Origin of the sequence: Paenibacillus planticolens (assembly GCF_013141725.1) — a bacterium.
GTDB classification, from domain to species: Bacteria; Bacillota; Bacilli; order Paenibacillales; family NBRC-103111; genus Paenibacillus_E; species Paenibacillus_E planticolens.
On record NZ_WHNZ01000045.1, the window covers coordinates 115,344 to 173,014 of the forward strand.

The 57,671-nt window shown below is 51.0% G+C and carries 49 protein-coding genes (2 of these 49 cut by a window edge); 19 read left to right on the forward strand and 30 right to left on the reverse strand.

Going from position 1 to position 57,671, the window contains the following annotated elements:
* The 4 genes in view from GC097_RS21690 to dgoD are tightly spaced (at most 42 nt apart) and all read left to right on the forward strand, a layout consistent with a single transcriptional unit that may run on beyond the window.
* Positions 1-776, forward strand: partial view of a sensor histidine kinase gene (locus tag GC097_RS21690; protein WP_171685387.1) — the final stretch only. Its footprint begins 982 nt before the window's first position; 776 of the gene's 1,758 nt are visible here — the last part of the coding sequence; its start codon lies beyond the left edge, outside the window; the stop codon is at positions 774-776.
* Complete coding sequence (locus GC097_RS21695; RefSeq protein WP_171685388.1) at positions 773-2,389, forward strand: response regulator; 1,617 nt, start codon at positions 773-775, stop codon at positions 2,387-2,389. The genes GC097_RS21690 and GC097_RS21695 overlap by 4 nt, the downstream gene beginning before the upstream one ends.
* A gap of 21 nt (positions 2,390-2,410) precedes the next feature.
* Complete coding sequence (locus GC097_RS21700; RefSeq protein ID WP_171685389.1) at positions 2,411-3,040, forward strand: bifunctional 4-hydroxy-2-oxoglutarate aldolase/2-dehydro-3-deoxy-phosphogluconate aldolase; 630 nt, start codon at positions 2,411-2,413, stop codon at positions 3,038-3,040.
* Between the two features lie 42 nt (positions 3,041-3,082).
* On the forward strand, positions 3,083-4,231 hold the full coding sequence (dgoD, locus tag GC097_RS21705) for a galactonate dehydratase (protein WP_171685390.1): 1,149 nt from the start codon (positions 3,083-3,085) through the stop codon (positions 4,229-4,231).
* A gap of 83 nt (positions 4,232-4,314) precedes the next feature.
* Here dgoD and GC097_RS21710 read toward each other — a convergent pair whose 3' ends face one another.
* The 8 genes from GC097_RS21710 to GC097_RS21745 form a co-directional block, all read right to left on the reverse strand.
* Positions 4,315-4,863 carry a hypothetical protein gene (locus GC097_RS21710; protein WP_171685391.1) on the reverse strand — a complete coding sequence of 183 codons (549 nt, stop codon included), beginning with the start codon at positions 4,861-4,863 and terminating at the stop codon, positions 4,315-4,317.
* Positions 4,864-4,939: 76 nt separating this feature from the next.
* Positions 4,940-5,773, reverse strand: coding sequence for a DUF72 domain-containing protein (locus GC097_RS21715; protein ID WP_171685392.1), 834 nt, complete (start codon positions 5,771-5,773; stop codon positions 4,940-4,942).
* 115 nt (positions 5,774-5,888) lie between these two features.
* Complete coding sequence (locus tag GC097_RS21720) at positions 5,889-10,685, reverse strand: S-layer homology domain-containing protein (protein WP_171685393.1); 4,797 nt, start codon at positions 10,683-10,685, stop codon at positions 5,889-5,891.
* A 141-nt stretch (positions 10,686-10,826) separates the two neighbouring features.
* Positions 10,827-11,321 carry a CBO0543 family protein gene (locus tag GC097_RS21725; protein ID WP_171685394.1) on the reverse strand — a complete coding sequence of 165 codons (495 nt, stop codon included), beginning with the start codon at positions 11,319-11,321 and terminating at the stop codon, positions 10,827-10,829.
* Between the two features lie 408 nt (positions 11,322-11,729).
* A complete protein-coding gene (locus GC097_RS21730) occupies positions 11,730-12,446 on the reverse strand; it encodes a hypothetical protein (RefSeq protein ID WP_171685395.1) in 717 nt (238 codons plus the stop codon).
* A gap of 64 nt (positions 12,447-12,510) precedes the next feature.
* Positions 12,511-13,929 (reverse strand): sensor histidine kinase, encoded by a 1,419-nt coding sequence (locus tag GC097_RS21735; RefSeq protein ID WP_171685396.1) that lies wholly within the window; start codon positions 13,927-13,929, stop codon positions 12,511-12,513.
* Positions 13,923-14,627, reverse strand: a complete 705-nt coding sequence (locus GC097_RS21740; protein ID WP_312875716.1) for a response regulator transcription factor — start codon at positions 14,625-14,627, stop codon at positions 13,923-13,925. The genes GC097_RS21735 and GC097_RS21740 overlap by 7 nt, the downstream gene beginning before the upstream one ends.
* 170 nt (positions 14,628-14,797) lie before the next feature.
* Complete coding sequence (locus GC097_RS21745; RefSeq protein WP_171685398.1) at positions 14,798-16,459, reverse strand: glutamine--tRNA ligase/YqeY domain fusion protein; 1,662 nt, start codon at positions 16,457-16,459, stop codon at positions 14,798-14,800.
* Between the two features lie 84 nt (positions 16,460-16,543).
* Between GC097_RS21745 and GC097_RS21750 the strand changes: the two genes are divergently transcribed.
* Positions 16,544-17,773 carry an aminopeptidase gene (locus GC097_RS21750; protein ID WP_171685399.1) on the forward strand — a complete coding sequence of 410 codons (1,230 nt, stop codon included), beginning with the start codon at positions 16,544-16,546 and terminating at the stop codon, positions 17,771-17,773.
* Positions 17,774-17,855: 82 nt separating this feature from the next.
* Here GC097_RS21750 and GC097_RS21755 read toward each other — a convergent pair whose 3' ends face one another.
* Positions 17,856-18,698: a YybI family spore inner coat protein gene (locus GC097_RS21755; RefSeq protein ID WP_171685400.1), complete on the reverse strand. Its 843-nt coding sequence runs from the start codon at positions 18,696-18,698 to the stop codon at positions 17,856-17,858.
* Between the two features lie 90 nt (positions 18,699-18,788).
* Entirely contained in the window at positions 18,789-20,234 is a 1,446-nt protein-coding gene (locus GC097_RS21760; protein ID WP_171685401.1) for an amidase family protein, read from the reverse strand.
* 125 nt (positions 20,235-20,359) lie between these two features.
* On the opposite strand from GC097_RS21760, the gene GC097_RS21765 reads away from it, so the two are divergent.
* From GC097_RS21765 to GC097_RS21785, 5 genes are all read left to right on the forward strand, one after another.
* Entirely contained in the window at positions 20,360-20,902 is a 543-nt protein-coding gene (locus GC097_RS21765) for an NUDIX hydrolase (RefSeq protein WP_171685402.1), read from the forward strand.
* Between the two features lie 18 nt (positions 20,903-20,920).
* Complete coding sequence (locus tag GC097_RS21770) at positions 20,921-21,856, forward strand: helix-turn-helix transcriptional regulator (RefSeq protein ID WP_246294390.1); 936 nt, start codon at positions 20,921-20,923, stop codon at positions 21,854-21,856.
* A gap of 69 nt (positions 21,857-21,925) precedes the next feature.
* Positions 21,926-22,426: a DinB family protein gene (locus tag GC097_RS21775; RefSeq protein ID WP_171685403.1), complete on the forward strand. Its 501-nt coding sequence runs from the start codon at positions 21,926-21,928 to the stop codon at positions 22,424-22,426.
* A 64-nt stretch (positions 22,427-22,490) separates the two neighbouring features.
* A complete protein-coding gene (locus GC097_RS21780) occupies positions 22,491-23,339 on the forward strand; it encodes an SDR family oxidoreductase (protein WP_171685404.1) in 849 nt (282 codons plus the stop codon).
* Between the two features lie 233 nt (positions 23,340-23,572).
* A complete protein-coding gene (locus GC097_RS21785) occupies positions 23,573-24,658 on the forward strand; it encodes an ATP-binding protein (protein WP_171685588.1) in 1,086 nt (361 codons plus the stop codon).
* 18 nt (positions 24,659-24,676) lie between these two features.
* Here GC097_RS21785 and GC097_RS21790 read toward each other — a convergent pair whose 3' ends face one another.
* The 5 genes from GC097_RS21790 to GC097_RS21810 all read right to left on the reverse strand — a co-directional run bounded on the left by GC097_RS21790 (position 24,677) and on the right by GC097_RS21810 (position 31,617).
* Positions 24,677-25,267 carry a TVP38/TMEM64 family protein gene (locus tag GC097_RS21790; protein WP_171685405.1) on the reverse strand — a complete coding sequence of 197 codons (591 nt, stop codon included), beginning with the start codon at positions 25,265-25,267 and terminating at the stop codon, positions 24,677-24,679.
* A gap of 233 nt (positions 25,268-25,500) precedes the next feature.
* Positions 25,501-27,192 (reverse strand): glycerol-3-phosphate dehydrogenase/oxidase, encoded by a 1,692-nt coding sequence (locus tag GC097_RS21795; RefSeq protein ID WP_171685589.1) that lies wholly within the window; start codon positions 27,190-27,192, stop codon positions 25,501-25,503.
* A gap of 151 nt (positions 27,193-27,343) precedes the next feature.
* Complete coding sequence (gene glpK, locus GC097_RS21800) at positions 27,344-28,843, reverse strand: glycerol kinase GlpK (protein WP_171685406.1); 1,500 nt, start codon at positions 28,841-28,843, stop codon at positions 27,344-27,346.
* Positions 28,844-28,861: 18 nt separating this feature from the next.
* On the reverse strand, positions 28,862-29,425 hold the full coding sequence (locus GC097_RS21805) for a glycerol-3-phosphate responsive antiterminator (protein ID WP_171685407.1): 564 nt from the start codon (positions 29,423-29,425) through the stop codon (positions 28,862-28,864).
* A 194-nt stretch (positions 29,426-29,619) separates the two neighbouring features.
* Positions 29,620-31,617 carry a GTP-binding protein gene (locus tag GC097_RS21810; protein ID WP_171685408.1) on the reverse strand — a complete coding sequence of 666 codons (1,998 nt, stop codon included), beginning with the start codon at positions 31,615-31,617 and terminating at the stop codon, positions 29,620-29,622.
* A 134-nt stretch (positions 31,618-31,751) separates the two neighbouring features.
* On the opposite strand from GC097_RS21810, the gene GC097_RS21815 reads away from it, so the two are divergent.
* Entirely contained in the window at positions 31,752-32,465 is a 714-nt protein-coding gene (locus tag GC097_RS21815; RefSeq protein ID WP_171685409.1) for a DNA-3-methyladenine glycosylase family protein, read from the forward strand.
* Positions 32,466-33,083: 618 nt separating this feature from the next.
* On the opposite strand, the gene GC097_RS21820 is transcribed toward GC097_RS21815, so the two are convergent.
* Entirely contained in the window at positions 33,084-33,653 is a 570-nt protein-coding gene (locus tag GC097_RS21820) for a TetR/AcrR family transcriptional regulator (RefSeq protein ID WP_171685410.1), read from the reverse strand.
* A gap of 20 nt (positions 33,654-33,673) precedes the next feature.
* A complete protein-coding gene (locus GC097_RS21825; protein ID WP_171685411.1) occupies positions 33,674-34,399 on the reverse strand; it encodes an MBL fold metallo-hydrolase in 726 nt (241 codons plus the stop codon).
* 153 nt (positions 34,400-34,552) lie between these two features.
* On the opposite strand from GC097_RS21825, the gene GC097_RS21830 reads away from it, so the two are divergent.
* The 3 genes from GC097_RS21830 (at position 34,553) to GC097_RS21840 (ending at position 36,606) form a co-directional block, all read left to right on the forward strand.
* Positions 34,553-35,629 carry a M42 family metallopeptidase gene (locus GC097_RS21830; RefSeq protein ID WP_171685412.1) on the forward strand — a complete coding sequence of 359 codons (1,077 nt, stop codon included), beginning with the start codon at positions 34,553-34,555 and terminating at the stop codon, positions 35,627-35,629.
* A gap of 111 nt (positions 35,630-35,740) precedes the next feature.
* Positions 35,741-36,178, forward strand: coding sequence for a GNAT family N-acetyltransferase (locus GC097_RS21835; protein WP_171685413.1), 438 nt, complete (start codon positions 35,741-35,743; stop codon positions 36,176-36,178).
* Positions 36,179-36,219: 41 nt separating this feature from the next.
* Positions 36,220-36,606, forward strand: a complete 387-nt coding sequence (locus GC097_RS21840; protein ID WP_246294392.1) for a DUF2500 domain-containing protein — start codon at positions 36,220-36,222, stop codon at positions 36,604-36,606.
* A 499-nt stretch (positions 36,607-37,105) separates the two neighbouring features.
* Here the strand turns inward: GC097_RS21840 and GC097_RS21845 are convergent, their stop codons facing one another.
* A complete protein-coding gene (locus GC097_RS21845; protein ID WP_171685414.1) occupies positions 37,106-38,152 on the reverse strand; it encodes a sensor histidine kinase in 1,047 nt (348 codons plus the stop codon).
* 68 nt (positions 38,153-38,220) lie between these two features.
* Entirely contained in the window at positions 38,221-38,898 is a 678-nt protein-coding gene (locus GC097_RS21850) for a response regulator transcription factor (protein ID WP_171685415.1), read from the reverse strand.
* Between the two features lie 161 nt (positions 38,899-39,059).
* Here GC097_RS21850 and GC097_RS21855 point away from each other — a divergent pair, with 161 nt between their 5' ends.
* Positions 39,060-39,581: a hypothetical protein gene (locus tag GC097_RS21855; RefSeq protein ID WP_246294393.1), complete on the forward strand. Its 522-nt coding sequence runs from the start codon at positions 39,060-39,062 to the stop codon at positions 39,579-39,581.
* 29 nt (positions 39,582-39,610) lie between these two features.
* On the opposite strand, the gene GC097_RS21860 is transcribed toward GC097_RS21855, so the two are convergent.
* Together GC097_RS21860 and GC097_RS21865 are read right to left on the reverse strand one after the other, a co-directional pair.
* Positions 39,611-40,249, reverse strand: a complete 639-nt coding sequence (locus tag GC097_RS21860) for a DUF2306 domain-containing protein (RefSeq protein ID WP_171685416.1) — start codon at positions 40,247-40,249, stop codon at positions 39,611-39,613.
* A gap of 100 nt (positions 40,250-40,349) precedes the next feature.
* Complete coding sequence (locus tag GC097_RS21865; protein ID WP_171685417.1) at positions 40,350-40,889, reverse strand: PadR family transcriptional regulator; 540 nt, start codon at positions 40,887-40,889, stop codon at positions 40,350-40,352.
* 156 nt (positions 40,890-41,045) lie between these two features.
* On the opposite strand from GC097_RS21865, the gene GC097_RS21870 reads away from it, so the two are divergent.
* Positions 41,046-42,482 (forward strand): DHA2 family efflux MFS transporter permease subunit, encoded by a 1,437-nt coding sequence (locus GC097_RS21870; protein WP_171685592.1) that lies wholly within the window; start codon positions 41,046-41,048, stop codon positions 42,480-42,482.
* Between the two features lie 1,055 nt (positions 42,483-43,537).
* Here the strand turns inward: GC097_RS21870 and GC097_RS21875 are convergent.
* The 4 genes from GC097_RS21875 to GC097_RS21890 all read right to left on the reverse strand — a co-directional run bounded on the left by GC097_RS21875 (position 43,538) and on the right by GC097_RS21890 (position 47,583).
* Complete coding sequence (locus GC097_RS21875) at positions 43,538-44,332, reverse strand: ABC transporter ATP-binding protein (protein ID WP_171685418.1); 795 nt, start codon at positions 44,330-44,332, stop codon at positions 43,538-43,540.
* A complete protein-coding gene (locus GC097_RS21880) occupies positions 44,332-45,246 on the reverse strand; it encodes an ABC transporter permease (RefSeq protein WP_171685419.1) in 915 nt (304 codons plus the stop codon). The genes GC097_RS21875 and GC097_RS21880 overlap by 1 nt, the downstream gene beginning before the upstream one ends.
* Before the next feature lie 108 nt (positions 45,247-45,354).
* Positions 45,355-46,404, reverse strand: a complete 1,050-nt coding sequence (locus GC097_RS21885) for an ABC transporter substrate-binding protein (RefSeq protein ID WP_171685420.1) — start codon at positions 46,402-46,404, stop codon at positions 45,355-45,357.
* Between the two features lie 201 nt (positions 46,405-46,605).
* Complete coding sequence (locus GC097_RS21890; protein WP_171685421.1) at positions 46,606-47,583, reverse strand: Gfo/Idh/MocA family protein; 978 nt, start codon at positions 47,581-47,583, stop codon at positions 46,606-46,608.
* Between the two features lie 181 nt (positions 47,584-47,764).
* Between GC097_RS21890 and GC097_RS21895 the strand changes: the two genes are divergently transcribed.
* The gene (locus GC097_RS21895; protein ID WP_171685422.1) at positions 47,765-48,388 is read left to right on the forward strand and encodes an FMN-binding negative transcriptional regulator; all 624 of its coding nucleotides are present in this window, start codon (positions 47,765-47,767) and stop codon (positions 48,386-48,388) included.
* Positions 48,389-48,474: 86 nt separating this feature from the next.
* Here the strand turns inward: GC097_RS21895 and GC097_RS21900 are convergent, their stop codons facing one another.
* From GC097_RS21900 to GC097_RS35050, 3 genes are all read right to left on the reverse strand, one after another.
* Positions 48,475-50,301: an ABC transporter ATP-binding protein gene (locus GC097_RS21900; protein ID WP_171685423.1), complete on the reverse strand. Its 1,827-nt coding sequence runs from the start codon at positions 50,299-50,301 to the stop codon at positions 48,475-48,477.
* A 158-nt stretch (positions 50,302-50,459) separates the two neighbouring features.
* Positions 50,460-50,855, reverse strand: coding sequence for a VOC family protein (locus GC097_RS21905; protein ID WP_171685424.1), 396 nt, complete (start codon positions 50,853-50,855; stop codon positions 50,460-50,462).
* A 66-nt stretch (positions 50,856-50,921) separates the two neighbouring features.
* Positions 50,922-51,887 (reverse strand): GGDEF domain-containing protein, encoded by a 966-nt coding sequence (locus GC097_RS35050; protein WP_171685425.1) that lies wholly within the window; start codon positions 51,885-51,887, stop codon positions 50,922-50,924.
* A 280-nt stretch (positions 51,888-52,167) separates the two neighbouring features.
* Between GC097_RS35050 and GC097_RS21915 the strand changes: the two genes are divergently transcribed.
* Positions 52,168-53,331 carry an iron-containing alcohol dehydrogenase gene (locus GC097_RS21915; RefSeq protein ID WP_171685426.1) on the forward strand — a complete coding sequence of 388 codons (1,164 nt, stop codon included), beginning with the start codon at positions 52,168-52,170 and terminating at the stop codon, positions 53,329-53,331.
* A 491-nt stretch (positions 53,332-53,822) separates the two neighbouring features.
* On the opposite strand, the gene GC097_RS21920 is transcribed toward GC097_RS21915, so the two are convergent.
* Positions 53,823-56,165, reverse strand: coding sequence for an ATP-dependent DNA helicase (locus GC097_RS21920; protein WP_216625850.1), 2,343 nt, complete (start codon positions 56,163-56,165; stop codon positions 53,823-53,825).
* Positions 56,166-56,226: 61 nt separating this feature from the next.
* Between GC097_RS21920 and GC097_RS21925 the strand changes: the two genes are divergently transcribed.
* Positions 56,227-57,261 (forward strand): potassium channel family protein, encoded by a 1,035-nt coding sequence (locus GC097_RS21925; RefSeq protein WP_171685427.1) that lies wholly within the window; start codon positions 56,227-56,229, stop codon positions 57,259-57,261.
* Between the two features lie 69 nt (positions 57,262-57,330).
* Here GC097_RS21925 and GC097_RS21930 read toward each other — a convergent pair whose 3' ends face one another.
* Positions 57,331-57,671 carry the 3' end of a M23 family metallopeptidase gene (locus GC097_RS21930; protein ID WP_312875717.1) on the reverse strand. Its footprint extends 1,066 nt past the window's final position, so only the last 341 of its 1,407 coding nucleotides appear in the window; its start codon lies off the right edge, out of view; it ends in the stop codon at positions 57,331-57,333.

Sequence of the window (57,671 nt, forward strand, 5' to 3'; positions counted from 1 at the left end):
CGGCCCGCATTAACTACAGTGCCAAGAACGAATTTGACTTTCTCATTCAACGTTTCAATGAAATGGCAGAGCAAATACAAGTGCTGGTCGAAGACGTCTATGCCGAGAAAATACGGTCCCGCGAGGCGACCCTTAAGCAGCTGCAATCGCAAATTCATCCGCACTTTCTATATAACTCCCTGTTCTTCATCATCAATTCGGCCGAGATGGAGGACAAAGAGTCTGTCGTAGCGATGGCGCAAAATTTGGCCGAGTTTTACCGGTATACGACAAGGGTTGAGAAGCAGGCCGTCAGGTTAGGAGATGAGCTCGACTTGGTCGGGCACTACCTGAACATTCAGCACCTTAGAATTCATCGGCTGAAATATGACATTTCCGTTCCCGATGAGATGTTGGACGAATGGGTCCCCCGCCTGATCCTCCAGCCTTTGGTGGAGAATGCCATTATCCACGGGATCGAGCGCAGTGCAGAAGGCGACCGTATCGCCATCACCGGCGAGCAGGATGAGTATTGGAACCGCATCATTATTGAAGATAACGGCGCAGGGCTTGACGAGGCTGGATTGATTCAGCTTCTGCAGCAGCTGCATTCCCCGATGTCCGACGACATCGGCTGCGGGACTTGGAATGTGCACCATCGGCTTTACTACCAATTCGGGGAAGGATCGGGACTGACTTTTTATCCCGGTGACCAAGGAGGCTTGAAGGCTGTGTTAACTTGGAAGCGCGGTGCGCAGGCGAGCCTTCCGGCTGATAGCGGGGAGAACAGGCTATGATTCAACTTTTGATCGTCGATGATGAAGCGCACGTCGTTGATCGGCTTCATGCCACCATTGACTGGGCGTCGCTTGGTATTGAGCAAGTTTTCAAAGCCTACTCGGGCAAGGAAGCGCTGGAGCTGCTGGAGCAATTCTCCATCGATATTGTCCTTACGGACATTCAGATGCCGGGCATATCCGGCTTGCAGCTCATTGCTGAAATTAACCGCAGATGGCAGAAAACGAAATGCATTCTCTTATCGGGCTACTCCGATTTTAACTATGCCAAAGAAGCGATCCTTCAAGGGACGGAGGATTATTTGCTCAAGCCCGTCACGGAGCACGATCTGTTAGCCGCTGTCGGGCGAGTGATGGACAAGCTGCGGAAAGAGTGGCAGGAGGTTTTCTCCAAACAGCGTCTCAGCTATACCGTCAAGGAGAACCTCCCTCTGCTGCGGGGGAATTTGCTGAGCGACCTGCTTCTGGGGCGCAAATTAACCGGGCAATCCCTCCGGGACAAAATGCAGATGCTGGAACTCCCCGATTTCCATGAACAGCCCTGTGTGCTGATGATGATCCGGCTTGAGTCTGATTTTCTGGAGTACGACATGAGCCGCCTCTCCTTAATGGAATATGCCATCAGCAATATGGTGGAGGAATTATTCGCAGAGAACTTTGATAGCTGGCACACGAAGGATGCACATGATTATTTGATTTTTGTAATGAAAAAGAAGTCGCTGAGCGCTGATCAAGAGGATCCGGCTTGGCTCGAACGTACCGCCTCCGTGCTTCAATCAGCCGTTAACAACTATTTGAAAGGGAAAATCTCCATTCTGTTGAGCAGTTGGGGGGAATTCCCACGGGATATTACGACCTTGTACAACGCCTCTTTGAGCGCTTTTCGCAAACAGATTGGCAGCGAGCATGAACTATTGATACGACTCGGCGAAGAGTCTGTCCATCCTGAGCTTTCGGCGCTGCAAAGACTGTACGAACCTCCTACGCTTAACCATCTGCTGGAGGCTGCCCGCTGGGGAGATACGATCGACAAGTTGACCCTGATTTTCGACGAAATGGATACGAAATTTTCCGAGTCGCAGGAGCATTTACTGGAGGTTTACTTCTCGATCGCGTCCGCTTTTGCCTATATTGCTCATAAAAATGGCAGGCCCCTGCACCAGCTCATCGGCGGAGATTACGACCGTATGATCGAAGGCATCCCTTTCCGCACCGTCAATCAACTGCGTGAATGGAGCATTCGTTCCTTGCACCGGATGAGGGAGGATATGGATCAGGAGCGGAAGGACAGCAGAGTCACCTTAATAAATGACATCAGGTCCTTTATCGAGCAGCATCTGGCCGGCGATGTTTCGCTGCAGTCCATTGCGGATCATGTTTATCTGCACCCTGTGTATGTGTCCAAAATTTATAAGCTGGAAACCGGCGACAACCTAAGCGATTATGTCAATCGGGTGCGGATGGATAAAGCAGCCTATCTGCTGAAAAGAGGCCAGGGCAAAATTTATGAAATCGCTACGCAGCTCGGGTACCAACGTCCGCACTCCTTCAATCACGCCTTCAAAAAGCATTATGGCATGACTCCGCAGGAGTACCGCGATCAATATTCATAGAAACGGAGGATGCGCAGCTTTATGTCTGACGTCTTGCAACGATTGAAAAACTCAAAAGTCATTGCCATCATCCGGGGAATCGAGCCCGCACAAGCACAGCCTCTCTTTGAGGCGCTAGAGAGCGGCGGCATCGAGCTGGCCGAAGTGACGCTGAACACGCCGAATGCGCTCCAGATCATCCAGATGATGCGCAATAAGTATGAAGGCCGCATGGCGATCGGTGCCGGCACAGTGCTGAACGCCGCCTATGCCGATGAAGCGATTCGGGCCGGTGCGCAGTTCCTCATTTCCCCCAATGTGGATCAGGGCATGATAGAACGGGCATTGGCTAGTAGAGTGCTCCCGATTCCCGGGGCTCTGACGCCAACTGAAATTGTGCAGGCCATGAACTTCGGCGCTTCGACCGTGAAGCTGTTCCCCTGCTCTTCTTTAGGCCCTTCTTATCTGAAAGAGTTAAAAGGACCTCTGAGCGATGTTAATCTTCTCGCCGTTGGCGGGATCACGAAGGAGAATGCTGCCGCTTATCTGGAAGCTGGGGCCTTTTCCGTCGGCATAGGAGGAAGTTTGATTTCGCTTAGCGAAATTCAAAACGGAAACTACTCTGCGATTACAACATACGCCAAGCAGCTTATGGCGGCAGTAAATCAGTAAGACCTGTAAATCATTCTTAGGTATGGGAGAGGAAGAAATACCATGAAAATTACGAAGTTAGAACTGTTTAAAGTGCCGCCAAGATGGTTGTTTTTGAAAATAGAAACGGATGAGGGCATTACGGGTTGGGGCGAGCCTATTGTCGAGGGGAAAGCGGATACAGTCGCGGCAGCGGTCATGGAAATGAGCGAGCAGATTATCGGCAAAGATCCGATGCGGATCGAAGACATGTTTCAGGTGCTGTACCGCGGCGGTTTCTATCGCGGAGGTCCGATCCTGACGAGTGCCATCTCCGGCATCGAGCAGGCGCTTTGGGACATTAAGGGCAAGTTTTACAATGCCCCTGTCTATGATTTGTTGGGCGGTGCTTGCCGCGAGCGCACCCGCGTGTATTCGTGGATCGGCGGAGACCGTCCGAGCGATGTCGGGCAGGCCGCTAAGCAGCAAGTAGCCGCCGGATTCACAGCCGTGAAGATGAATGCCACGGAAGAGATGCATTATATCGACTCGCTCAGCAAGGTGGACGAGGCTATCGCCCGCATCGCCGCTGTGCGCGAAGCCGTTGGCAAAGACGTCGGCATCGGCATCGACTTCCACGGGCGTATTCATAAATCCATGGCCAAAATCCTCGTCAAAGAACTGGAGCCGTACCGGCCAATGTTCATTGAGGAGCCTGTTTTGCCGGAAAATAATGAAGCGCTGCGGGAGATCGCCCGCCACACCTCGTGCCCGATCGCTACCGGTGAGCGCATGTATACGCGTTGGGGCTTCAAAGATCTGTTGGCGCAAGGATATGTGGACATTATCCAGCCTGATCTTTCCCATGCGGGAGGAATCCTGGAGACGCGCAAAATCGCCGCCATGGCGGAAGCCTATGACGTGGCCGTTGCGCCGCATTGCCCGTTAGGTCCTATTGCGCTGGCGTCCTGCTTGCAGCTCGATACCTGCTCTCCGAACGCTTTCATCCAGGAGCAAAGCTTGGGCATTCACTATAATCAGGGCAGCGACCTGCTCGATTACCTCATCAATCCGGCGGTGTTCCAATATGAAGACGGCTTCGTCAAAAACTTAACCGCGCCGGGCCTCGGCATCGAAATCAACGAAGACAAAGTCCGCGAAATGGCCGCAATCGGACATAACTGGAAGAACCCGGTTTGGCGCCAAGCGGACGGTACAGTGGCTGAGTGGTAGGTATTGCCGCTGGCACCAAGCTTATAACTGTCCCAAAGGGTCTGTAACTCGACCTGAGGGACAGTTTTTCTTTTATGATGATTTTACAGAAAAGCGTGAATTAGAAATAAAACCGCGAATGCCAGTCCGGAACGCAAATGCCATTTCCGATCCAGCCGCTTATATCTAAACAAGCCTGAAACCGGCACCGGAAGCAGCACCAAAAGCGCAAGCAGCCCGCTAATATTGTTGAAATCGAATTTGAAGCCATACATAAACACAGCAACCGTATGAAGCAAAATAAGAGCAATCGCGATTATCGCGATAGGAGTATGCCATCTTTTAGCAAATCGAAGTAAAACTACGATCCCCTTTTTGACCCTGTCCCTTTGATCCCAAATACGGAGTTTAACAATAAAAACAAGCACATAATTAGCTAGTACGAAGAACAAGGCTAACCTTGCGTTCGAGCCAAAGCTCTTATACGTCTGTTCGAATCGACGATTGTGCAAAGTTGCCGACGGCAGATGGGTCAAGCCCCAAAGCTCCCATAGCACAAACAAGACAGATACCAGGATGGCGCCGAACACCCATAGCCGTTCTTTTGGCGGGATCCATGCCGTTTTCGAATTATGGGCTTCTTTTGTATTCATCTTAGATCCCCCCTTACTAGAATGAAACTAATATACCCTATAATTGTTAAAACTAAATGAGAAAAAAAGACACTGGTTAAAACAAATCCAACTGCCTAGGCGCCAGCCCTTCGTAATCGAGCCCCAGCATCGCCATAAGCTCCTTGGCATTCCCTGCCGCGTGCCCGCCCGAGTTATTGTTGAACACCACACATACTTCCCGCGTCTGCTCTTGAAGTTGCAGCAGCCAATTCTTCCATTCCAGTAGTTCCTGTCGATTGTAGTTGTACAGATACCTCACGTCGCGCCAATTCGCCTCGTTATTTTGCACCCAACCGCCGACATTCCGCCCGTGGAGCCGAACCATCGTCATCTCTGGATGCGTGACTTCCAGCACCGTAGGAACAGAGCCTAGTCCCGCCTGCGGCTCATCGCAAATGCTGTGCATCCAACCCTCGCGCTTCATGAACGCAAGCGTCTTATCTCGCATGTCCTCTGTAAACCAGCTCTGATGGCGGAATTCCAAAGCCACTGGAACAAGCCCCATTCGCTCCCTGGCGTCACGAAGAATATCAACATTCGCTTTGCAGCAATCAAACCAAGGCGGGTATTGAAACAGCACCGTCTTCAGCTTTCCCGCTTCTTGGACAGGACGGATTGACTGCAAGAAAGCCTCGAACATCTCACCTATGCCACCGGCAAAAGGAGTCTCTCCCCGCAGATGCCCCGTCATGCCTTGATAGGCTTTAATGATGAAACCGAAACCGTCCGGCGTTTCTTGGTTCCATTTGATATAATTGCGTTCCGGTTGAATGGCGTAAAAGGAGGTGTCCACCTCCACTACCGGAAAATGTGCGCCGTACTCGCGCAGTTTCCCTCTGCTGCCGCCAAGCTCGTGATCACCCCACCCGGCGAGTCCGATATTGATCATGATAAGTTCCCTCCTTTGCTTCTCTTTTTCTTTATTGTAACTTTCGCGGGGGATATAGGACAACTAAGGCTCCGCCCAGCCGAGGAGTCGGTGGAAGGAGCCTAAGAGGAATTGCTTATTCAAATATAATTGCAAAATCAAATCCACCAACCTGGAGTACTTGGCCATTTAGTACATATTTTAACCCGTATATGTTGTATAAATTGGCATTTATATACGGAACCGGCTGGTTGTAGAAGCTTATTTTGTAGTATGATTTACCTTCTATAATTTCAGTTGTGCCTGTAACTGTAGCCCCTGTTGGTGAAGCAACTAATCCAATTTCAGCTCCGGAAATGTCCAATGTTCCTTTTAACAATCCCGTCCCTGTACCTGGCACATAGTCACTATCCTTCAAACTAAGCAGTAAATAGTCAGCAGAGCTAGAAGCTTTAGGTAGTAGAAATCGGTATTCACTTATCTCTGCATCAACAACTAATGGAGCATACACCTGCTTAGTAACAGAGTTATACGGTTTTATTTGATCAATATGGAGGAGCAGCGGCATTTGTAAAGAAATTGTAGTTGGCGCTGCACAACCCACGTCATTACAAGCTTTGACAGCAATCGTATAAGCTTGATTTTCTTGAAGTGTATCAATGATCATCGAGGTCTGTCCATATGGAGACTCTATTTTGCGGTCATTGATATAGACTTCATAATAATTCTCATTCATTGTCCAAGAAGCTGGCTCCCATGATAAATATACCCTTGAACTCATTACATGTGTATTCAATTTAATAACAGGCTTCGGTGCCGTATGCAATAAGAACATACCTCCCCAATAAGGCTCGCCTGATAAAAGGGTGAACTCAGCGGATTGAGCTTCCGAATACTTGTCTTTTGAAACACGTATCTTATAGGATATTCCTGGGGGAACCTGATCAAAGTTGAAGACTCCGTCTGCGTTCGTTAGAACGGAACGATCTGTTCCAATTAACTCTACTTTTGCATTTTGAATACTTAGAAGCCCATTTTCGGTTTGTTCTTGGACCATACCCTGTACAAAGCCCGGTACATTTACGCCCGGAAGCGGAATGGCTTTAATCAGGGATGGATATGGCAATGGACATACGGTGTCTGAACACTTATTCTCCGTACTCCCGACGAAAGATACATTCGTATTCTGCTGCTTGTATGTCACTTGATAGTTCATATCTTTCGTTTGTTGGTCAACCGTTAATAACACATAGTTCTTTAGATATGGATACTGTGTAACATTTATAACGTTAAGATCATGATCGATGCGGAAGTCCGTCACACGGGAATTCACTACGGGATAGTCGAATGAAACCAATACTAGATCAGATCGCAGGCTTTCGACTGCAACTACTTTAGAATCGTATTGCTTCACTTTTACTATAAACGTTTTTGTGGTTGTAAAAGCCCCCTTATACAAAACCGCGGTTATCGTTACCGTGGCATCCCCTTCTCCCGATGCAGGTCTTCCTAACGGAGACCACGAGGAAACAAGGTCCGGTCGATCCGAACTCCATGCGACAACAGTGCCATTCCCACTTAGTGAAGGAAAAATAATGTCTTTTGTAACAGAAGAAGCCGTATCGCCTGGTTGGTACTGCAGCTGAAGGGCGTTGACCTCATCTCTTAAATCAAAAGCTGTTTGCCTCCAATCTTTATACAAACTAAGGTTATACAAATCGGAATCGAGTGCCTCATATTTCTTTGCAATTGCTATTGCTCTATCCGCATTTTCAATATTAACAAACATGGTTGCAAAGTCTGGTCGGTCACTGATAAATCGGGAAATAGCTTGATTCGCAAGCTGAATAGCCTTCGCTTTGACTTGTGTTTTAAGCTCATCACTCATCTGCAAAGCCCCGTTTTCACTCGAAACTTTGGCAATGGCTCCAGGATCACCCTCAACCGTAACATTCGCGGCCGCATTTACTGTCTTAATATTAGCCGATGCGCCAAATTGAATAATTGTGCCTGTTAAACCGCTAGGCACCTCCACACGATTGATCTCTCCCGGACCATCCACTTTCAATGTAAGATTTGGAGAGGCCACGTTCACACCTTCTGTAACCGTCCCTTCAGCAGCGGTGATTTCTGCATTGCTTTTCAACACAAGAGACTTAACAACCGTAGGAAGCGAGTTCCCGCCAGATGGTGGATCGAGATTAATTCGCACACCAGGTGCTTCTACCGTCACGTCTCCATCAATGTTACCTTTGAGCGTAACCTGTTTTCCTACTGCTGCGGAAGAAAGTCTAATTCTGCCTAATGTACCCTGCTTAGATGAGGATTCCAGGATGGCCTGGGAGCTTACCTCGGTGTCCTCGACAGATGCTCCGCCCTGTGCTTCAATCCGTACATTTTGGCCTTTGTTATTAACCGCGTTTACTTTCAACTGTTTTACGACAGTATTCTGCAATTTAATTGAACTTACATTTCCGGAAAGAACCTCCAACTGCGCAGGATTAATGTTCCTGAGTGTAACTTCGCCAGATGGGCCCGGATCAATAATTAGTTTTTGAACGGTAGTGGCTGGCCCGCTGACAGGACCGTATGTACCAGAAGCTCTCACAGTGATTGTATCTTGCGCGGTACCGCTGGCTAATTGCTGCTCCACAGACGGGAATCCGCCGCCTCCCCCTCCGGTTGCAGCTACGCCTAACACACTTTTATCTATAGAAATGCCTTTAAAAGTGAGTTGATAGGACACATCCTTTGTTTGCGCGGAAGTCGCCAAAACAACGATTGATTTACTGCCGGCTTTGAACGCTGCCTCAACGACCTGCAAATCGTGATCGAAAACAAAATCATTTTTACTCACAGAAGCAAGCTCTAATAGAAAGGTCACTTCAATACTGGTGTTGCTTACGGCCTCTATCGATGTAACGATAGATCCCTTTTGTCCATTAACATCATCTCTTAAATCAAGAGCGATTTGCCTCCAGACTTTATAAGTACTAAGTCTTCCGAAATCGGCATCGAATGCCCCGTATTTCTTTGCAATTGCTATGGCTCTATCCGCATTTTCAATATTAGTAAGCAGGGTTGTAAGGTCTGTATTGTTATAGAAAATTTGGTCAATAGCTTGATTCGCAAGCTGAATAGCCTTCGCTTTGACTTGTGTTTTAAGCTCATCACTCATCTGCAAAGCCCCATTTTCACTCAAGACTTTGGCAATGGCTCCAGGATCACCCTCAACCGTAACATTCGCGGCCGCATTTACTGTCTTAATATTAGCCGATGCGCCAAATTGAATAATTGTGCCTGTTGATCCGCTAGGCACCTCCACACGATTGATCTCTCCCGGACCATCCACTTTCAATGTAAGATTTGGAGAGGCCACGTTCACACCTTCTGTAACCGTCCCCTCTGCTGCGATGATTTCAGCATTGCTTTTCAGCACAAGAGACTTAACGACCGTAGGAAGCGAGTTCCCGCCAGATGGTGGATCGAGATTAATTCGCACACCAGGTGCTTCTACCGTCACGTCTCCATCAATGTTGCCTTTGAGCGTAACCTGTTTTCCTGCTGCAGTGGAAGATAGTCTAATTTTGCCTAATGTCCCCTGTTTAGATGAGGATTCCAGGATGGCCTGGGAGCTTACTTCCGTATCCTCGACAGATGCTCCGCCCTGTGCTTCAATCCGTACATTTTGGCCATTGTTATTAATTGCATTTACTTTCAACCGTTTTACGACAGTATTCTGTAATTTAATTGAACTTACATTTCCGGAAAGAACCTCCAACTGCCCAGGATTAATGTTCCTGAGTGTAACTTCGCCAGATGGGCCCGGATCAATAATTAATTTTTGAACGGTAGTGACAGGCCCGCTGACAGGACCGTATGTACCTGAAGCTTTAACAGTGATTGTATCTTGCGCGGTACCGCTGGCTAATTGCTGCTCCACAGACGGGAATCCGCCACCTCCACCGCCTCCACCGCCGCCCCCACCAAAGCCGGCTGCGGCTACGCCTAACACACTTTTAGCTATAGAGATGCCTTTAAAAGTGAGTTGATAGGACACATCCTTTGTTTGCGCGGAAGTCGTCAAAACAACGATCGATTTACTGCCGGCTTTGAACGCCGCCTCAATGACCTTCAAATCGTTATCGAAAACAAAATCGCTTTTACTCACAGAAGCAAGCTCTGATGAAAAGGTCACCTCAATACTGGTGTTGCTTACGGCCTCTATCGATGTAACGATAGATTCCTTTTGTCCATTAGCTAGTTCTTTAGCTTTCGCAACGTACTTTGAGGCATTCGTCTTAAATTCATAGGCTAATCTAGCAAGAGCTTGACGCTCTGCATTGTCATTAGGATTAAAGAGAAGAGTATGATCAGCACCCTCGGTCCCCTGAACGAAACCAATCTGGGCCGCTAAGGAAACTTGGTTTTTCGCCCAATCGGCAATCTGATCCTTATCAGAAAATGTATGGGTTACAGGCAGTTTAGCTGCCAATTCTTCCAATCCGAGCGCTCGAATGAAGAAAACGACCAGTTCTTGACGTGTCACGTTGGCTTCCGGAGAGAAAGTCGTAAGCGAGGTTCCCTGTGTGATGCCTGAAGTGACCAGAGCGCCAACGTATCCCCGATACCAGCTGTTCTCATCTACATCCAAGAAATCGTTCGCTTTCGCCGGATCTTCTTTCACTCCCAGTGAGAGTACTAAAATTTTAGCTAATTCTGCTCTGGTCATCGCCTTCAGTGGCTGAAAGGTACCATCCGCATATCCCAAAATAATTCCTGTATCTACCAGATCATCAATCTCTTTCTTTGCATAAGAATTGCTCGTATCTTTTAATTCCACTTTCTCGGCCCCGGATACGAAGGCAGGCATTGCACTGCTGAAGACCATGGTCAACAATAGCAGAACAACAATAAAACGTTTAAACCTCATTAAAAGTCTCCTCCAAATGTCTAATAGATAGTCTTGTAGTCTTATGACTTCGAAACTATTATACTAAACTTCGGGATAAAAATATGGAAATTTAGGAAATTTTATAATTTAAAAGGATATATTTTGTCACACGCCCTGCACCTAAAACGATACATGAAACAACTTCATCCAAAACACAGTCAGCACAGCCGAAAAACCATACGCTAACAGGGGTCTGACAGAAAACAACTTGAGCATAGGAAACATGATGACATTGAAAACAATCGACCATCCTAATGTCCATCCATACTGATACTGAATCCGGCCGGTTAGGGAGAAAATGTACTCCACCCCGCCATAGATCAGCACCCATTGGACATAATGAAAAAAGATTTTCATCCGGCCTTGCGGATAATTCGTCAGAAACAGCAGCGCTGTTGCCGGGAAAATGATAAAGGTATACATCAATTCCGTAAGGCATGTATCCCCGAACCAGTCCGGGGTCAGCGTCCACAGCATTCGCTCTGCGCATAAATAGTTGTATAACAAATTGCCTATAGCGAAGTACATCATGGTCGGCTGGTACTTTTGCCAGTTCCGCCAATCCCCCCATCGATATGACAACCAAATCATGCAAATAGCTATAAATAAGTGCATAGCAGCATGTCTCCTTCTCATGTTGTATGTATTATACAAATAAATTTACATTTTTATACAGTAAACTTACAGTATTATACAGTTAAAGAGAGTCGTCATGCGCATGCCCGACATTAGGATAAACTCCTTCTTTGCAGCTAAAAAAGGCTGCCCCAAAAGGTCAGGAACAACCCTTTAAGACAGCCTTCCGCTATGCAAATTCTGAGCGAGCGGGAACTATGGTCCGCTATTTTCCAATGATCAGCATTTCCTTCATGTAGGTGGGAACTACGTTCCGCTATTTTATCCATATTGGCCCATATGTAAGCTATCTAGGGCAAATAAGGCCCTGCAGTTCCGTCTTACCCCTGAAATAGGCCCATTTGGCTCAAATAGCGCCCTGTAGTTCTCCTTACTTTCTGCCAGTGCCTATTTCGCTTGTTTTTCCCATTTCGCTTTCAGGGCGCTTTCCACTTCTGCAAAAACCTGCTCGGCGGTTTTACCATCCGTAGAGATGCCTAGCTTCGCGGCTCTTTTGTTCAAAGCGGCGGATTTCTTCGCATCTTGGCTTGCTTTGAGAGCAGCGCGGATCTCTTTCGCTGTTTTGCCGTCAGTTGCGATGCCAGCCGCCGTTGCTTTCTCTTGCAGTTTCGTCAATTCCGCTGCTTGCAGTGCCTCTCTGAGCTCTTTACTCGTTTTGCCGTCTGTGCTGACACCGAGCTTAGCCGCTTTCTCTTGCAATTTCGTCTGCGCCGCTGCTTGCAGCGCCTCTCTCAATTCTTTGTTCGTTTTCCCTTCCGCACTGATCCCCAGCTTAGTCGCCTTCTCCTGCAGCTTCACCTGCACGGCTACCTGAATATCGGCTTTCAGTTGGTCCGCTGTTTTGCCATCCGTGGAGATGCCCAGCTTTGCTGCCGCTTTGTTCAAACGCTCGGTCTGTTTGGCTGCACTTGCTGTTTTCAACTCCGCTTTGATTTGTTCGTTCGTTTTCCCATCGGTCGATATGCCAAAAGCTTGCGCTTTATCCTGCAGCAATTGCTTCAAAGGATGCAAAGAGTTCCCTTGCGTCCCCGCCGCGAAAGCCGCCACCGGAATGGTTAATGCAATCGCGCCTGCCAACGCCAGTCCTGTTAGTTTTTTTAACATAAATATCACTCCTCGATTCGTCTATGGTTATATTTTTCCTTACGAACCTTATCTTAACGGATAGTTATGTCATAAGTTTGTCATGGTGCGAATCCGACGCGGCCGGCAAAAATATTTTAAAAACTGTCCCTACCCCAAGCTTGGACTCTACCCTTATAGAACCGTTATGCGCTTCTATGATATGTTTACAAATCGTCAAACCGAGCCCCGCGCCGGAGCGGTTGCGGCTTTCATCCGCTTTATAGAAGCGATCAAAAAGATGCGGCAGCTTCTCTGGCGCAATCCCCTGACCGTTATCCCATATTTCGATCCAACGCTCATTTTTGACCGCTTTCACCCGAATTCCTGCCTCCGCTCCCTCTGGGATGTGATTGATGGCGTTATCCAGCAGATTAATGAATACCTGTTTTAGCCGATCGGCATCCCCATTCACCATGAAGGGCATTTCGGCATCCGCGCTAAGTTCGATCCGTTTGGACTTGGCTTTCATCTTCATCTGAGTGACGACAAGGACAATGACATCGGACACGTTCATGGGTTGAAAGCTGAGCTTCACCTGCTTCTCTTCAAACGACGACAGCTCCATCAAATCATCCACTAAGCTGCTTAGCCGCAGCGTCTCCTGGAGGGAAACTTGAATGAACTCCTTCGCATCCTCCGGCTCTACAACGCCGTCCGTTATGCCCTGCAATGAGGCTCGTATCGTCGTCAGCGGCGTCCGCAGTTCATGGGATATTTCGGAGAGAAACCTTTTGCGCCCCTCTTCGACTTTCTGCAATTTGCCGGCCATCCGATTCAGCGACCCTGACAGCGATGCAATTTCGTCCTTCCCTCTGACAGGGACCCTCCCGCTAAAATCCCCCAAAGCCAGCGCCTCCGCTGTCTTACTCATGAGCTGAATCGGCTTCACAAAATGCCGTGAAACAAAGTACAGCACAGCCATCGCCAGCAGCGCGACCGACACCGCCGAGACGAAGATCGCACGATTGATATCGTTGATCGTACCTTGAATATTTATAAGCGGCGTATACAGAAAAATAGCCCCAAGCACGTGGTTCTCCTGCACCACAGGCCGCCCTACAATCAGCATTTTCACCGTACTGTTTTGAGCAAAATTACTCCTCAGTGTCACCTGATTCCCTGCCAGCACTTCGTCCACCCATTCCTTCTGTGCCGGGGACTCGCCGATCGACTGGATTTTATCCAGATTGGCTTTTGGATGCTTAATAAGTGCCACGCGAACGTTGGACGATTTCTCTATGGCGCTTATTTGCTTGCGGAAATCCCTCTGCAGCGTGGAACCGTCGAACAGTCCCTTCGCCAGTTCATCGACTTGTACGGTTTTTTCCAGCAGGAGCTTTTCGCTTCGGTCATACGTTTTCTGATTCATCGAATAGCCAATCGTACCTGAAATCGCCAAAATCGACACAATCGTAATGGACATGTAGATAAACAATAGCTTGCGGTAAAAAGAGTTCAGCATGCATCCGGTCCCTCAAACTTATAGCCGATGCCCCAAACGGTTCGAATGTTCCAGTCCACTTTTCGTTCCGTGAGCGCTGTGAGCTTCTGTCTTAGACGCTTAATATATAAATCTACAACGCGGTCCTCCCCTTCAAAATCCCAGCCCCATATCTTGGCGATGAGATCTTCCCGGGTAAAAACTTGATTCGGATTGCGCACGAAAAACAACAGCAGCTCGTACTCTTTTTTGGGTAAAGCGACAAGTTGCCCTTCCACGGTTACGTCGTGGGACAAAGCGTCTATGCGCAGACTGCCGACCTCATAAAGATGAGCGGGCACCGCCGCTTCCGTCCGAATCATCGTTCTGCGGAGGATCGTCGTGACGCGTGCGACCAGCTCGTTCGGGTCGAATGGCTTGACCAGGTAATCGTCCGCTCCCATTTGCAACCCCTCAATCCGCTCATCCACGTGGCCCCTTGCTGTCAGCATCAGGATCGGCACATCGCTCGCCGTGCGAATCTTCTTGCACACCGACCAGCCGTCCCGCTTCGGCAGCATAATATCAAGCACGATAAAGTCAGGCTGCAGCTGCTCAAACTGCGTGAGTGCCTGCTCGCCGTCATTTGCGGTCACCACCGCATAGCCGCTTTTCTCCAAATACAGCTTCGTGATCCGGCAAATATTATGATCATCGTCTACCACCAAAACGTTTTTCACACGACACCTTCCCCTGAACATAGGATCTATGACTCCATCATACTGGATATTTGTGAACAAAAAATTTATTTTTGCTGGAAAATAAGGGGTGCGCCGCCCTCCCAACGCACGCCCAAACAAACAAAAAAAATCCTAGCCTAAGCTAGGATTTTCCTCTACACCTTCCAACATTACACCTCAAAAGAGCTCTTCAGCGAAACAATCAGGTTAAACACGAGTTTCTCGCTTGTCGTATACTTCGGATCCACGTTAAAGTAGCCGTGGCGGAAAAACTGGAATTTATCATGCGGCTTCGCTTCCTTCATACCAGCCTCCACGAACCCTTGCACGATTTGCAGCGAGTTCGGGTTCAGGTTTTCCATGAAGGAGGCATTCTCATCCTCTTGGTCATCCAAAATGAGCGGCTCATACAGACGGAACTCCGCCGGCACGGCGCTTTTCGCATCGACCCAGTGGATCGTGCCTTTCACTTTACGGCCTGTAAAGCCGCTGCCGCTCTTCGTCTCTACGTCATACGTACAGTGAAGCTCGATCACTTTACCAGTGTCATCTTTGACGAAATCGTTGCATTTGATAAAGTAAGCATGTTTCAGACGCACTTCATTGCCCGGAAATAAACGGAAATATTTATTCGGCGGATTTTCCATGAAGTCGTCTTGCTCGATGTAGATCTCACGGGAGAATGGAATTTGGCGATGGCCCATTTCCGGGTTCTCCGAATTGTTCTCGGCATCCAGCATTTCAACGCCATCCTCCGGATAGTTGGTGATAACCACTTTAAGCGGATTAAGAATCCCCATCGTGCGGAGCGCCTTCAATTTCAAATCCTCGCGGATAAAATGATCCAGCATCTTGGCATCGACCGTACTGTTGCTGCGGGCAACCCCGATTTCACGGGCAAAGTTCCGAATCGCTTCAGCCGTAAAACCTCTGCGGCGCAGTCCGGAAATGGTCGGCATCCGCGGATCGTCCCAGCCGTCGACAGCTTGTTCGTCCACGAGCTGTTTCAGCTTTCTTTTGCTCATCACAGTGTTCGTGAGATTCAACCGTGCAAATTCATACTGTCTCGGCACATTCGGCATTTCACACTCGCGGATAACCCAGTCGTAGAACGGACGTTGATCCTCGAACTCCAAAGTACAAATGGAATGCGTGACGCCTTCGATCGCATCCTCAATCGGATGAGCGTAAGCGTACATCGGATAGATGCACCAAGTATCCCCTGTATTGTGGTGGTGCGCATGAACGACACGATAGATCACCGGATCACGGAAGTTGATATTCGGCGAGGACATGTCAATCTTCGCGCGAAGCACGCGTTCGCCGTCTTTGAATTCCCCTGCGCGCATGCGCTCGAACAAGCTGAGGTTTTCTTCCACGCTGCGGTCACGGTGCGGGCTGTTGGTGCCGGGTTGTGTCAATGTTCCACGGGTTTCGCGAATTTGCTCCGCCGTTTGATCATCTACATAAGCCAAGCCTTTGCGAATCAAAACCACCGCGCGGTTGTACATTTCCTCGAAATAATTCGAAGCAAAGAAGAGACCGTCCCATTTAAAACCGAGCCATTCGACATCCGCTTTAATGGATTCCACGTATTCCGTATCTTCCTTGACAGGATTCGTATCGTCAAAACGGAGGTTCGCTCGTCCCTTGAACTCATCCGCCAATTCAAAATTTAGAATAATCGACTTCGCATGCCCTATATGAAGGTATCCGTTCGGCTCTGGGGGGAATCGGGTTACGACCTGGCTGACTTTGCCTGAATTCAAATCTTCGATTACAATGTTCTTAATGAAATTGGATGTGGTGCTCGTTGGAGTCTTCGTTTCCATATTGTGCCAGCCTTTCTCCCAGTGGTTAAAGTTTTATTTTCTATCATACACTAAAAGTTACATAAATATAAAGGAGCCCTAGCGATGGAAACATTCGAGCATTATTTGGATAAATACGCAGAACTCGCAATTCGTGTTGGATTAAATGTACAAAAGGATCAAACGGTCGTCATCATGACGCCGATTTCTTGTGCCGACTTCGTCAGGAAGTTGACCAAGAAAGCGTATGATGCCGGTGCCAAAGACGTCGTCATTGATTGGGATGACGATGAAGTGAAGGCGCTTCGTCTGAAGCATGCCCCGGAATCCACACTTCGAGAATACCCGATGTGGCGGGCTAACGGCCTCGAAGAGATGGCCGAGAACGGCGCAGCTTTTTTACAAATTTACGCACCGAATTCCGATTTACTTAAAGATGTAGACCCTGAACGTGTGGCCATTTCCAGCAAAACCGCGGCTACTGCACGCGAAGGCTTCCTAAACTACATGCGCAACAATAAAGTCAGTTGGTTGATGGTCTCTTACCCGACAGCGGAATGGTCCGCTAAAGTATTCCCGGATTTGAGCGAAGCTGAGCGCATTCAGAAGCTTTGGGAGCAGATTTTCAAGCTTACCCGCGTAGACAAAGAGGATCCGGTTGCCGCATGGAACCAGCACATTAAAACCTTGACCGATAAGCAAAACCTGCTGAACAGCAAGAAGTACAAACAACTTCACTTCAAAGCGGAAGGCACCGATCTGTACATCGAGCTTGCACCTAAGCATCAATGGGTTGCCGCAGGAAGCGAAACCGAAAACGGCACCTTCTTCATTCCGAACATCCCAACGGAGGAAGTGTTCACCATGCCTGCCAAAACAGGCACGAACGGAACCGTGCGCAGCACGCTGCCTTTGAGCTATCAAGGCTCCCTTATCGATGGCTTCACGCTCACTTTCGAGAACGGCAAAGTCGTGAAAGCAACCGCCGAAGTTGGGCAAGAAGTGCTGAACAAAATGCTGGATATGGATGAAGGCGCCCGCTACTTAGGCGAAGTCGCACTCGTACCGTTTGATTCGCCGATTTCAAATTCCGGACTGATTTACTACAATACCTTATTCGACGAAAATGCTTCCTGCCACATTGCGTTAGGTAATTCGTACCCTTTCACAATTGAAGGCGGAACTTCTATGAGTCTTGAAGAGCTTGCCCAAAATGGCTTTAATAAAAGTTTAATCCACGTCGATTTCATGATCGGCTCTGCCGACATGGACATTGATGGCCTAGCTGAAGATGGAACGCGCGAGCCTTTATTCCGCAAAGGCAACTGGGTCTAAAAGTCACAAGCCAAAAGCTTAAGCAGCAAGAAGACCGCCAAATCAGGAGCGCAGGCTCCTTAACATGGCGGTCTTTTATTTATTAATGCTCTTCGCGTTTGTGATACCGGTAAGTCTTGACGACAGCAGACTCTTTCAATATCCACCGGCCTTTATGCCATTTCCATACGGAGGTTGCATAACCGAGTGTATCGGCGTTCGCAATACCGGTAATTCGCTGGACACCCTTCAGCTCACAGTTACCGTCGCCCTTCTTATCCACCGGCATCAAGAGACTGTATGCATCCACGCTCACGGTAATCGGTTTGACCACCTTGCCGTTTTTGTATACGCCGAACTTCTCGTAATCGTCTTTGCGGTCTTTGATGTCGATTTTGAACGATTTTCCGGTCGCTTCGATCTTCATTTTCACCACATAGTTATTCTTGAAGGTGGCATGAACCCGAAGCGGCTCAGGCAGCGGAATCGCGGTCGGCACGTTATTTTTCAGCGAATACATGTAAAAGGTTGATAACCCGCCGCTTCCGCCATTTTCCGCAGAGACATAAATTTGAGGCAGCTTCTCCCCGATAAAATCGCAAAACTGCATGTTCGGATTGTATCCCCCTTGCAGAGGGATGACGACCTGCGTCTGACCCGGGCTCGAGACAACAATGAACAGTTTGTCATAGTACGGGCTGTTCATGTCCAACTTGGAACCGACGAGGGCCACATGATCCTTCACTCCGTCGCCGGTCACATCGATATCACGGGTCTGGATGAGCTGCCCTTGCTGCCCCTGCTGTCCGGGCTGGGCTGACGGTGAAGGGGATCGTTCATCGTTCGTTTCCGCTTGGGCTGCGCCCTGCCCTCCGAAAGATAGACAGCCCAGGAGCAGGCCGATCGCCGCTGCTCGCAGAGCTATTTTAGCGCTATTTTGAAACATGTGAATCATCAGACTCCCTTAATCTTGGATTTGAATACGGCTTATTGTTTCAAATTTTCCCAAGATGTATGTATGCGGGAACCTGATGTCTTACAAAACAGGAGGCCGACGATACTTCGTCGCTTGTTCAAAAGCATACCCCAAGGCGAGCAGCTTCCCTTCGCTGAAAGCCCCTGCAGAGAACATAACGCCCATCGGCCCCTCAGCCGTATAGCCGGCAGGTACGTTCAGCAGCGGATAGCCGGCACGGGCGGCAATGTCATAGCCTTCGTCGCCGGGAAATAACAGCGCATCCAACTGATGCTCCGCCAGTACATGATCGATGCCGCGAGCACGGGTAAGCTCCTGATAGGCAGCCAAATTATGGAGATACTCCTCCTCCGTCAGTGTGCCGCTTGTTTCGTCCGACCAAATCAGCGTATTCTGTCCATAGACCAGCGCCTTTTCTGCATTCTCGCTATTGAACGCAATGACCTCCTGCAAAGTATGTACAGGAACGGATGCGTCGAGCTTGGATAAATAGTCGTTGAGATCTTTTTTGAATTCATAGCGCAGCACTTCATAATTCCACTCGGCCTGCTCGCATGGCAGCGATACAGGGTCGATCACAACCGCTCCCTGCTCGCGCAGTGTACCAATGGCCTTTTCGGCAATAAGCCGGGCCTCCTCGCTCAAACCCTTATAGAACCAGCGGGGAATGCCAATTCTTGCCCCTTGCAGACTTTTTGCGTCCAGGAAGGTTATATAGTCGCTCGGACGGCAAACCCCTTCGCTGGCCAAACTCAGGGGGTCCCGCGCATCAACGCCGGTCAGTGCGCCAAGCATCAGCGCTGCATCGGTGACTGTCCGAGACATTGGACCCGGCGTGTCCTGCGAGTGAGAGATCGGAATAATGCCTGTGCGGCTGAGCAATCCCACTGTCGGCTTTAGGCCGACCAAGCTGTTGTGATGCGCAGGATTTACGATGGAACCGGACGTTTCCGTTCCGATAGTCGCTGCCGCGAAGCTGGCTGCGGCCGCTGCGCCGGAGCCCGAGCTGGACCCGCCAACCTCGAACTGCCCCGGTCCGTACGGGTTCAAGACTTGCCCGCCTCGGGAGCTGTAGCCTGACGGCATCGGCCCGGACATGAAGTTGGCCCATTCCGTCATATTCACCTTCCCGAGCAGGACGGCTCCGGACTCCCGCAGCTTGGCGGCGATGAAGGCATCTTCAGCCGCCAGCGATTGTGCCAGCGCCAAAGAACCCGCACTCGTATGCATGCGGTCGCCTGTGTCGATATTATCTTTAAGCAGGATCGGGATGCCATGGAGTGGTCCCCGGCTTCCTTGCCTTTGACGTTCGTCATCAAGCTCTTGTGCGATCCGGAGCGCATCCGGATTGATTTCCAGCACAGCGTTAATACGCTTGTTAAACTTTTCTATTCTTTTCACATACAAAGCAACCAGCTCGGCAGCACGGATTTCCCCCGCTTCCATGGCCTTTTGCATGGTTGTAATATCAGCTTCTACAATCCAGTTATCCGGTTTTTCCGACATATTTGATCGCCTCCTGTAAGATTCGAGACATGACTACCTGAGTTATACTATACTCTTTGTGTGGGTATTTTTGGAATACATTTCAGCGGACATCCTCCGCTCTTCTAAATAAGGCAGGTGATCTCATGCAATTGATCAAACGAATAACGGACAGCGATATGCTGGGCGGCGAGCCTCAATTTATGATCCAGGTATCTCGCTATGCGTCGAGAGGTATTTTGGTCGATAGCCTGATGAATGTTGCGATGATGTACATGTCGGAATCCGATCTTTACAAGCTGCCTGGCGGTGGGATCGAGAATAGCGAACATCCGGAAGCTGCTTTTATACGTGAAATTAAGGAAGAAACAGGGTACGGCGCTGAAATTACGCATGAGCTGGGCATTATTGAGGAACATAAGAACCGCAATGGCTTTATGCAGCTCTCCTACTGCTATATAGCCAAAGCGCATCATCTTTCCAGTGCGCCAACACTGACGGAAAATGAATTGCGGCTGGGAATGTCGTCCGTATGGATGACGCTGGGCCAAGCATTGGAAGCGATGAATGACTCCCTGCACAAATGCCATCGTTATTCGGCGAAATTTATGCTTTTGCGCGATAAAACTATACTTGAGCATGCGATTAACCTTTTCGCCGGACAAGGCAACGCTTATGAAACGTATTGAATCAGTGAGGTGCTATTTTTGAAGATTGACCGTTTGCTTGCCATTACCATGCTGCTATTAAACCGTAGAAGAATAAGCGCAAAGGAACTTTCAGAGCGTTTCGAAGTGTCTTTGCGAACGATATACCGGGACGTAGAAGCCATTAACCAAGCGGGTATTCCTGTCGTATCATTTGCCGGCTTAAGCGGCGGGTACGAAATTATGGACCAGTACCGGTTGGAGCGCCAATTCCTGTCACTGGAAGAGCTGCAATCGATCATCGTCGGGCTAAAAGGGATTCGTTCCACGGTCGGTGACCAGGAAGTCGGCAACCTGCTCGATAAAGTCGGCGCGCTCGTAGCCAAATCGGAGCAAAACACAGCCGCCAGGCTGGACGATCAGCTCATCATTGACATGAACCCGTGGCGGCGAGGCAACGAGGATAAAGAAAAGCTGACTACGCTGCGGAATGCGATTAAGGAATCGAGGCAGATCACTTTTCAGTATGTCTCTTCCCAAAGCGAGCAATCCGTCCGCACAACGGAGCCTATGAGCATCGTAGCCAAGGGATTTGGCTGGTATTTGTACGGATACTGCCTGCTTCGCCAAGATTTCCGCATATTCCGGTTATCCCGTATGAAGGAAATTGAGGTGCTTCCCGAGACGTTTGAACGCCGAACGGAAGCTGTAGGACCGCTGCATTATGGCTGGGGCAAAAGTGACCCCTCTACCCTGATCACCATGGTGCTGCATGCGCAGCAGAGCATTCAGGCGCAGATTGAAGATTACTTCCAGCCGAAGCAGATCGCTTATCAGCCGGACGGCTCCATGCTGATTACCGCCCAACAGCCGGACGAGCCATGGCTGCTAGGCATGCTGCTCGGCTTGGGTCCAGGCGTCCGTGTTCTAGAGCCCGCACATCTGGCGGCAGCCATTAAAGAAAAAGCTGAAAAAATCGTTCAGCTCTATTCATAACCCTGACATTATGCTGTCAGTCGGGTTTGTCTATACTGAGGGTATATCCAATCTAAGGAGGCTTTCCCTATGTTTAGAACAATTCAAGATTTCGTAAATGAATGGAACAATGAATCCCAAGCGACTCAGCGCGTATTCGACACACTGACCGATGCATCCCTTACCCAACAAATCGCGCCGGACTTCCGCCCACTCGGGCAGCTGGCTTGGCACATCGCCACAACCATCCATGAAATGACTTCCCGCATGGGACTCTCCTTTGAAGCGCCCGAAGGCGAAGAGCATGCGCCTTCCTCCGCCAAAACCATCGCCGATGCCTACCGCGCCCAAGCGGCTGCACTGACGAACGCCATCCAGTCCCAGTGGACAGATGCGAAGCTGGCGGAGTCCACCGACATGTATGGCGAAACGTGGCTGAATGCGACAACACTGCGAATCTTTATCTCGCACGAAATTCACCACCGCGGTGAAATGATCGTGCTGATGCGTCAAGCTGGCTTGCGCGTGCCGGATATATACGGACCGACTCGCGAGGATTGGCTGGAACGTGGGATGCAGCCGCTTATCTAATAACAACTCAAGCCTTGCGGCCTTCCATCAGCTATAATGGAAGAAAACCCCAAGGAGGAGTCGTATGCGCAATCAAACCGTTATCGTCACCGGCGCCAATTCCGGCATGGGACTGGCTACGACCGTGGAGCTCGCCCGCAAGGGCGCGCATGTGATTATGCTGTGCCGCAGCCGCCAAAGAGGCGAGCTGGCGCTTGCCGAAGCACTCCGTCAGAGCGGGTCCGAGCTGATCGAGCTGATGCTCTGCGATCTAGGCGAACTAGCCAGCATTCGCGCTTTCGCTGACGCCTTCCTCGCCAAGCACAGAGTTCTGGACGTGCTGGTGAACAACGCAGGCGTCGTCACCGTGAAACGGCAAACCACGTCGGACGGCTTCGAAGCGATGACCGGCGTTAACCACCTGGGCCACTTCCTGCTGACCCGGCTCTTGTTGGAAGCCATCCTCCGCGCCCCGCAAGGGCGGATCGTCAATGTGTCCTCCGGCGCCCACAAAATAGGGCGCTTCGATTTCGACAACACCTACCTGACCCGGGGGTTCAGTGTGTGGAGAGGCTACGCGCAGTCCAAAATCGCGAATATTTGGTTCACGCGCGAGCTGGCCAAGCGGCTGGCCGGCACAGCCGTAACGGTCAACGCGCTGCATCCGGGCGCGGTCGGCACGAATATCGGTGTCGATCGGGACACCGGGTTCGGCAAGGCCGTTCACCGATTGCTCCGGCCTTTTTTCCTGACGCCGGCGCAGGGCGCGGAGACGGCCATCTATTTGGCATCCAGTCCGGATGTGCGCACAGTGAGTGGCGAATATTTTTACAAGAAGAAGATTGCCCCTGTTTCGGACAGAGCCAAGGATGATGAATGGGCCGCACGCTTTTGGGCATGGAGTGAGCGGGAAGTCGGGTTGGACGGCGGCTAGCCGTTGCGCTTGGGACAAGCGGAAGAAAACCCAAAACAAAAGGACGAACCGATCCCTACCAAGGGGCGTTCGTCCTTTTTATTTTTGGGCTGAATTCCGAGTTGCAACTGTGTACTTTTTCCGCCAAACATGTTATTATTGTTTTACGTAATTACGTATTTACGTATTTAAAAAATAAAAAAGAGGTGATCCTTTTGACTGAAACAAGGGATTATGGAGCCGAACTCGATGCGATGCGCGATCAACTGAACAAACTGCAGCAGCTGATGGAAGCGTACAACATGCCCGCAAGGGAACAATCGAACAGGATGATTAAGCAGCACTTGCAGCAGGAGCAAGAGCAGCCGACGGACAAAAAACGAGGCGGAGTTTACTACTCGGGGCAGTTTCAAAACGGGCAATCCCAATACCGGTGGGAGCCCCAGGAGAGAGGAGTGGACCAGCTTCTCGAGCTGGACGGCGATAAAGCCGCCAAAATCCTTGCCGCTTTAGGCCATAAGCAGCGGTTGGATATTTTAAGAACGGTTTTGCAGGAGCCGCTGACGGGGCCTGAGCTCGTCGAACGATTGAACATGGGCACAACGGGACAGCTTTATCATCATATGAAGGCCCTCGCTGGAGCCGACCTCTTAGTGCAGGAGGAAAGAGGCGGCAAATACGCCATCCCCGGTCATCGCGTGCTTCCGCTGCTGCTGCTGTTTGCAGCCGCATCGGATTTTATAGATACCAGCGACTACTTGGATATGTTCGAGGTTCGAAATGATGCGCGTTCCTACTTAGGAGATACCTCCGAAGCCGGCGAAACCTACGATCCACATTATTTGCTGTGGGCCGTGGTGGAGAACTCCCTTTTGGAGCATCTGCATGGCACCTGCACTGAGATTCAGCTCTTCCTGCACCGGAACGGCAGCATGACCGTAGCCGACAACGGCCGGGGCATCCCCGTGCAAGCTCTGCCGGACCAGCAGCCCCGCGTTCAAGCTGTGCTCACGGACATGAGCCGCCTAAGCGCAAGCGCTTCTTTCCTGGCCCCCGGCGGTGAAAAGGGCATCAGCATGCCGATCGTCAACGCACTGTCCCGCAGTCTAACGGTCGAAATTCGGCGTGAGGGCAAAGTGTTCGAGCAGCACTACAAACATGGCATCCCGCAAAGCGAGCTGCAGACCGTCGGCATCACCAAAGAGACCGGCACCCGTCTAACGTTCCTGCCGGATCGGGACATTTTTGGCAGAAGCTTCGAGCTTCCTGTCCTCCAAAAACAAGCAGCCGAGCTTTCAGCGCTGTATCCGAAGCTAAAGCTTCAAGTGCTGACCGACTAAAGGCATCGACCGCTGCAATTAATGAGAAAATCTCTTCTCGATTTTCTTACTTAACACCATTGAAACCCCTACGAATAGGACCACATAGAGAAGCCTGAATGGATTCTCGATAAACCGGTGAATATCATAGCCGATAAAAGAAACCGACATGACCATAACCGCTTTGCCGGCAAGAACCGCAACGAGAAACGAACGGAATCTCATTCCGACTAGCCCAGCCGCCATATTGATAACGACGAACGGACCGACTGGAAAAAGACTAAGCAGGAACACATAATTAAAAGCCTGCCGGCGAGCCCAAACCAGACTTTTCTGCACCTTGGGCTTTTGTGACCACCGCACTAAGTAGGGATGGCCAGCCACTTTTTTTACAATCGCAAAGGTGACCAAACAGCCGCCCACAATCCCGATCCATGAGTACAAAAAGCCGAGCCACAGCCCATATACTGCCGCGTTAACGCTAATAATGACAAGCGTCGGCAGAGGCGGAACGAACGATTTCATAAAAGGAAGAAGAAGGCCGGGTAAAGGGCCCAGCGACCGGTATTTATCGACCAGCATGGCCAAATTCTCTTCCGTCATATAGGACAAAAGCTCTGTCAATCCCATAGGGGACACACCTACTTTGCTTGCAATAATGAATGGCGGAAGCTCCGCCGTCTATAGGCATGATAGCACATTCTGCAAGACATGAGCACTTTTGAGTGAAGATGAGCTGGCGGAGCCATAAAAGTGAAAGAGCCCTCAACCATGTTGGTTGGGGGCTTTGATGAACCATTGGCTGCTTCAGACACGTGTTAGGCTATGATTAGGCGTAACGCGGGATTTTGGAGGCTACATCCTCACGCCTCGAGCGGGCTCACCGCCTCATGGAGCAGCTGCTCCAGCTCGGCGGTGTAAGCCGCACGCTGCGCTTCGTCCCAGCCGAAGCGCTCCGCCATGAAGGCGACCGCAGGCGCCTTCCACTGCCGTGCCCACGCGATATCGAAGAAGAGGGCCCCCGTGCGGCGGATGAAGAAATCCGCCGGCTTCACAGCCATCTCGCACTCGATCGCGTACACGAGCGCAGCGAGCACAGCGGCGGGCATCCCCCGGTATGCCGCCTCATCCCAGTACTGCGCCAGCAGCTCGAACACGGCATCCACGTTGGAGCCGTACCGCCGCGCCAGCAGCGCAGCTTCGGCATACGTCAGCCCCAGCCGCTGGCCTTGGCTGACCTTGCTCTGCAAGAACGGCTCCAGCCTCACGGAGCCGCCGACATCGCCGCCGGAAATCGGCAGCGTGCGGGTACGGCTCGGCGTCAGCTCAGCCGCCGAGGCCGCTCCCTCCGCCACCAGCATGGCGGCGATTTGGTCCACGACCGTCTCCGCCATCTTGCGGTAGCCGGTCAGCTTGCCCCCGGCCATCGAGATGAGGCCGGAGTCCGATACGAAGATTTCATCGCGGCGCGAAATCTCGGAAGGATCTTTGCCCTCCTGGTGGATCAGCGGGCGCAGCCCGGTCCAGCTCGACTCGACGTCAGCCTCCGTCAACCCGAGGGTCGGGAACATCTCGTTGGCGGCTCGCAGCACATACGCGCGATCCGCCTTCGTAATCCGGGGATTCACGATATCCCCTGTATAGTTCGTGTCCGTGGTCCCCACGTAGGTTTTACCGTCACGCGGAATAGCGAACACCATCCGCCCGTCCGGCGTATCAAAATAAACCGCCTGCCGCAGCGGAAACTTGCTCTGATCGAACACCAAATGCACGCCTTTGGTCAGATGGAGCGTTTTGCCCTTCTTGGAACGGTCCATTTCGCGCAGCGTATCCACCCAAGGACCAGCCGCATTCACGATCTTACCCGCATACAACGAGTAAGACGGCTTTTCTCCCGAGCCGTTTCCGCCGAGCTGATCAGCCACCCGAACGCCAATCAGCTTGCCATTTTCGACAAGCAGCTCCTCCACCTTGGCGTAATTCACAGCTTGAGCTCCCAACTCCACGGCTTTTTTCATAACCTCGATCGTCAGCCGCGCATCGTCCGTCCGATATTCCACATAATAGCCGCCGCCTCGCAGGTCTTTCTTTTTCAAAAGAGGCTCATGACCCAGCGTTTCCTGAGGACTGAACATTTTGCGGCGCTCCGCTCGTTTGACTCCCGCTAAGAAATCATAGACCCTTAAACCAAGGGATGTAGACAGCTTGCCGAACGTTCCCCCTTTATAAAAAGGCAGCAGCATCCACTCCGGCGTCGTCACATGCGGACCATTTTCGTACACAATCGCCCGCTCTTTGCCCACTTCAGCAACCACTTTCACATCCAGCTGCTTCAAATAACGCAGTCCCCCGTGCACAAGCTTCGTCGACCGGCTCGACGTCCCTGCAGCAAAATCTTGCATGTCAATAAGCGCCGTACGAAGTCCTCTGCTTTGCGCATCGAGCGCAATACCCGCTCCGGTTATCCCCCCGCCGATTACAATTAGATCAAATGTCTGCTCCGACATGCTTTGCAGGATGTCATTTCTTTTTAACCCGCTAAAGTTGTGTGCCATCTCTGTCATCTCTGTCATCCCAATCTCTCCCCTCGAATTATGAAAATAAAAGCCATAACAGACCTAGACACGTTTATTACGTGCAGGTCGCCATGGCTTCTCCCAGTCTCCAACCGAATATTAACTTGTTATAAAAGATATCATTGCCCAATCATTTAAAAGCCATCGCGGCTCCAACCGCTTTTTTCCAACCGCCGTAAAGCTTTTCCTGCCGCTCAGCATCCATCGCAGGCTCAAAAGCCTCATCCACCTGCCACTGCGCGGCAATCTCCGCCTGGTCCTTCCAAAAGCCAACCGCCAGCCCAGCCAAAAAAGCTGCGCCCAGCGCCGTTGTCTCACTAATGACCGGACGTTCTACCGTAACGCCCAGCATGTCGCTTTGGAACTGCATGAGGAAATTGTTTTTCACCACTCCCCCATCGACCCGCAGCTTCGTCAGCTCAATGCCGGAATCGTCCTCCATCGCCTGCAGCACATCCTTCGTTTGATAAGCAAGGGATTCGAGCGTAGCCCGGATAAAATGCTCCTTCGACGTCCCGCGTGTCAGCCCGAAAACTGCGCCGCGCACGTCACTATCCCAGTAAGGCGTACCCAGACCTACAAAAGCCGGAACGACATACACGCCGTCCGTCGACTCCACGCGCTGCGCATAGGCCTCGCTGTCTTGAGCCGTTTCGATCATCCGCAGCCCGTCACGCAGCCACTGAATCGCCGAGCCCGCTACAAAAATACTGCCTTCCAGCGCGTATTCGACCTTCCCGTTCAGCCCCCAAGCAATGGTCGTCAAAAGACCGCTGCGCGACGGTATCGCGTAATTTCCCGTGTTCATCAGCATAAAACAGCCCGTGCCATAGGTGTTCTTGGCCATCCCTTTTTCAAAGCAAGCCTGCCCGAACAACGCCGCCTGCTGATCCCCAGCCGCACCCGCGATCGGAATCGCCGAGCCGAAAAAGAGGCTCTCCAACGTATGTCCATACACCTCCGAAGAAGAACGAACCTCCGGCAGCATGGAAGCCGGAATGTCCAGATGGCCAAGCAGCTCTTCATCCCACTTCAGCTCGTGAATGTTATACAGCAGCGTTCGCGAAGCGTTGGAATAGTCCGTTACGTGCGCTTTGCCGCCGGTCAGTTTCCAGATCAGCCAGGTGTCCATCGTGCCAAACAGCAGATCGCCCTGCTCGGCCTTCGCTCTGGCTCCTTCTACGTGATCGAGAATCCATTTGATTTTGGTCCCCGAGAAATAAGCGTCAATTAAAAGTCCTGTACGTTCCCGAAAAAGGTCGCTAAGCCCCTGCTCTTTGAGCGCTTCGCAAATTTCGGCCGTCTGCCGCGACTGCCATACGATCGCATGATAAACCGGCATTCCGGTGTGCCGATCCCAGACAACCGCCGTTTCCCGTTGGTTGGTGATGCCGATACCCGCGATTTCCGCCGGCTGCACCCCCGATTCCGACACAACCGCCGCCATCACGCCCTGAATCGACAACCATATTTCATTCGCATCATGCTCAACCCAGCCCGGCTTCGGAAAATGCTGCTTAAACTCCATCTGCGCCGTGTGCACGATGCTCCCTTTTTGATTGAACAAAATCGCTCTGGAACTAGTCGTTCCCTGATCAAGCGAAAGAATATAGGAAGCGGCTGCTGCCATTAGTCATACCTCCAAAAGTTAGGATCGCCCTTGATAATGCTGCCACAGCTCCGTATTCGAAGTCGTAACGGCTGTCGCTCCGGCCTCCAACGCCTGCTCTACATCCCCCACTGAACGAATGAGTCCTCCTGCAAAAATAGGAATGCCCGAACGCTCCTTCACTTCTTTAATAATGTGCGGAATGATGCCGGGAAGCACCTCGATGTAATCTGGCTGCGTTCTCTCCAGAAGGGTGTAGCTTTTTTCAAGTGCGCTGCTGTCAAGGAGAAACAGCCGCTGAATGGCGATGAGCCCATTCTGTTTCGTCTTCGTAATGACCGTCCCCCGCGTAGAAATGATCCCGGCAGGGCGAATGCTTTGGCACAGAAACTCAGCCGCATATTCGTCGTTTTTGAGTCCTTCAATTAAATCCGCGTGCAGCAGCAGCTTTTTGCCGTTTGCCCGGCCCAGATCTACAATATTTTTCAACTGTCCGATATGGCTGTCCAGCAGCACGATATAGGTATAAGAGGATTTCAGCAGCTTCTCCAAATCCTTCATTTTGCGAATCGCCGGTAAAATCCGTTGCTTCTGCAAAGACAAGCTCATCATCTCCGTTCATTCTTCGTGTGCGCGCCCCTGCGGGTTTAGACAACAAAAAACTCACGAAAAGATGTACCAATTATATGCAATTGGCATCCTCCGTGAGTCTCCTGTTCTCCGTCACATGTTATTAACTTACTTCTCATTCTACTGACACCTGCTTCGCCTGTCAATGAGAACAGTACCCATTTCAGTTATGTTGACAGCGCCTTGCGTACGGCTAAAATGTATTTCGATTGGTCGAGCGGATTTACGCCCCTCCGCCTGCGCTCCGCATGTACGTCCGGCGGACTCGGCTGATAACCGCCGAACGACGACGTAATGACACCCCGGCCGCCGGACATCGCGCTGAGCTTCACCGGATAGTCCAGCGAAGTGGCAACGGGCAGCCGGCCCTCTACCACGAACCGGTCGCCGCTAATCTCCGGCGGATCGAAGCTCGCCCGCATCTGTACCAAATCGCTGAGCACCTTCCCCCCGTATGCCTCGGGAACCGTAATCCGAACTTGCAGCATCGGCTCGAGCAGCGTCGTCCCGGTCTGCGCTAAGCCTTGCATAAGGCCCATCGGGGTGGCGACGGCAAAATCGAGCGGATGCGTATGCCACACATGGTGTTCGCCGTAGGTGAGAGTTACCTTAAGGTCGGTAACTTCCCAACCGAGCAGACCCTGCTGCAGCGCCTCCGGTACGCGGCGCTCCACCTCGCTCTGGTACTGCGCCAGCAGCTGATCGGCGCGTACTTGCGACGCGTAGACGAAACCGCTGCCCGGAGCACCCGGCTCGATGCGAAAGCGCAAAATGGCCCAGCACGGCTTGGGCATCGTATAAGCGATGAAGCCTTCGCCCGGCTGCGAAGGCGTTTCTTTATAAATGACGGAAGGCTGATCGAACCTTGCCTGCAGTCCAAAACGGGAAGCCAGAAGGCTCGTCAAAATCTCCAATTGGATCGCGCCCATCACCTTCACGTGCAGCTCGCGTTCCTCCTGCAGCCATTGGAGGTCGAGCAGCGGATCCTCGTCCGTAAGCTCTTGCAGCGCGGCGACGAGCGCCGGGTACTGCGCATCGCTCTCTGCATGCACCTGCACGGTCAGCAGGGGCACCGCGAGCCGCGGAGCCGGCGGTACAGCGTCAGGGCAGCCCAGCACGTCGCCGATCCGCACCTGCGTCAATCCGCAGACGGCCGCGATATCGCCCGCCGCGACAAAACCGATATCTTCGGCGCGGCGCCCGTCGATTTTGCGAATCTGGGTCACCTTCTCCTCCACGCCCTGCGTGGCGTTGAGCACGGTGTCCCGGTTGCGGATCGCCCCCTCGTAGAGGCGGACGTATGCCATTCTGCCCATGGTCTTGTCCCGCTCGACCTTGAACACCACGGCCGAAAGCGGCTGCTCTGCGCTGCCGCCCGGCCCGGGTAAATAATCGAGGATGGCTTCCATCAGTTCCTCGATGCCAAGCCCTTTGCTCGATGCTCCCACGAGCAAAGGATAAGCCAGCCCCTGCCGCGCGTATCGCTGCAGGGCTGCTTTGACTTCGCGTGCCGGGATGGGCACGCCTTCGATGTAGCTCGCGAGCAGGTGCTCGTCGAGCTCGGACAGCTTTTCGACCGCTGCCGCTAGGTCGAAGCCGGGCGCCTGCGCGCCCTCTTGGAACACGCTCGCCGCGCCGCGGAACGTGTCTTCGGTGCCGAGCGGCGCATAGATCGGCACCGCCATGCCCGTGAGCTGCTTGTGAATGTCGCGCAGCACCCTCTCGGCGTCGGCGCCGACGCGGTCCATTTTATTCACGTACAGCAGAGTTGGAATCTTGAGCGACTGAAGCGCATGCCAGATCATCTCCGTCTGCGACTGCACGCCTTCAACCGCGGAAACAATCAGAATCGCCCCGTCCATTACTCGTAGGGAGCGCTCCACCTCCGATAGGAAGTCTACGTGTCCTGGGGTATCTACCACATTAATAGACGTATCCTTCCATGTAAAAGAGGTCGTCGCACTGCGCACCGAAATACCGCGCTCCCGCTCCACATCCATGGAATCCGTTTGCGCGGTGCCGCTATCCACACTGCCTAGGGCGCGGATTCTCCCGCTATGATACAGCAGATGCTCAGTCGTCGTCGTTTTACCCGCGTCTACGTGGGCGAAAATTCCCACATTTCTTCGCGGAATTCGTAGCTCCTTGCCCTTTTCGTCGGTCATTGAAGTGCTCTGCTCCTTCTATTTACCAGTCTTTGTCCTCCTATTATACTTGAAGAACAGACACCAATGAATCCTTATACCAGAAGTACATCTGCCCACAACAATCAAAGCGACTTTCAAGGAGGCAAGCTGCTATGACGGACAATGCTCATTCTGATGAACAAGATCCATCTGTTTCAACACACACAGCCATCCTGCTTCATAAGGAACATCCAGCCATCCTAGCGCTTTCTGAGGCCGACAGCCGATTAGCCTGCCTCATCCGCCTTGTCGGCGAACTGACTTTGACACCAAGCTCCTCTCCCTTCGAGTCGCTGGCCATGTCAATTATTTCCCAACAGCTCTCCGCTAAAGCGGCAGCGACCATTAAGGCCAGAGTGAAGCTTATCGTACCGGAGTTCACGCCTGAGCTGATCCTTGCCGCAGATGAAGTTGCCATCCGGCAGTGCGGGGTCTCCTTCCCTAAGATCCGCTACATTCGCGATCTCAGCAGCAAAATTTTGGCCGGAGAGGTGCGTCTGGACTCTTTGCAGGAGCTGGATAACGCCGAACTTCTGAAACAGCTCACAAGTGTCAAAGGCATTGGCGTATGGACAGCCGAAATGTTCATGATTTTCGCCTTAGGCAGACCGGACGTCATGTCCGTCGGCGATGCCGGCCTCCAGCGTGCTGCCCGCTGGCTTCACCAGCTGGAAGAGCGCAAAGACGGCAACTATTTGGCGCAAATCGCACCGCCATGGACCCCCTACCGCAGCTTCGCTTCCCTCTTTTTATGGCGAGCCGTCGATATGGGCTTCGTGGACTCCGGCCTTCCGGTGGAGGATTGTCTGAATGCGAGCCTCGCTTGAGCATGCTGTTATAGGCTAGGCGGTCCCACGGTAGCGTTTCAGACTTTCAAAATCGGTAGAGAGGGGCCTCTCCCTTGCGTTTAGCTTGTTTTACAGCGTTATTGAGGGCAATTTGCGGTTTTGGCGTAAGTTAGCGATGAAAACGGCGTTACAGAGTGACTTAGTGTTAAGGAAGCAGTTGGAAAAAAAGTGAGACGTCCTTTTCGGACGTCTCACAGAGATTTCACCACACAAACGCTGTTGAGAGGGCCTTTTTCGACCTCTCGCGGGACAAAATCGCGCTTTCTCATGCTCTTTCTCATCTGAGAAGTCCTTTTCGGACGTCTCACAGAGATTTCACCACACAAACGCTGCTGAGAGAGCTTTTTTCGGCCTCTCGCGGGACAATATCACTCTTTTGTCATGCTCTTTCTCCCCTGAGACGTCCTTTTCGGACCTCTCACAGAGATTTCACCACGCCAACGCTGCTGAGGGAGCCTTTTCGGACCTCTCGCGAGACAATATCGCTCTTTTGTCATGCTCCACTCTTTCCCACGCACTTTGCCCCGCTCTGCTCCCCAAAAGGCCCTCTCTCCTCCTACCTTTCGTTCCACTCGCTACCGCACACCAAACCTTCCCTCACTCCACCGGCACCCGCAATCCCCGCAAATACGTCTGCAGCAGTCGCCGCAAGCTCTCATCACGCTCGAGCTCCATGCGGAACCCGTTTCTATGTTCAAGCGACGCGAACCCATGCACCATACTCCGGAAACCGCGCACCACATGCAGCGCATCTTCCTCGCTCAACCCGTACGGCGCAAGAATCCGCAGCAAAAAAAACACAACCTCGCTGCCCGCCTCCTTCAATTCAGGATCCTCATAGTCAGGCAAGAAAGAGATCGCCTCATATAAGCCCGGATGAATTCTCGCGAATTTCACGTAAGCAAAGCCCGCGGCAAGCAAGGCATCGTCTTCCGCTTTGCCGATCACCGCCTCAACCATGGCGGCTTTAATAAGCACCAGCCCACGCCGGGAAAGCTGCCTCCGAAGGTCAGGCAAGCCTTTGATATGATTATAAAGTGATGGTGTTTTTACGTTTAATTTGGCTGCTAACGCGGCTAAAGTCAGCCCTTCCACCCCTTGGGCGTCTGCGATTTCAACAGCTGCTTGCAGTACATTTTCTGCGTCTAATCCTGGTCGTTGTGCCATAAATGTCCCATCCCTCTTCTCTACACGTTGGCTGCTGCCAACTGAAACTTTCTAGCGGCTTCCTCAATTGCGCGGTCCATTGCCGCAAGAGGCTGCTCAATCATCATACCGTGCCCGACCGCCAGAACACTAGGCGCAAGCCCTCTCAGCTTCCGAGCACTCTCCAGTGACAACTCTTTGTTCCAAGTAGCCATGGCTGGGAAAGGGAACCACAACTTCATCAATCCCGAAACCGCCACCCCGCCGCGAACTTGAAACGCATCTCCGGCAATCAAGGCCCGGCTGCGAACATCCAGAAAAGCCATCAACCCAGGCGTATGTCCGGGAGCAGTAATAGCCTGCAGTGAGCCTATACGGTCACCCTCCTCCAGCAAAACATCCGGCTTCGTCCGTACCGACTTCGGAACATCTCCCTTAATCGGTAAATTCGGTTCACCGGCTTCCAGTTCCTTGCTGCCCGCCAGAAGCTTGGCATCTCTTCTAGAGATGTAGACCTTTGCCTGCGGCAGTACATTTTTCAAACCGTCCAGCGCCCCAACATGGTCGCCGTGTGCATGCGTAAGCACAATGCGGGTAATTGGCTTACCGATGCGCGCCGCTGCCTCAAGAATCCCTTTGACACTGAATGGCAGTGCCGCATCGACAAGCGTTAATTCATTTTCTTCCTCAACCAAATAACAATTTACCGGAAAGAACCTCGGCATAAAAGCCACCTGATATAAAAAACCGCTTTGCGTTATTTTCATTCTGAACGCCTCCTGCTTACTATTTATATTAGTATAATAACTAATAACATTAGTTTTGTAAAGGGGCATGCCGCCTAAATCTCATTTCTTTTACCGTTGTGCTAAAATAAAGCTTATCGCTATACCTAATCTTGCTAAAAGTGAGGACATCCTATGAATACTGAAACATTAGAGCTTTTTCGAACGCTGACTGAAATGCAGGCAGCTCCTGGGTTTGAACGAGAAATTCGCAAGTTCGTCCGCGGTGAATTGGAGAAATATACAAACGAGTTCGTCCAAGACGGCCTCGGCAGCTTGTTCGGCGTTCTGCGGGGCGATGAAGCCGGTCCCAAAGTCATGGTCGCCGGACATTTCGACGAGGTTGGCTTCATGGTGAGCGGCATCACCGAGCACGGCACCATCAAGTTCCAGCCCCTCGGCGGCTGGTTCAGTCAAGTTCTGCCCGCGCAGCGCGTGCAGATCATGACCGAGCAAGGGCCGATCATCGGCGTGATCGGCTCAGTGCCCGTGCACTTGCTGGACGAAGCGGCGCGCAGCAAGCCTGCGGACATCAAGACGATGTACATCGACATCGGCGCAGAAGATAAAGCCGATGCCCTCGCCATCGGCATCAAGCTCGGGCAGCAGATTGTTCCCATCTGCCCGTTCACGCCCATGGCCAATCCGAAGCGGATTATGGCCAAGGCATGGGACAATCGCTACGGTGTCGGCCTGGCGATTGAACTAATGAAGGAGCTTCACGGCGGGCCGAAGCTCCCGAATGTGCTGTACGCGGGCGCTACCGTACAGGAAGAAGTTGGCGTGCGCGGCGGACGCACGGCGGCGAATCTCATCCAGCCGGACTTGTTCTACGCGCTGGATGCCAGTGCCGCCGGAGATACGACCGGCGACCGCAGTGCTTTTGGGCAGCTGGGGCGAGGGGCGCTGCTGCGCATTTTCGATCCCACGATGATCACCCACCGTGGGATGGTCGAATTCATTCTGGATACGGCGGAGACGCATAAGATCCCGTATCAATATTTTATTTCGGCGGGAGGAACCGACGCCGGACTGGTGCACGTGCAGGGCAGCGGTATCCCTTCGGCCGTTATCGGCGTCTGCGCGCGCTATATTCACACATCCGCGTCAATTCTTCACGTGGATGACTACGCCGCTGCCAAAGAGCTGCTCATCAAGCTCGTGCAGGCGAGCGATCGAACAACACTGAATACGATTCACGAACAAGCGTAATCACTGCGCATAACCCGCCTTCACGGCGGGTTTTTTCATGAAATGTAGAACTCATGTTCCAATTTATGGTATAATTAGTAGAATCATAGGATCGAAGAAAGAAGGCTGTATATGACGTATATCATTCGCGAAGCAAACTCCCGGGATACCAAGGAAATCAGCAGCTTAGTTTTCAAACGGACTGGCAAGTTGATTTCTCCCTTACACATTGAGAACAGGCTGCATTTTATGCGTGGAAACCCGGATGAATCGCTCTATGTGTATGAGGAGGAGAACCAGATCCTCGGCACGTTAGGCTTTCGTATTCGCCAAGCCGACGATGCCGTTGTGAAGTTCAGTGAAATCTCCGTTATTTCCATAGAGGAGACTAACCAGAGCCAAACTGCTGCCGAGAAGTTAAAAAGCTATGCGGAGCAGTTGACCCAAGAGCACGCTTGCTCAGGGATGTGGTGGATCACAGGTTCAGAGAACAATAGCGATAGCCGAAGAGCCAATGAACCGCTTGGTTTTCATGAAACAGGATATCGATTCGTCAAAAGATTCCTCTAAAATGCCGAAATTTACTACAAAACTTTGAGGAGTGATTTGCTATGTCAACAGGGTTTAACACAGGGCCGTTTACTAACCAAAGCGGCGTAAATCTTTTTATTCTTATTTTTACGATTATGGCTGTGCTTATTGGCGGCTTTATCTTATTTATGATCATTAAAGGACTTCTCGTTTGGTCATCCAATAATGCCTCCCCCATCCAAAGCCTGGTCTGCAAGGTCGTTGCCAAAAGAATGCAAGTTAGCGGCGGGTCTGGAGATTCCAGTTCAAATACGAGTTATTATGCCACATTTGAATTTGAAGATCGCCGCAGATTAGAACTACGCGTGGGACGCGATCAGTTTGGGTATATCGTTGAGGGAGATGAGGGAATGCTGACCTATCAAGGCACTAGGTTCAAAGGATTTTCTCGCGATTTGTCCGTTTAAGGCGAAAAACTGCGCATCCTTTACAAAAACTACGCAATTCGAAGCAAATCGACGAAACCGCTAAAAAAGTCAGTAAAAATCTCTTTTTAGCAAATATTCTGAATATTTACAATATTTTAATATTAGGCTATAGTTGTCTTAGGCTCACTTGAAGGACAAGCCTTACAGCTGGTAAGGACCCCCAAGAGTAGCCAGGATATTCTCAACTTAGGAAGGGGATAGTCCAATGGACAACGTTAGCGAAACATGCCCACTTTTCCTTCAAACGACGGAAGAAAAGGTGCGGGAACGGGTTACGTTCATAGGGCATGTGGGAATCCAGAGGCGGTAAATGTGTTAAGCGTTTATTCGAGGAAAGGATCCGTAACAACGTAAAGTCGTAATTTGCAACGTGAGTTGGTTGATTGGAGTGTGTGTAGGGACAATTGAATACCTTTAGTGAAACTTAGAGACCACCGGTTATCATAGATAAGCGGGGGTCTCTATTTGTGCGCTTTTTTCATTCTGGTAATGATAGCCGAACTATGAAAGTTGTCATCTCCTCCGGCTTGCTCTCTACGGAGATCGTACCGGCATGCATGTCGATGATCTTCTTGACAATGGACAGCCCCAAACCGTTGCCGCCGGATGCCCGGTTTCTCGATTTGTCCGCTTTGTAGAATCGTTCAAAAATATGTGGCAAATCTTCCTCTGAAATACAAGCTCCGTTATTGGAAATTCGAATAATAGCTTCTTTCCGGTTGCTTGTCGCATGGACACCGATCGTTCCGCCTACCGGCGTGAATTTGATCGCGTTATGAATTAAATTCGTCCATACCTGGCCGAGCAGGTCCTCATCGGCTATCAGCGTCACCGGCTCCAGCTCGATGTCCATTTCGATATTTTTTTCAACCCACTGCACTTCACAGGCCAGAATATGATTGCGGATTTGCTTGTCAAGCCGGTAGCTTTTCGGTTCGAAAGGGTGATGCTGCGACTCTAACGACGATAATTTGAGCAAGTTATCGCTCAGCTTGGAAAGCCGCGTACTCTCAGCTTCGATGATTTCCAAATAGTGCTTACGCTCCGCTGGGGTGATCATCTCGTTCTGCAGTGCACGCGAGAAACCGCTGATGGAGGTGAGAGGCGATTGAATTTCATGGGATACATTCGAGATGAATTCCTGTCTCATTTTCTCCAACTGCCCCAGCTCCACCGCCATGTTGTTGATGGAGTCAACCAACTCTACGAAAGGCCCATTATGCGGATTACTGTCAACAAACACATTGAAATCTCCTCTGGACATACTCCTGATCGCATGAATCAGCGATTGAAAAAACTTCATCTGCTCGCTGCGGAAAAACCTGCCCAGGCACGCCATCGTAATGCCCCAAAGAAACATCCCGCCGATACAGTTAATCAATTGGACAACCACTTCCGGGGGGCGTTTATTCATATAGGTGAAGATCCACTCTGTCGCGTAGAAGACCGCCAGCCAGTACAGGATGATGAGAATAAAAATTCCTAAAGCGAACAAAGTGCCGCGCACACGCTTCCCGAGTGACATCTTGTTTTTCCGGTCCCTCGCCGGCCTTCTTTCCCTCGGTGGCTTTCTGTCCCTCGGCGTTCTCCTGCTCATGACCTCAGCACCTCCATCCGATAGCCGAGCCCCCGAATCGTGGCAATGCGGAAAGCATGCTGCTCCTCCGGAAACCGCTCACGGAGCCTGTTGATATGAACATCGACAGTCCGTTCGTTGCCCTCATAGTCGAAGCCCCAGATTTGCTCGATCAGTTGGTCGCGCGAAAATGTTTTACCTGGATAGCTCGCCAGCTTGTAAAGCAGCTCAAATTCTTTGAGAGGCAGCGTCAAGCTCTCCGAGCCGACGGTTACCTCGTAGGTTTTCTTGTTCATGCTGAGGTCTCCGACCTGAACGGTTTGGGACGAGGCAATTTTATAGCGCTTCAGGAGCGCTTTAACCCGCATCGCCAGCTCCACAGGTTCGAAGGGCTTGACGAGGTAATCGTCGGTGCCCAGCTCGAAGCCTCTGACCTTCTGCGAGGTTTCGCCTTTGGCAGTGAGCATAAGCAGCGGCATCTCATAATGCTCCCGCAGCTCTTTGCACAACTCCCATCCGTCCATATTCGGCATCATGATATCCATAATCACCAAGTCCACTTGGACGGTTTCGAGCAGTTTGAGCGCTTCCGCGCCGTCCGAAGCTTCGACGACATCGAAGCCTTCGTTCAGCATAAAGACGCGGACCAGCTCACGGATATAGGGATCATCATCTACGATTAATATTGGAGCCATTTTATCCAGCCTCACTTTATCACTTCATGTTGGGTCTATTGCCTATCTTGCAAATTTCATTGTATGAAAGTAGCATAAGGGGCTTTTATAAACTGAATTTAAACCAATGAGGGCATATCGCGATGTAAGGGCTTTTTTTGGTAAAAAATTTGTGATACATTTTGGAGACAGTATCCGTTATGGGGGGATCTCACCTTATGCTTAATAATACCTATTCCCAGTTTTCCATGCTTATAGGCGAGGAAGCCGAAGCTGCTTATCAGCAAGAGGTGCGCGCCGAAGGATATGCCGGCTTCCGCCGCCTGCTCGACGGCTTGACCGAGGCCATCAAAGCTGCCGCCGATGCGGACATCCCTGGGCTTGAACAGGCATTGGCCAAAGCTAGCCGCTTGTTCCCTGAGCCGGTTCAATTCAGCCCCTCGTGGGAGTGCATTTGGGCGGAGCTTGAGGCTACCTTGACTGCGAAAAAGCATGTCCTATCGAGCATTTCACCGGCTGAGCGCAGCGGCGAATGGCAGGTCATCATGGATAATCCTCAGGTGGTTCAGGAAGTTGTGTGCTACCCTGGCCTGGACTTCCATGACGCCGCATACCTATACGCCTATTTCCGCCCACAACTGGAAAAGTCGGAGTATATCCGCCTGCAGAAAATCCAAACCGTCATTCAGGAACTTGGGCGCTAGAAGAAGGAAGAGGAAGGACTAGAAGCCCATTATCGGGCTTTTCGGGGTTTAAGCAGCACCCATTCCACGAGGCAGAAGTTGATAAGCAATCCGATCCAAATGTTCACTTGCAAAATTTCAGCCACCATTTGCTGGATACCGCCTTCAGGGAGATGGAACCCTCGCATAGCTGCATATAACAGCATACAGAGCGGAACAATCAGTCTTGCTGATGTAGCAACCAGCGTAACGGCGTAGCTGCGAATCATCCAAATGCGATGCTCGGGGAATTGTTTGGACACTGCGTAGCGGAATCCTTTCCATGTTGTAAACAGCCATAGAAAGCTTAACGCTAGAAATGCCATAGCTTTGGTAAAGTTATCGACGTATACGGTAATTACGAGCCCTAAGCATCCACTGACCATGACGCTGACGACATAAATTCGTCCTAATACCCTGTGTCTGGCCGGGAAACGGATTCGAAACCGCTCGCTGAATTGGAACAAGCCGCTAACAAGTGCAAGAAGAGCAGTACCGATATGCAGTACAAGAAATGTATAAAATAATGGAAAGTTTCCATTGAGCTCAACTCGGCTATTGGCAGGATTTAATGTAACATAAGGAAACACCGCGGCAACCGCCACGCCCAAAATAATAAGAATAACGAATATCCCCAACATCTTGCTCATCGTTTAGCCCCCGTTTATGATCTGATCTTCACTCCTCCGTTAGTGTAACTCTTTCATCTAAATGCCTTCTAAACAGTTTCTTAAATAAATCTAAAATGCCTCATTTCAACTTCGACTTCATCCACTCACACCAGAACAGATCTGCTTCTACTTTAAGGGTAGCTTTTCTTATAAGAACATAATTGCCGAACAAAGGGTCATGGATCTCCAGCTCTTCAAGCGGCTTCTTACTCAGGCGTTTGACTTTCTCAAAACTCTCCCCGTATTGCTCTTTTTTCTGTATATAGTAATTCTCGCGCTCTAGCAGCATTTTCATAGCCTCATCTTTATCTACGAGACCAATGCAGTATACTTTCAACGCGAACTCATCACGGGTCACAGGCGCATCGGTAGGCAGCCCGATCCACTCTTGAAGCGCTTTTAATCCGCTAGCTGTTAACGAATATACTTTTTTATCCGGTTTATCCGACTGTGGCACATGCACAAACTCAACATACCCCATCTGCTCCAGCTGAGCCAGGAGTGGGTATATTTGACTGTGCTTTGCCGGCCAAAAAGGCTGAATATGCTGCATAAGCTCATAGCCTGTTCGGGAATCTTTAGACAGTAGGCTCAGTAAGCCATAAGAAAGGGTATTCATAGAAAACTCCTTGTTATGTCATAATTGACATATATGAACTTTGGTAGTATGATGATTTTCATTCAAATTATAGAGAATCCGGAGAGTAAGATCAATGGAGAGTGGAGGTAGCAAGTGAGTAAAGATGATTTACAGCAAGTCCGTTTTTGGCCGATCATGATTGCAATCTTCTTTGGATCTTTCGTGTCGATCCTGAGTATGAGTACAATTAATATTGCTATACCGATATTGAGTGAACATTTTCATTCCGATTTGAGTAAAATCCAATGGACGATCACAGGATTTATGCTTGCGAGCGGTACAATTGCCCCTCTTACCGGTTACTTAGGTGAGCGATTCAGTTATAAGCGTCTGTACGTTTTGGCACTCGTAGGCTTTACTGTTTTTTCATTGCTTTGCGCGATTGCATGGGACGCTTCTTCCCTGATTGCTTTCCGTATTATCCAAGGGGCTTTCAGTGGTCTCATCATGCCGGCAACGATGACTATCGTGTATCAGGTCATTCCACGCGAAAAGCAGCCGATTGCGATTTCCCTATGGTCCTTATCCGCTATGATGGCACCTGCCATCGGACCTACTTTGAGCGGCTGGCTTCTGCAAAATTGGAGCTGGCATTGGTTATTCCTACTTAATGTACCAGTTGGACTCATTGCAACTTATCTCGTTATTAAATTAATTCCTTTCTACCGTCTTTCTGTTCCTAAAAGGTTCGATGCCATCGGTTTATTCACCGTTGTTATCGGCAGTCTTTCTCTGCTCGTTGCCTTCTCCCAAGGCCATGCGTGGGGATGGTCATCCGGCCGTGTAGTTGGTCTGTTCGCAACAGGTATCATCATGCTCGGACTATTCATTTGGAGAGAGCTGAAAGCAGATTCTCCTTTGCTGAATGTTCGTGTCTTGTCTAATGCGCGTTACTCTTTAACGCTGATTATCTCTAGTATTGTTACGATCAGCTTGTACTCGGGAACTTTTCTGACTCCTATTTTCCTGCAAAACATTCAGCACGTAACGCCGCTGGACACTGGCTTGATCCTGCTGCCAGCTTCCCTGGCCATGGCGCTCTGTATGCCGATTGTAGGTAAATTATACAGCATTCTTGGTCCGCGCATTCTTATTTTTGTCGGTATTTCCTTGATTGCAATTGGAACATTGACACTTAGTTGGCTAAGCGTCGACGTATCCCGCGGCTATATCTTATTCTGGATGATCGTTCGGAACGTCGGGATCGCTTTTGCGACGATGCCAGCGAGCAATGCCGGTATGGAACAAATACCGCGGACGCTGTCCGGTCATGCCACATCCATGAGCAACTGGGTGCGCAACGTCTTTGGTTCTTTCGCTATCGCCCTGTTCACTTCGGTACTGGCATCTCAAACCGCGACCCACTCCAAGGAACTCGTTGCCAGCGGAATCAAAGATAAAGCCGTGATCGGCATGCATTCCTTTACGATGAGTGTGAATGATGTGTATTTGCTTGCTACATTCATTGTGCTCGTTGCGCTGCCACTCAGCCTTTTCATCAGCAAACGACCGATCGAGAAAGAATCCCCTGCAGCAGTAGCTGCGGTTATCAAACCTGAAGCGGCTAAATAATATGTTTTGGGAAAGTCCTTGCCTTTGCTGTGTGTATTACACAGAGGGTAAGGGCTTTTTTCTTCCTGGCGGATTCTGAGATGGCCTTTTGGGCTCTCTCAGCTTTCGGATGTGGACTTAATCGGGTGATTTTAATGTGAGACGGCTTTTTTTGGACTTCTCAGCTTGAGATTAGCCCAATTTCGGACCTGAGACGGCCCTTTGGGCTCTCTCGGCTTGCAGATGTGGCATAAATCCGGTGATTTCAATACGAGACAGCTTTTGGGGACTTCTCAGCTTGGGACTGGCTCAATTTCGGCCCTGAGACGGCCTTTGGGGCTCTCTCAGCTTCCAGATATGGGATAAATCGTGGAGTGGCAGGTGAATTCAAGACGTATGTTGTATTTTATGCAACGATTTGGTTACTTTCATGCTCTAGAGCAACCCTTCATTGTATAAAATACACTCATTTCTCCTGATTCTGCTGATTAGTCAGCTTCAAAGGGAAAATGATTGTATAAAATGCAACGTAGCATGCTGCTGCAGCAAGAAAAGGCACAAATGATTGTATAAAGTGCAACCAAGACTCATCGGAGGCCCAACTCCGATTCATGTTCAACTTGTTCAACTTCCTCATCTCGCACCAATCTCACTAACGAGCACATTTGCCTCTCCTTGTGACTTACAGCAGCTATCTCTCGCATTGGAGGCCCCACTCCGATTCATGTTCAACTTGTTCAACTCCCTCATCTCGCCCCCATTTCACTAACGAGCACATTTGCCTCTCCCTTGTCACTAACAGTAGCTATCTCTCGCATCGGAGGCCCCGCTCCAATCATGTTCAACTTGTTCAACTCCCTCATCTAGCCCCCATTTCACTAACGAGCACATTTGCCTCTCTCTTGTCACTTACAGCAGCTATCTCTCGCACCGGAGGCCCCGCTCCGATTCATGTTCAACTTGTTTAACCCCTCATCTCACTCCCTTTCACTAACGAGCACATGTACCGCTCCCTTATCACACACAGCAAAAAGCCTTCAGCCAAGGATTTCTCCTTGCGCCAAAGGCTTCTCTAATTACCCAAGCACCACGCGGTCATCCGACAGCTTGCTGCCGCTGATCTGTTCGAACTCACCGAGCAGCTGCTCCACGGTGAGATCCTTCTTCCTCTCCTCGCTCACGTCAAGGATGATGCGGCCCTTATCCATCATGATCAGGCGATTGCCCAGACGAATCGCCTGCTCCATGTTGTGCGTGACCATGAGCGTGGTCAGCTTCATCTCGCGCACGATCTCCTCGGTCAATCGTGTAATGAGCTCGGCCCGCGCGGGATCAAGCGCGGCGGTGTGCTCATCCAGCAGCAGAATCTGCGGCTTGGTAAAGGTCGCCATCAGCAAGCTGAGGGCTTGCCGCTCTCCACCGGAGAGCAGGCCCACCTTCGCGCGCAGACGACTTTCCAAGCCGATGCCCAGGCGCTGCAGCTGTTCCAAAAATAACGCACGTCTACGCGCGTTAGTACCGAAGCTGAGCCCGCGCCTCTTGCCGCGGGAGTACGCCATGGCGAGATTCTCCTCGATCGTCATTCGAGGAGCTGTCCCCGCCATGGGATCTTGGAAGACGCGGCCGATCCAACGGCTGCGCTCGTATTCCGGCAGGTGATGGATGGTCTCACCATTAATCGCCACTTCGCCGGCATCCGGCGTCATCACGCCGGAGATGATGTTCATGAGCGTCGATTTGCCAGCGCCGTTACTGCCAATGACCGTGACGAAGTCGCCGGGCTTCAGGGTTAAGTTAATGCCGATCAGCGCAATTTTCTCATCGGCCGAACCCGGGTTAAAAAGCTTGGAAACATTCGAGAGCTTCAGCATCAGCGGCCACCTCCCTTATTTATTTGCACAGCGCGGGCGATGATCTCGGCGGAACGCCGTTTGGCGGTTGCCTTTTGCCTAATGGACCTCTGCACAGACGGCAGCACGAGCGCGATGATAACGATAATGGCGGTAATCAGCTTCAAATCGGAGGCATTGAGCCACTCCACACGCAGCGCCAACGCTACGACGATACGGTACACAATCGAGCCAAGAACAGCCGCAAGTGTCGCACGGAACACGCTCTGGGAACCGAAAATCGCTTCCCCGATAATGACCGAAGCCAAGCCAATAACGATCATCCCGATCCCCATGGAGATATCGGCAAACCCTGATTGCTGTGCAATCATCGCACCGGAAAGCGCTACTAATCCATTGGATAAGCTAACGCCAAGAATCGTCGTGTTATGTGTATTCGCTCCGAAGCTGCGAATCATTCGGGCGTTATCCCCCGTTGCACGCAGAGACAGCCCCAAATCGGTATGAAGGAACGCATCCAGCAGCAGTTTGAACACAATTACAACGATGAACCCCGCCGCAATCGGAGAGATCGACGTGAACATCGTATCCGCCCCAAGCAGCGAAATGTTCGGTTTCCCCATAATCCGCATATTAATCGAGTACAAGGCGATCATCATCAGAATACCGGACAAAAGCCCGTTAATTTTCCCCTTTGTATGAAGCAATCCCGTACAAGCCCCTGCAGCAAGTCCACCGGCAAAAGCAGCCAGACACGCGAGCAAAGGCGAATAGCCGTGCGAAATCATAATAGCCGCGATAGCGCCGCCAGTCGTAAAACTCCCGTCCACCGTTAAATCCGGGAAATCGAGAATGCGAAAAGTGATATAGACACCAAGTGCCATCAGGGCGTAAAGAAGACCCAGCTCGACGGCGCCGCTCATGGAACTCATCATAGTTTAACAACCTCCTATTTTAAAATTAAACAACGTCCGTCACTACGCCCCAATGGGAGAAAAAAGAGGCGAACGAAAGTGTCGTCCACCCCTCTTGTATCCAAAACATTACTGAATGATGTTTTTCTCTTTATCTTTCACCGCATTTTTCATAGCGTCCGTAACTTCAATACCTTGATCTTTAGCAGCTTTCAGGTTCAAGATCAGATCCAGCTTATCGGGAACCGTTACTTTCATGTCCGCTGGTTTCTTGCCGTTTTTCAAAATATCAACAGCCATTTGACCTACTTGATAGCCATGATCATAGTATTTGAAACCAACCGTTGCAAAAGCTCCTTTTTCCACGGTATCGCGGTCGCTGGAGAAGAACGGAATTTTCTTATCATTAGCAATTTGAATGATGCCATCTACACCGCTAACAACTGTGTTGTCCAGCGTAATCAAGAATGCATCCGCGCGTCCAACCAGCGATTGAGCGGCTTGCTTTACTTCGGATGTATTCGTTACAGGTGCTTTAACCAGCTTGATGTTGTGCTTCGCCAGAGCTTGCTCCGCATTTTTCGCCATGATGACAGCGTTCGGCTCTCCTTCATTGATAACAAGACCGACCGTTTTCACTTTCGGCATGTTAGCTGCAACGAAATCCATCAATTGAGCGACCGCCATAGGGTTCGTATCGGATGCTCCGGAAACGGTACCGCCCGGCTTATCCACATTCGTCACGATTTTAGCTGCAACCGGATCCGTAACGGCCGCAAACAGAACAGGCGCTTTTTTCACTTGTTGTACAACCGCTTGAGCGGATGGAGTTGCAATACCGAGCACCAGATCATTGTCGGCGGAAGCGATTTTTTGCGCGATTGATAAATTGTTCGTTTGATCGCCTTGTGCGTTGTTGAAGTCAACCTTCAAGTTCGTGCCTTCGACAATTCCGGCATCTTTAAGCGCTGCCAGAAACCCTTGACGGGTTGCATCCAAAGAAGGATGTTCCACGATTTGCGAAATCGCGATTTTGTACGTCTTTTGCGCAGCTGCCGTTGCTGCCGGAGCTGTTGACGCACCTCCTGCGGCAGGAGTTGTTGCTGCCTTTTGACCACAACCGGCTACGACCATAAGAGCTGCTGATAATACAAGTGATGCGAGTGCTTTCTTTTTCAACCTAATTACCCCTCTCTTTTTGTATCCTATTGGCCAGCTTGAATCCACTGCCCGCTCACCACTTTAACGCTTTCGTTCGGCAAAGTGTGAAGGCGCTGTCAGGTATCCAAGTGAGTCTAATTTACCATAGTTTAATTGGCTTGCGTGTTTCCGTCAATCGTTTTATCAATTCTGGTCATATAGGTACGCGATCCCCGGTGATTACTGTCGATAAAAGTCGTGAAGCAGCTCATCCATGACCCGATTCGTCCTAGCTGCCGACCGCCCCGTGCTCGGGCTTTGCCCCACGCCTCTAAGCTCATCAACGACCATTCCGATTAAAGGCTGCTGAACATGCGCCGGACCCGGAATCGTCATTTCCTGCACCTGACCATCCGCCGTCTCCACGCGAACGTCCTCGCCAAACGTAGAAAACGTGACCTTGCCGAGACTGCCCACAATCTCGTTCACATCGCTGCGCTTGAAGCTGTTGAAACTCCAAATTCCCGTTCCCATTACACCGGATTCAAACGCGTAGGCTGTTGTCACCATATCCTCAACTTGATGCCGCCCGCTCTGATTTCTGGCAAAACCCTTGACCTCGCCGATCATACCCAGCAAATAGTCCAGAATGTCCAGCGTGTGGCTGGCCAAATCAACGAAGAGCCCGCCGCCCGAAAGCTCAGGCTGCAAGCGCCATGGCAGATCCTGCCCTTGCTCCTCCCGCAGCATTTGCAGATAAGTGGTGCTAACGAAACGAATTTCCCCCAGTACGCCGCTGTCTAACAATTCTTTAATCCGGACAAATTTAGGCAGGCCTCTGCGGTAATAGGCAACAAACAGCGGTACCCCTGCTTCTTCGCAGGCCGCGATCATCTCCAGACACTCCCCATGATTTCTAGCCATTGGCTTTTCCACGTAAACAGGCTTTCCTGCCTTGGCCGCCATCAACGTATATTCATGATGAAAACCGGGCGGCGTTGCGACATAAATAGCGTTCACATCCGGATCGTGGATTAGCGCATTCGCATCATCGTACCATTTGGCTACGCCATGTCTTCTCGCATAATCTTCAGCCAATCGGCCATTGCGCCGCATGACGGCAACCAGCTCTGAGCCTGTCACCTTCTGCAAAGCCGGTCCGCTTTTTACTTCGGTCACATCGCCGCAGCCAATAATTCCCCACCGTACTTTATCCATTGCCGCATCCCCTCCAGATCATCTTCTGTTTCTACTGTACCTATTCGCCATTTGCGTTCTTCTTCCTTTCTGCGCCCTTTCTTCAGGTGGCACACTACATTTCGCCGAAATTGGCCCTGTGTAAATACTGTGTCCATTGCTATAATGTCGTAAAACCTAAAGAAGCAGGTGAATAGCAGCTATGTACATCCCTCCCTATTTTGAAATAAAAGACCGCAGCCTCATGCACGATATTATTGAACAAAACGGCTTCGCCACACTCATTTCCCAGCATCAAAACCGCCCGTTCGCGACCCACCTGCCGCTTATATTGGATCGCACAAATGAATGCTTATATGGACATGTTGCACGCCCCAACCCGCAATGGAGGGAACTCGGGCAGCAGGAGGTTCTCGTCATTTTCCAGGGACCGCACAGCTACATTTCCCCCTCTTGGTACGAAACAAGCAAGTCCGTTCCCACATGGAACTATGTGGCTGTTCATGTATACGGTCAAGCCCATCTTATTGATGACGAGCAAGAAGTGATGGCTTCCATGCAAAGTTTGATTGCAAAATATGAAGAGCCCGACAGTCCCTATGAGTTAGGTTCTGTAGATCCCGCCTATTTGGCCGGATTAAACCAAGGCATTCAGGGCTTCAAAATCAACATTACGAGCATGGAGGGCAAGGCCAAACTAAGCCAAAACCATCCCGCGGAACGCCAAGAGCTTGTCATCCAAAGGCTGGAAGCTCTGAATAGAGAGAACGAGCGCAAAATCGCCGCCCTGATGAAAGGAAATCTTGAATCTCACAGCACTCGATGACAGAACGACAAAAAGGGTTGAACAGATATCATCTGTCAACCCTTTTTTGCTTGCCCCAGCAGGTTCTATCCTACTCCAATGGAATTTCACGAATGGGTAGAAACCTCCGCAGGAGGCAGACCCTCCACCTGCACAATACCCGAATCAGCAGACAATTGCTCCTGCAGTTGAAGCTGCTGCGTAGCAAACTCGCGGTACATGTCGTGCGACTCCAGCAGCTCCTGATGCGTACCGCTTCCTGTCACGACGCCTTTGTCCAGGAAGATGATCTGGTCAGCATCGACAACCGTCGACAAGCGATGTGCGATGACCAGCGTCGTCCGGCCCTGCATAAGGTTTTGCAGCGCTTGCTGCACAACAACCTCGGACTTGCTGTCCAGACTCGATGTCGCTTCGTCCAGCATCAAAATTTTCGGATCTCGCAGCAAAGCACGCGCAATCGCAATCCGCTGCCGCTGTCCGCCGGACAGCTTGATGCCGCGCTCGCCGACTTCCGTCTCATACTTCTGCGGCAGCTCCTCAATAAAGGTGTCGGCATACGCCATCTGCGAAGCCCGCTGCAACTCCTCCAGCGTCACCTCACGCTGCAGCCCGTAACAAATATTATCCCGGATCGTGCCTGCAATCAGCGGACTCTCCTGTGAAACATACCCGATCTGATTCCGCCAGGAAATGAGCGAGAACTGATCGATGGCATCCGCACCTAAAGTGATGGAACCCTTCTGAGGCGCGTAGAACCTCTCCAACAGCGAGAACGTTGTCGTCTTCCCGCTTCCGCTCGGACCGACAATGGCCGTCACTTTGCCCGCTTCCATCGTAAAGCTGACATTTTTCAGGACAGATTCCCCTGCTTTGTAGCCATAAGTCACCCGATCGAAAACGATCGACTGTGAAGCGTTCGCTACGGGCACGCCTGCATGCGGATTCTCCTCTTCGTAATCGAGCACATTGAGGATCGTGTCCGTCGCTCCCATCGCTTTCTGCGCTTGATTGAAAAACTGGGTAATTTGCGTAATCGGCATCACAATTTGAAATAAATAGAGCATGAAAGCCACTAGCTGACCTGCGGATATCGCGCCTGAAGCGACCCGCATCCCACCGTAGCCGAACAAGACAACAAACAACATGAGCATAACAAACGTAACAAGCGGCGCCATTAATGCTTGAATTTTGCCTTCGCGCAGCCCGAACTTAAACAGTTTTTGAATCCCCGAGCTGCCTTCCTGGTACTCGACCGGCTCCGCGTTGGCTGCTTTCACCAAGCGGATCTCCGACAGGACGCGATTCAGCACAGATGTAAAGCTTGCGGTCTCCGCCTGCATGCCCTTAGAGATTTTGAACATTTGCCGTCCCAATGGGAATAAGATGAGGAACGCCAGCGGGAATACGCTGAACATGATGAGCGTCATTTTCCAATCCATATACAGAAGAACCGCTACTGAACCTATAATCGAAATGACGCCCGTAACGAATCCTGACGTATGCTCTGCGATAAGCCCTTTAATAACCGCCGTATCGTTCGTCATCCGGGAGATCGTATCCCCCGTCTGGTGATTATCATAATAGCCGACCGGCAGCACCAGCAGCTTTTTCCATAGGCGATCCCGAATGCTGGCTACCACACTTTGCCCCGCGTAGTTCAATAAATACACGGAAATACCCGATGCTACAGCCGAACCTACAAAGGCGATCGCCATCCCGGTAATCTGCATCCAATTCAATGCATCGATGGAAAAGCTGTCTACGACATTTTTTGTAAACAGCGGAATTACCAGACCTACCAACGTTGAAATAATGCTTAACCCTAGCGCTATACTTAGCAACAGCTTTGGCGGATTCGCCTGCATCAGCAAGCGGACGAACCCTCGCCAGTTGCCCGCGCCCTCAGTCGCTTGTTTTCTTACAGATGCCATATATCTCTACTCCTTTACCCGATCGGATGTTCATCCGTCTTGTGAATGATCTTTTCAGTATCTCTTTGCAAAAGAATCATACACTTGTATTTTAAACGGAATATAAACAGACTCGAATCGGTCCGCAGATGTAGAGGGCTTCATAACATGCGATGCAACTAAGCCTCAGTTGAAATCTGCCAAACCACGCCAAACGGATCTTCCAGGCGGCCGAACATCGTTCCCCAGAACATGCGCTCGAACGGCATCATGACTTTACCGCCATCGGATAATCCTGCGAAAATCTGGCGGGCTTCCTCTTCACTTTGGAATTCCAACGTCAAATCCATGCCGCGGCCCCGATCCACCGTCTCCGTACCTGCATCCGCCATGAAAAAGCGCAGACCAAGAGCATGAAGCTCCAGATGCATCACGCGATCGTTCATCGACTCGTCGGCTCCCGGCATATCCGCGAACGTACGCAGGCTGACGATTTCCCCGCCGAGCGCTTTTACATAAAAGTCCGCTTGTTTCCTTGCACTGCTGCTATACAAATAAGGTGTTAACGTTGCCATGTGAATTCCTCCTAAGGTTTAGTCGATACCGAATTTATCTTGCTATTTTCTCCTGCATAAATAAGGCTACCCCCATACTAAGCGGTCTCTGCCCTGCTCCTTGGCTGTATACAACAGTGCATCCGCAGCAGCCACGAGCTCCGCCGTTCTTTGGTCCTTCACGCGAATCGTAGCTCCAAAGCTCATCGTAACATGAAACTTCTCATCTTCCGAACCGAATTCCAGCGCCTTCAGCTTCTCTCTGAATTGCTGCATCAGCTCGCCCGCCAGAAGCCGGTCCTCGGTATACAAAATGACGGCAAATTCTTCGCCGCCATAGCGGAAAGCACTGCCATGGGCTCTGGGAATGACGGAGTCAAACAAGCTTCCGATCGTTCGCAGCACCGAGTCCCCGACCTGATGACCGTATCGGTCATTTACTTTCTTGAAATAATCGATATCCCCCATAATGAGGGTAAAATACCGCTTATTCGTAATCGTTTCCCTGATTTGTTCTTGAAAGCTGCGGTGATTGTAGAGCCCTGTGAGATAGTCTTTTTTAGCTAAATTCTCGAAGATTCCTTTCTCTACAAAATGTTTCCTTTCCCGCGCCACAATGATGCCGCCAATCACGCCCATCATAATCGTGAAAGCAAAATTAAACAAATGCCGCGGCAGCTCCTCCGCCATAAAACCGCCATCCACCAAAAGCACCACGCCGATATAACCGATAATTACCATGCACGTTGCCACCATTGCACCTGTGAAGCTCCAGTAGAGCGAAGCGTGCAGGAGGAGGAGATAGGCAATCGGATACAGCGGGCTGTTCGTGCCCCCTGTCAATGAAATAAGCATAATAAAAGCCACGTAATCCATGAACACGCCAATTCTCGTGACATAGCGGTAGATCATTGATTGAATCGGGCTGCGATGGAGAACAAATTCTGTAATGCTCATATAAATAACCCCAAAGACGAACAGCATGCAGAAAAGGATCAGATCACGCGTCGCATGATGATAGTATTTCAGGAATAGAATGGTTGATGCCGGCACAAAAAACCACCGTACACAACTATAAGCGATCTCCAAAATATGATCAGACCTTCGAGTAGTTAACACGTTGCAATCACTTCCCTGAAAATGGAATCTATCTCATCAGAGTTTCTAGAGTGGTCCTAGGAACTCCTTCTTCAAGCAATCTATGTGCGCCTTTCCTAAAAGCAGGGACTGACCCGGTGCCTTTTTGGGGTGCTGATTTTTGTTTTTTCCAGTTGCTTTCTATACAATAAAAGAGCAAGATATAGCGTCAGATGATTCTTAAGGAGGTATTTCGATGAACACTTTTACTTTTTATAATCCAACCACGCTGCATTTCGGTCAGGGGCAGCTCGAGAAATTAACGGCGGAGGTACCCAAATACGGTAAAAACGTGCTGCTTGTATACGGCGGCGGCAGCATTAAGCAGAACGGCATCTACACCCAGGTTGTTCACCTGCTGAAGAGTATCGATGCTTCGATTGTCGAGCTGGGCGGCGTCGAACCTAACCCAAGACTTACGACGGTTCATCGTGGCGTTGACTTATGCCGCACACAGCACATCGACTTGATCCTCGCCGTTGGCGGAGGCAGCGTCATCGATTGTGCCAAAGCGATTGCCGTCGGTGCCAAATACGATGGCGACTTCTGGGATATCGTTAAGCGCAAAGCTGCAGCTAAAGACGCACTGCCGCTAGGCACTGTGCTCACCATTGCCGCAACCGGCTCGGAAATGAACTCCGGTTCCGTCATTACGAACTGGGAAACCAAAGAGAAACTCGGTTGGGGCAGCCCCTTCTCCTATCCAAAATTTTCGATCCTAGATCCTGCGCACACAACTTCATTGCCTGAAAATCAAACCGTTTATGGTATGGTGGACATCATGTCTCACGTGTTCGAGCAATACTTCCATCATGGCGCCAACACGCCTATTCAAGACGGCTTCTGCGAAACTATATTGCGTACTGTAATAGATACAGCGCCTCGTTTATTGCAGGATCTGAACGATTTGGACAATCGCGCGACAATTCTTTACAGCGGCACCATGGCGCTTAACGGAATCCTCAGCATGGGAGTGCGCGGCGATTGGGCGACGCATAATTTGGAGCATGCCGTCTCGGCCGTTCATGACATCCCGCATGGCGGAGGCCTTGCGATATTATTCCCGAATTGGATGACCTACACGCTTGATGCCAATGAAGCGCGGTTCAAACAGTTCGCGCAGCGCGTTTTTGGCGTTACGACCACTGGCAAAACGGACCGTCAGGTCGCCGAGGAAGGTATCGCCGAGCTCCGCGGATTCTTCAACGTCATCGGCGCACCAAGCCGGTTGGCGGATTACGACATCGATGATTCCACGATCGAGCTAATGGCCGATAAAGCCATGGTGTACGGCGATTTCGGTAACTTTAAGAAGCTGACTCGCGAGGATGTCGTTAACATTTACCGTATGTCGCTGTAGACGAATAATGCTATTTACAGGCTCAGCGTGCAAGTAGCTGACCAGTATAGGAAAGGGGCTGTCCTTAAGTAGATTCATCTACTTGTGGATTGCCCCTTTGTTTTTGCAATTATGGATCATCGTCGTCCAATTCCACTCCCACTATCCCAATCTCGTTGCCCTGCTCTATTCCACTCCAACTTCCCGTATCCCTTTGTCCCGTCCACTCCCGCTTCCACTATCCCAATCCCTTCCCTTACCCTCATCGCAAAAGGGAACTACAGGGCGCTATTTGAGCCAAATCAACAGCTTTCGCCATCAAAGGGGAACTACAGGGCCCTATTTACCCACAAACAGCTGATTTCAGCCAAAATCGGCGAAATAAGGGATCCTAGTTCCCTCTAATCTGCCAAATGGCCGCTTATGCTCCAAATAGAGGAACGTAGTTCCCTCCCGACATGTGGGGTAGTTTCATTGGAACAAATGACCCCTGCCTTCCCTCTCGCACAAGTTCACCGCAGCACCGTATAATCGCGCCACTCCTCCGGCAGCAACCGCTGATAAAGCGGCTGCAGATAGCGGTCATCGATCAGCAGCAGCACGCCGCGGTCCGATTCGGAGCGAATCAGCCTGCCACCGGCCTGCTGCACCTTGTTCATGCCGGGGAAGACATAGGCGTACTCGTATCCGTTTTTGCCCGTATCCTCGAGGTAAGCCTTGATCAAGTTGCGCTCCGGCCCCAGCTGCGGCAAGCCTACGCCAACGACCGCGACGCCGGTGAGCCGCTCGCCCACCAGATCAATGCCCTCCGAGAAAATACCGCCCATCACGGCGAAGCCAACTAGCGTTCCTGCCCGGCCAGCCTGAAACTCAGCTAAGTAGCTTTCCCGCTCCTCTTCCGACATCTGAGTCGTCTGGACTAGAACATGCAGCCCGCCGTCATCCCCCTGCTCGCTAACAAGATCCGTAAAAGCTTCATATACACTGCTCATATACGCATACGAAGGAAAAAACACCAGATGATTGCCCGATTCATGCCGTGTCGCCATGTCATAAATCGAGCGGGCTATTCGCTCCCGGCTGCGCTCGCGGTCCTGATAGCGCGTCGACAGCGGCTGGACGAAAACCTCCAGCTGCTCCTTGGCAAAAGGCGAAGGCACGCTCACGGAGTAATCCTCCTCGCCGGCTCCCAGCGTATCCATGAAATAGGACAACGGCGAAAGCGTCGCCGAGAAGAACACATGCGAGCGATAGCCTTTCCCCATCTGCCGGAGCAGATGAGAAGGGTCCAGGCAGAACAGTTTCACGCTAACCTCGTTCCGGTCTGACGTGAACAGCGTCGTATACCGTTCATCGTACAGCTTGGCGATGCGCACGAAATTGTGCGCTTCGAAGTAGGTCTCCAGCAGCAGCGGGCTCGCCGAGTTCCCGGCGCTTGCCGCCAGCTCTTTCTCCGCGGCTGTAAGAAAGCCGTCCAGCAGCGCCAAAAGCTCCTCTGGCAGCTCAGGCTCCACCAGCATCTGGCGCTCCCCGATCCTTTTGCGCAGCGTGATGAAATATTGGTTAATAGCCTTAGCCGCATCATGCACATCTGCGCGAACACCCTTAAACTCCCGCTGCAGAGCGAGAAACCCGGACTTGGAGAGTGTGCTGCTGTACATCTCCCTCGACCGGTCAATCAAATTATGAGCTTCATCCACGAGCAATGTGGTATGCCGCTTCTGTTCCTCAAACAGTCGTTTTAAATTGACACGAGGATCAAAAATATAGTTGTAGTCACAAATTACCGCATCTGCAGCATACGCGACATCCAGTGAAAATTCAAAAGGACAAACCCGATGCTTCCGCGCATACGCCTCAATCACCGTACGTGTCATAATCGTCTCCGATTCAAGAAGATCAAGCACGGCGTCGTTAATCCGATCATAATAGCCGTCAGCAAATTCACAATGCTCCTTCGAGCAGCGGACTTCCTCTTTCAAGCATACTTTGTCCTTCGCCGTTATGGTCACGACATGCATGCGAAGCCCCTGTTCCTGAAGGAGCGCATACGCCTCCTCCGCTGCCGTGCGGGTAATCGTCTTGGCCGTCAAATAAAAAATCCGCTGCAGCAGCTCCTCGCCGATCGCTTTGACCGATGGAAAAAGGGTCGACATCGTCTTCCCGATACCGGTCGGCGCTTTGGCGAACAGCTTGCGCCCTTCGCCAATCGTTTTGTACACAGCCCCGGCAAGCTTTCGCTGCCCTTCCCTGTACGCCGGAAACGGAAAAGGCAGCTCCTTGATGCTGCGATTCCTCCGCTGTTCATGCTCGTACCTCGCCTGCGCATAGGGGTAATAACCCTCTACTACGTTATGTACGAACCGCTCCAGCTCGCCAAGCGAGACTTCCCGCACAAATCGGCGCGTAGCTTCCGTCTCGACCTGCATATAAGTAAGTTGAACGCGCATCTGATGAAGACCTCGATCTTTGGCTACCATATAGGCATAGCACATCGCTTGCGCCCAATGGACGGGGTAGGCATTCTCCTCAATCTCGCCAATATCCGACGAAGTTGATTTGATCTCGTCCACCGTCATCGGGCCGCCGTCCGTATCTTGAAGTAGGCCGTCGCACCGCCCGTCAATGACGAAAAGGAGCTCTCGATAGGCAATCTCAGCGGAAACATATACTTCATGCTGATCCGACTCGCCGTATTGCTTCTGCAGTTTTTGATGCGCTTTGGTGCCTTCAATCAGCGCAGTGCTTGTCCGAAAGCCGGACTCGATACTTCCGCTGCGAAACACATATTCCACCAGGGACCGTACGGAAATGTTAATTGTTGCGGCTATTCGTCCTTCTCCGTTCCAGAACATTTGTTCTTTATTGTAGCATGCAGCGGGACCCAATATCTACTTTTCCCGGAAAGGAGCCCCTATGTTTTATTTCAGCAAAATCTTCCTTAAACTGCTGCGGATGAACAACAAGTTCATCTATAGTCTAGCTTTTCTTTTTATCCTGCTGTCCGCCACCGGCGCTTATCTCCTGGAGAAAGATACGTTCGGCAGCGTCTTCAACGGGCTCTGGTGGGTGATGGCAACCGTGACCACCACGGGGTACGGGGATTACACGCCCAAAACAGTGGCGGGCAAATGCCTCGGCATTTTTCTTTACATTTTCGGAATCGGTCTTATTTCGGTCACGATCAGTAAAGTCATTGACTCACTATTCGTATACAGACAGCGAAAGGAAGCGGGCAAATTGAGATATCAGGGCGAGCAGCATTTCGTCATCATTGTTTGGAGCAAAAATGCCGAGCTGGCGATCCAAGAAATTTTGCACACCGACACGACAACAGAGATCGTACTGATCGATATCCTCGAGAGAACACCGGTCGTACATAACAGGGTCCACTATATTCGCGGCAATCCCACTCATATCGAGACTTTGGAAATGGCGAATATGGAGAAAGCCCGCTCCGTTTTTATTTTTGCCGATGAGATCACCCAAGACAAGACTATGCTGCGCGACCCCTCCTTCGTCGATGGCAAAACACTGCTTGTCGCCACGACCATCGAGCGCAATTACCGCAATGTCAACTCCATCGTCGAGATTAAGAACAGCGATAATTTGCAAAATTTCCAGCATGTCAATGTGAACGAATTTATCCTCGGCTCCGAAACCATTTCGCAGCTTGCCGTTCGGTCGGCCTTCTCACCGGGATCGTCCCGGATTGTGTCGCAGCTCTTGACCAGACAGTCCAGAAGCAATCTTCATGTGCTTGGCAAAAGGAGCGCTTGGCACACCTACCGCGACGCGTTTGAGCAGCTGCTTCTTGAGGGGGCGACACTCATTTCCGACCGCGACCAACTGAATATCAACCGCAAGCTGGATCAGCTCATTCCCGAGGAAGCGCAGCTTTTCGTGATCTGTGACGTGGAGACCTTCGAGCGAATTTCCGCGCTAAAATAACGAAAAAGGGCACCAAACTCTCTCAGAGAGAAATGGTGTCCTTTATCCTTACCCTTTGTCCTTAAAAAGCTATCCCTTAGGCTGTGCCGGAGGCTGAACCCAACGAAACGGTGTCGTATTCCAAAATAAATCCGGGTTGACCTGCACATTATGCGCCCAAAAAGTGAAATGCAGATGAGGTCCGGTCGAAAAACCGGTCGTACCGACGAGACCGATGATGTCCCCTTGCTTCACCCGGTCACCGGTTTTCACACGCAGTTCGGAAAGATGCGCATACTGCGAAAAAAGCCCCATCCCATGATCAAGATAGATGGAATTTCCGGTCAAATACAGGCTCTCGGCCAGCGCCACGACCCCATCATTGGTCGCTTTGATCGGCGTGCCTTCCTTCGCGGCCAAATCTACCGCCA

Coding starts and splice junctions, on each gene's coding strand:
- GC097_RS21695 (WP_171685388.1), top strand. CDS start 773: ATGATTCAACTTTTGATCGTCGATGATGAAGCGCACGTCGTTGATCGG.
- GC097_RS21700 (WP_171685389.1), top strand. CDS start 2,411: ATGTCTGACGTCTTGCAACGATTGAAAAACTCAAAAGTCATTGCCATC.
- dgoD (WP_171685390.1), top strand. CDS start 3,083: ATGAAAATTACGAAGTTAGAACTGTTTAAAGTGCCGCCAAGATGGTTG.
- GC097_RS21710 (WP_171685391.1), bottom strand. CDS start 4,863: ATGAATACAAAAGAAGCCCATAATTCGAAAACGGCATGGATCCCGCCA.
- GC097_RS21715 (WP_171685392.1), bottom strand. CDS start 5,773: ATGATCAATATCGGACTCGCCGGGTGGGGTGATCACGAGCTTGGCGGC.
- GC097_RS21720 (WP_171685393.1), bottom strand. CDS start 10,685: ATGAGGTTTAAACGTTTTATTGTTGTTCTGCTATTGTTGACCATGGTC.
- GC097_RS21725 (WP_171685394.1), bottom strand. CDS start 11,321: ATGCACTTATTTATAGCTATTTGCATGATTTGGTTGTCATATCGATGG.
- GC097_RS21730 (WP_171685395.1), bottom strand. CDS start 12,446: ATGTTAAAAAAACTAACAGGACTGGCGTTGGCAGGCGCGATTGCATTA.
- GC097_RS21735 (WP_171685396.1), bottom strand. CDS start 13,929: ATGCTGAACTCTTTTTACCGCAAGCTATTGTTTATCTACATGTCCATT.
- GC097_RS21745 (WP_171685398.1), bottom strand. CDS start 16,459: ATGGAAACGAAGACTCCAACGAGCACCACATCCAATTTCATTAAGAAC.
- GC097_RS21750 (WP_171685399.1), top strand. CDS start 16,544: ATGGAAACATTCGAGCATTATTTGGATAAATACGCAGAACTCGCAATT.
- GC097_RS21755 (WP_171685400.1), bottom strand. CDS start 18,698: ATGTTTCAAAATAGCGCTAAAATAGCTCTGCGAGCAGCGGCGATCGGC.
- GC097_RS21760 (WP_171685401.1), bottom strand. CDS start 20,234: ATGTCGGAAAAACCGGATAACTGGATTGTAGAAGCTGATATTACAACC.
- GC097_RS21765 (WP_171685402.1), top strand. CDS start 20,360: ATGCAATTGATCAAACGAATAACGGACAGCGATATGCTGGGCGGCGAG.
- GC097_RS21775 (WP_171685403.1), top strand. CDS start 21,926: ATGTTTAGAACAATTCAAGATTTCGTAAATGAATGGAACAATGAATCC.
- GC097_RS21780 (WP_171685404.1), top strand. CDS start 22,491: ATGCGCAATCAAACCGTTATCGTCACCGGCGCCAATTCCGGCATGGGA.
- GC097_RS21785 (WP_171685588.1), top strand. CDS start 23,573: ATGCGCGATCAACTGAACAAACTGCAGCAGCTGATGGAAGCGTACAAC.
- GC097_RS21790 (WP_171685405.1), bottom strand. CDS start 25,267: ATGGGATTGACAGAGCTTTTGTCCTATATGACGGAAGAGAATTTGGCC.
- GC097_RS21795 (WP_171685589.1), bottom strand. CDS start 27,192: ATGGCACACAACTTTAGCGGGTTAAAAAGAAATGACATCCTGCAAAGC.
- glpK (WP_171685406.1), bottom strand. CDS start 28,843: ATGGCAGCAGCCGCTTCCTATATTCTTTCGCTTGATCAGGGAACGACT.
- GC097_RS21810 (WP_171685408.1), bottom strand. CDS start 31,617: ATGACCGACGAAAAGGGCAAGGAGCTACGAATTCCGCGAAGAAATGTG.
- GC097_RS21815 (WP_171685409.1), top strand. CDS start 31,752: ATGACGGACAATGCTCATTCTGATGAACAAGATCCATCTGTTTCAACA.
- GC097_RS21820 (WP_171685410.1), bottom strand. CDS start 33,653: ATGGCACAACGACCAGGATTAGACGCAGAAAATGTACTGCAAGCAGCT.
- GC097_RS21825 (WP_171685411.1), bottom strand. CDS start 34,399: ATGAAAATAACGCAAAGCGGTTTTTTATATCAGGTGGCTTTTATGCCG.
- GC097_RS21830 (WP_171685412.1), top strand. CDS start 34,553: ATGAATACTGAAACATTAGAGCTTTTTCGAACGCTGACTGAAATGCAG.
- GC097_RS21835 (WP_171685413.1), top strand. CDS start 35,741: ATGACGTATATCATTCGCGAAGCAAACTCCCGGGATACCAAGGAAATC.
- GC097_RS21840 (WP_246294392.1), top strand. CDS start 36,220: ATGTCAACAGGGTTTAACACAGGGCCGTTTACTAACCAAAGCGGCGTA.
- GC097_RS21845 (WP_171685414.1), bottom strand. CDS start 38,152: ATGTCACTCGGGAAGCGTGTGCGCGGCACTTTGTTCGCTTTAGGAATT.
- GC097_RS21850 (WP_171685415.1), bottom strand. CDS start 38,898: ATGGCTCCAATATTAATCGTAGATGATGATCCCTATATCCGTGAGCTG.
- GC097_RS21860 (WP_171685416.1), bottom strand. CDS start 40,249: ATGAGCAAGATGTTGGGGATATTCGTTATTCTTATTATTTTGGGCGTG.
- GC097_RS21865 (WP_171685417.1), bottom strand. CDS start 40,889: ATGAATACCCTTTCTTATGGCTTACTGAGCCTACTGTCTAAAGATTCC.
- GC097_RS21870 (WP_171685592.1), top strand. CDS start 41,046: ATGATTGCAATCTTCTTTGGATCTTTCGTGTCGATCCTGAGTATGAGT.
- GC097_RS21875 (WP_171685418.1), bottom strand. CDS start 44,332: ATGCTGAAGCTCTCGAATGTTTCCAAGCTTTTTAACCCGGGTTCGGCC.
- GC097_RS21880 (WP_171685419.1), bottom strand. CDS start 45,246: ATGATGAGTTCCATGAGCGGCGCCGTCGAGCTGGGTCTTCTTTACGCC.
- GC097_RS21890 (WP_171685421.1), bottom strand. CDS start 47,583: ATGGATAAAGTACGGTGGGGAATTATTGGCTGCGGCGATGTGACCGAA.
- GC097_RS21895 (WP_171685422.1), top strand. CDS start 47,765: ATGTACATCCCTCCCTATTTTGAAATAAAAGACCGCAGCCTCATGCAC.
- GC097_RS21900 (WP_171685423.1), bottom strand. CDS start 50,301: ATGGCATCTGTAAGAAAACAAGCGACTGAGGGCGCGGGCAACTGGCGA.
- GC097_RS21905 (WP_171685424.1), bottom strand. CDS start 50,855: ATGGCAACGTTAACACCTTATTTGTATAGCAGCAGTGCAAGGAAACAA.
- GC097_RS21915 (WP_171685426.1), top strand. CDS start 52,168: ATGAACACTTTTACTTTTTATAATCCAACCACGCTGCATTTCGGTCAG.
- GC097_RS21920 (WP_216625850.1), bottom strand. CDS start 56,165: ATGTTCTGGAACGGAGAAGGACGAATAGCCGCAACAATTAACATTTCC.
- GC097_RS21925 (WP_171685427.1), top strand. CDS start 56,227: ATGTTTTATTTCAGCAAAATCTTCCTTAAACTGCTGCGGATGAACAAC.